This window comes from Nonomuraea zeae (assembly GCF_005889725.1).
In the GTDB taxonomy this organism is placed as follows: domain Bacteria; phylum Actinomycetota; class Actinomycetes; order Streptosporangiales; family Streptosporangiaceae; genus Nonomuraea; species Nonomuraea zeae.
On the sequence record NZ_VCKX01000070.1, the window covers coordinates 1 to 46,780 of the forward strand.

40 protein-coding genes and 1 pseudogene are annotated in these 46,780 nt (G+C 72.1%); 19 read left to right on the forward strand and 22 right to left on the reverse strand.

The window, feature by feature from the left end:
• On the reverse strand, positions 1 to 795 hold a 795-nt coding region (locus ETD85_RS22860), incomplete at its 3' end, for a pyridoxal-phosphate dependent enzyme (RefSeq protein WP_138691809.1).
• A 446-nt stretch (positions 796 to 1,241) separates the two neighbouring features.
• Between ETD85_RS22860 and ETD85_RS22865 the strand changes: the two genes are divergently transcribed.
• Positions 1,242 to 1,694, forward strand: coding sequence for a TauD/TfdA dioxygenase family protein (locus ETD85_RS22865; RefSeq protein WP_276617255.1), 453 nt, complete (start codon positions 1,242 to 1,244; stop codon positions 1,692 to 1,694).
• 152 nt (positions 1,695 to 1,846) lie between these two features.
• On the opposite strand, the gene ETD85_RS22870 is transcribed toward ETD85_RS22865, so the two are convergent.
• The 7 genes from ETD85_RS22870 to ETD85_RS22900 all read right to left on the reverse strand — a co-directional run bounded on the left by ETD85_RS22870 (position 1,847) and on the right by ETD85_RS22900 (position 8,749).
• Positions 1,847 to 2,533, reverse strand: coding sequence for a flavin reductase family protein (locus tag ETD85_RS22870; RefSeq protein WP_379507168.1), 687 nt, complete (start codon positions 2,531 to 2,533; stop codon positions 1,847 to 1,849).
• Entirely contained in the window at positions 2,530 to 3,054 is a 525-nt protein-coding gene (locus ETD85_RS22875) for an NADPH-dependent FMN reductase (protein WP_138691810.1), read from the reverse strand. Before ETD85_RS22875 ends, ETD85_RS22870 begins: the two co-directional genes overlap by 4 nt.
• The gene (locus ETD85_RS22880) at positions 3,051 to 4,382 is read right to left on the reverse strand and encodes an LLM class flavin-dependent oxidoreductase (RefSeq protein WP_206058465.1); all 1,332 of its coding nucleotides are present in this window, start codon (positions 4,380 to 4,382) and stop codon (positions 3,051 to 3,053) included. The genes ETD85_RS22875 and ETD85_RS22880 overlap by 4 nt, the downstream gene beginning before the upstream one ends.
• Positions 4,379 to 5,362, reverse strand: a complete 984-nt coding sequence (locus ETD85_RS22885) for an ABC transporter permease (protein ID WP_240779311.1) — start codon at positions 5,360 to 5,362, stop codon at positions 4,379 to 4,381. The genes ETD85_RS22880 and ETD85_RS22885 overlap by 4 nt, the downstream gene beginning before the upstream one ends.
• The gene (locus tag ETD85_RS22890) at positions 5,355 to 6,161 is read right to left on the reverse strand and encodes an ABC transporter ATP-binding protein (protein WP_138691811.1); all 807 of its coding nucleotides are present in this window, start codon (positions 6,159 to 6,161) and stop codon (positions 5,355 to 5,357) included. Before ETD85_RS22890 ends, ETD85_RS22885 begins: the two co-directional genes overlap by 8 nt.
• A complete protein-coding gene (locus tag ETD85_RS22895) occupies positions 6,158 to 7,177 on the reverse strand; it encodes an ABC transporter substrate-binding protein (RefSeq protein ID WP_170246797.1) in 1,020 nt (339 codons plus the stop codon). Before ETD85_RS22895 ends, ETD85_RS22890 begins: the two co-directional genes overlap by 4 nt.
• A gap of 240 nt (positions 7,178 to 7,417) precedes the next feature.
• On the reverse strand, positions 7,418 to 8,749 hold the full coding sequence (locus ETD85_RS22900; protein ID WP_240779312.1) for a lanthionine synthetase LanC family protein: 1,332 nt from the start codon (positions 8,747 to 8,749) through the stop codon (positions 7,418 to 7,420).
• A gap of 105 nt (positions 8,750 to 8,854) precedes the next feature.
• On the opposite strand from ETD85_RS22900, the gene ETD85_RS22905 reads away from it, so the two are divergent.
• Complete coding sequence (locus ETD85_RS22905) at positions 8,855 to 9,187, forward strand: putative quinol monooxygenase (protein ID WP_138691813.1); 333 nt, start codon at positions 8,855 to 8,857, stop codon at positions 9,185 to 9,187.
• A gap of 20 nt (positions 9,188 to 9,207) precedes the next feature.
• Here the strand turns inward: ETD85_RS22905 and ETD85_RS22910 are convergent, their stop codons facing one another.
• Positions 9,208 to 12,066 (reverse strand): beta-galactosidase, encoded by a 2,859-nt coding sequence (locus ETD85_RS22910; RefSeq protein WP_138691814.1) that lies wholly within the window; start codon positions 12,064 to 12,066, stop codon positions 9,208 to 9,210.
• A gap of 310 nt (positions 12,067 to 12,376) precedes the next feature.
• Here ETD85_RS22910 and ETD85_RS22915 point away from each other — a divergent pair, with 310 nt between their 5' ends.
• Genes ETD85_RS22915 through ETD85_RS22935 form a run of 5 tightly spaced genes read left to right on the forward strand, consistent with a single transcriptional unit; the run spans position 12,377 to position 17,726 of the window.
• Positions 12,377 to 13,684 (forward strand): ROK family transcriptional regulator, encoded by a 1,308-nt coding sequence (locus tag ETD85_RS22915; RefSeq protein WP_138691815.1) that lies wholly within the window; start codon positions 12,377 to 12,379, stop codon positions 13,682 to 13,684.
• On the forward strand, positions 13,681 to 14,490 hold the full coding sequence (locus ETD85_RS22920) for an ABC transporter permease (protein ID WP_138691816.1): 810 nt from the start codon (positions 13,681 to 13,683) through the stop codon (positions 14,488 to 14,490). The genes ETD85_RS22915 and ETD85_RS22920 overlap by 4 nt, the downstream gene beginning before the upstream one ends.
• Positions 14,487 to 15,266: an ABC transporter ATP-binding protein gene (locus ETD85_RS22925; protein WP_138691817.1), complete on the forward strand. Its 780-nt coding sequence runs from the start codon at positions 14,487 to 14,489 to the stop codon at positions 15,264 to 15,266. Before ETD85_RS22920 ends, ETD85_RS22925 begins: the two co-directional genes overlap by 4 nt.
• Before the next feature lie 28 nt (positions 15,267 to 15,294).
• Complete coding sequence (locus tag ETD85_RS22930) at positions 15,295 to 16,263, forward strand: aliphatic sulfonate ABC transporter substrate-binding protein (RefSeq protein ID WP_138691818.1); 969 nt, start codon at positions 15,295 to 15,297, stop codon at positions 16,261 to 16,263.
• Positions 16,260 to 17,726, forward strand: coding sequence for a sulfatase family protein (locus ETD85_RS22935; protein WP_138691819.1), 1,467 nt, complete (start codon positions 16,260 to 16,262; stop codon positions 17,724 to 17,726). The genes ETD85_RS22930 and ETD85_RS22935 overlap by 4 nt, the downstream gene beginning before the upstream one ends.
• Positions 17,727 to 17,728: 2 nt before the next feature.
• Here the strand turns inward: ETD85_RS22935 and ETD85_RS22940 are convergent, their stop codons facing one another.
• From ETD85_RS22940 to ETD85_RS22955, 4 genes are all read right to left on the reverse strand, one after another.
• A complete protein-coding gene (locus tag ETD85_RS22940; protein ID WP_138691820.1) occupies positions 17,729 to 18,535 on the reverse strand; it encodes an ABC transporter permease in 807 nt (268 codons plus the stop codon).
• A complete protein-coding gene (locus ETD85_RS22945; protein WP_240779314.1) occupies positions 18,532 to 19,365 on the reverse strand; it encodes an ABC transporter permease in 834 nt (277 codons plus the stop codon). The genes ETD85_RS22940 and ETD85_RS22945 overlap by 4 nt, the downstream gene beginning before the upstream one ends.
• Complete coding sequence (locus ETD85_RS22950; protein ID WP_138691821.1) at positions 19,362 to 20,564, reverse strand: ABC transporter substrate-binding protein; 1,203 nt, start codon at positions 20,562 to 20,564, stop codon at positions 19,362 to 19,364. The genes ETD85_RS22945 and ETD85_RS22950 overlap by 4 nt, the downstream gene beginning before the upstream one ends.
• Positions 20,565 to 20,628: 64 nt before the next feature.
• Positions 20,629 to 21,663, reverse strand: coding sequence for an ABC transporter ATP-binding protein (locus ETD85_RS22955; RefSeq protein WP_138691822.1), 1,035 nt, complete (start codon positions 21,661 to 21,663; stop codon positions 20,629 to 20,631).
• A gap of 83 nt (positions 21,664 to 21,746) precedes the next feature.
• Between ETD85_RS22955 and ETD85_RS22960 the strand changes: the two genes are divergently transcribed.
• The 3 genes from ETD85_RS22960 (at position 21,747) to ETD85_RS22970 (ending at position 25,441) form a co-directional block, all read left to right on the forward strand.
• Positions 21,747 to 22,526: a FadR/GntR family transcriptional regulator gene (locus tag ETD85_RS22960; RefSeq protein WP_138691823.1), complete on the forward strand. Its 780-nt coding sequence runs from the start codon at positions 21,747 to 21,749 to the stop codon at positions 22,524 to 22,526.
• A 50-nt stretch (positions 22,527 to 22,576) separates the two neighbouring features.
• On the forward strand, positions 22,577 to 23,278 hold the full coding sequence (locus ETD85_RS22965) for a cache domain-containing protein (protein ID WP_138691824.1): 702 nt from the start codon (positions 22,577 to 22,579) through the stop codon (positions 23,276 to 23,278).
• A gap of 147 nt (positions 23,279 to 23,425) precedes the next feature.
• Complete coding sequence (locus tag ETD85_RS22970; RefSeq protein ID WP_138691825.1) at positions 23,426 to 25,441, forward strand: glycosyl hydrolase family 28-related protein; 2,016 nt, start codon at positions 23,426 to 23,428, stop codon at positions 25,439 to 25,441.
• A 109-nt stretch (positions 25,442 to 25,550) separates the two neighbouring features.
• Here the strand turns inward: ETD85_RS22970 and ETD85_RS22975 are convergent, their stop codons facing one another.
• The gene (locus tag ETD85_RS22975) at positions 25,551 to 26,417 is read right to left on the reverse strand and encodes a fumarylacetoacetate hydrolase family protein (RefSeq protein WP_138691826.1); all 867 of its coding nucleotides are present in this window, start codon (positions 26,415 to 26,417) and stop codon (positions 25,551 to 25,553) included.
• 240 nt (positions 26,418 to 26,657) lie between these two features.
• Between ETD85_RS22975 and ETD85_RS22980 the strand changes: the two genes are divergently transcribed.
• Positions 26,658 to 27,584, forward strand: coding sequence for a hypothetical protein (locus tag ETD85_RS22980; RefSeq protein WP_138691827.1), 927 nt, complete (start codon positions 26,658 to 26,660; stop codon positions 27,582 to 27,584).
• Here ETD85_RS22980 and ETD85_RS22985 read toward each other — a convergent pair.
• Positions 27,581 to 29,092 (reverse strand): multicopper oxidase family protein, encoded by a 1,512-nt coding sequence (locus tag ETD85_RS22985; RefSeq protein ID WP_138691828.1) that lies wholly within the window; start codon positions 29,090 to 29,092, stop codon positions 27,581 to 27,583. The genes ETD85_RS22980 and ETD85_RS22985 overlap by 4 nt on opposite strands.
• The gene (locus ETD85_RS22990; protein WP_138691829.1) at positions 29,089 to 29,487 is read right to left on the reverse strand and encodes a hypothetical protein; all 399 of its coding nucleotides are present in this window, start codon (positions 29,485 to 29,487) and stop codon (positions 29,089 to 29,091) included. Before ETD85_RS22990 ends, ETD85_RS22985 begins: the two co-directional genes overlap by 4 nt.
• Positions 29,488 to 29,641: 154 nt before the next feature.
• On the opposite strand from ETD85_RS22990, the gene ETD85_RS22995 reads away from it, so the two are divergent.
• The 3 genes from ETD85_RS22995 to ETD85_RS23005 all read left to right on the forward strand — a co-directional run bounded on the left by ETD85_RS22995 (position 29,642) and on the right by ETD85_RS23005 (position 32,472).
• Positions 29,642 to 30,763 (forward strand): sensor histidine kinase, encoded by a 1,122-nt coding sequence (locus tag ETD85_RS22995; RefSeq protein WP_138691830.1) that lies wholly within the window; start codon positions 29,642 to 29,644, stop codon positions 30,761 to 30,763.
• A gap of 62 nt (positions 30,764 to 30,825) precedes the next feature.
• Positions 30,826 to 31,491 (forward strand): response regulator, encoded by a 666-nt coding sequence (locus ETD85_RS23000; protein ID WP_138691846.1) that lies wholly within the window; start codon positions 30,826 to 30,828, stop codon positions 31,489 to 31,491.
• A gap of 408 nt (positions 31,492 to 31,899) precedes the next feature.
• On the forward strand, positions 31,900 to 32,472 hold the full coding sequence (locus tag ETD85_RS23005) for an RICIN domain-containing protein (protein WP_138691831.1): 573 nt from the start codon (positions 31,900 to 31,902) through the stop codon (positions 32,470 to 32,472).
• A 34-nt stretch (positions 32,473 to 32,506) separates the two neighbouring features.
• Here the strand turns inward: ETD85_RS23005 and ETD85_RS23010 are convergent, their stop codons facing one another.
• Positions 32,507 to 33,691, reverse strand: a complete 1,185-nt coding sequence (locus ETD85_RS23010) for a L,D-transpeptidase (protein ID WP_138691832.1) — start codon at positions 33,689 to 33,691, stop codon at positions 32,507 to 32,509.
• A 172-nt stretch (positions 33,692 to 33,863) separates the two neighbouring features.
• On the opposite strand from ETD85_RS23010, the gene ETD85_RS23015 reads away from it, so the two are divergent.
• A complete protein-coding gene (locus ETD85_RS23015) occupies positions 33,864 to 37,127 on the forward strand; it encodes a glucodextranase DOMON-like domain-containing protein (RefSeq protein WP_138691833.1) in 3,264 nt (1,087 codons plus the stop codon).
• Between the two features lie 6 nt (positions 37,128 to 37,133).
• On the opposite strand, the gene qcrB is transcribed toward ETD85_RS23015, so the two are convergent.
• The 5 genes from qcrB to ETD85_RS23040 all read right to left on the reverse strand — a co-directional run bounded on the left by qcrB (position 37,134) and on the right by ETD85_RS23040 (position 43,211).
• A complete protein-coding gene (gene qcrB / locus ETD85_RS23020; RefSeq protein ID WP_138691834.1) occupies positions 37,134 to 38,654 on the reverse strand; it encodes a cytochrome bc1 complex cytochrome b subunit in 1,521 nt (506 codons plus the stop codon).
• A gap of 129 nt (positions 38,655 to 38,783) precedes the next feature.
• Entirely contained in the window at positions 38,784 to 39,434 is a 651-nt protein-coding gene (locus ETD85_RS23025) for a hypothetical protein (protein WP_138691835.1), read from the reverse strand.
• Between the two features lie 148 nt (positions 39,435 to 39,582).
• Positions 39,583 to 40,893, reverse strand: a complete 1,311-nt coding sequence (locus ETD85_RS23030) for an MFS transporter (RefSeq protein WP_138691836.1) — start codon at positions 40,891 to 40,893, stop codon at positions 39,583 to 39,585.
• An 18-nt stretch (positions 40,894 to 40,911) separates the two neighbouring features.
• A complete protein-coding gene (locus ETD85_RS23035) occupies positions 40,912 to 42,453 on the reverse strand; it encodes an acetate--CoA ligase (protein ID WP_240779320.1) in 1,542 nt (513 codons plus the stop codon).
• On the reverse strand, positions 42,450 to 43,211 hold the full coding sequence (locus ETD85_RS23040; RefSeq protein ID WP_240779321.1) for an enoyl-CoA hydratase/isomerase family protein: 762 nt from the start codon (positions 43,209 to 43,211) through the stop codon (positions 42,450 to 42,452). Before ETD85_RS23040 ends, ETD85_RS23035 begins: the two co-directional genes overlap by 4 nt.
• Before the next feature lie 111 nt (positions 43,212 to 43,322).
• Here ETD85_RS23040 and ETD85_RS23045 point away from each other — a divergent pair, with 111 nt between their 5' ends.
• The 4 genes and pseudogenes from ETD85_RS23045 (at position 43,323) to ETD85_RS23060 (ending at position 46,269) form a co-directional block, all read left to right on the forward strand.
• Positions 43,323 to 44,216, forward strand: coding sequence for a LysR substrate-binding domain-containing protein (locus tag ETD85_RS23045; RefSeq protein ID WP_138691838.1), 894 nt, complete (start codon positions 43,323 to 43,325; stop codon positions 44,214 to 44,216).
• 30 nt (positions 44,217 to 44,246) lie between these two features.
• Positions 44,247 to 44,516 (forward strand): DUF3303 domain-containing protein, encoded by a 270-nt coding sequence (locus ETD85_RS23050; RefSeq protein ID WP_240779322.1) that lies wholly within the window; start codon positions 44,247 to 44,249, stop codon positions 44,514 to 44,516.
• A 374-nt stretch (positions 44,517 to 44,890) separates the two neighbouring features.
• Positions 44,891 to 45,575, forward strand: a pseudogene (locus tag ETD85_RS23055) (polysaccharide deacetylase family protein).
• A gap of 91 nt (positions 45,576 to 45,666) precedes the next feature.
• Positions 45,667 to 46,269, forward strand: a complete 603-nt coding sequence (locus tag ETD85_RS23060; protein WP_138691840.1) for a hypothetical protein — start codon at positions 45,667 to 45,669, stop codon at positions 46,267 to 46,269.
• The last annotated feature ends 511 nt before the right edge of the window (positions 46,270 to 46,780 follow it).

Here is a 46,780-nt window from a genome sequence, read left to right on the forward strand (position 1 = left end):
CTCCAGGCCCACGAGCTCCACGGCCTGGTCGTCGAGGAAGGCGTGGAAGATGCCGATGGCGTTCGATCCGCCGCCGACGCAGGCGCACACGACGTCGGGCAGGCGGCCCGTCAGATCGAGGACCTGCTGACGCGCTTCGACGCCGATGACCTGCTGGAACATGCGGACCATGGTCGGGAACGGATGCGGCCCCGCCGCGGAGCCGATCAGGTAGTGGGTGTGCTCGACGTTGGTCACCCAGTCGCGCATGGCCTCGTTCATGGCGTCCTTGAGGGTGCGCGAGCCGGAGGTCACGGGGACGACCTCGGCGCCGAGCAGGCGCATGCGGGCGACGTTCAGTGCCTGGCGCCGCATGTCCACCTCGCCCATGTAGACGACGGCCTCCAGCCCGAGCAGCGCGGCGGCCGTGGCGGCGGCCACGCCGTGCTGGCCGGCGCCGGTCTCGGCGATGATCCTGCGCTTGCCCATGCGCACGGTGAGCAGCGCCTGGCCGAGCACGTTGTTGATCTTGTGCGACCCGGTGTGGTTCAGGTCCTCGCGCTTGAGCAGGACGCGCGCGTTCCCGGCGTGCGCGGCGAAGGACGGCGCCTCGGTGATCAGGCTCGGCCGCCCCGAGTACGTGCGGTGCAGCCCGTCGAGCCGCGCGGTGAACTCCGGGTCGGACAGCGCCGCCCGATAGGTGAGATCCAGCTCGTCCAGTGCGGCCACCAGGGCCTCAGGGGCGAACCTGCCCCCGAACCCACCGAAGTACGGCCCCGCCCGGTCGGCGAGCACCTGCCCTCGAACCGTCGTCATCCCGACCTCCAGAGTTCTAGTGTTCTAGAACAGTTGTAGCCGCCGGACCGCCGATGCGTCAACCATCCCCTTCTCATAAAAACCCTAATTCCCTACCAATTGAGTTGACTATAGGGAGCGGTCGATCTACGTTGGGAAGCGTGACGACCACGGCTCTGACGATCCGGGGCCACGTGGACTTCTGCCGCGTGGCCAGCGCGCTCTGTCCCTCCTTCCGTCCGCAGAAGCTCTCTCTCACGGAAGGAAACAACCCATGTCATCCCTGTCCATCGTCCCCGTCGCGGGCCGCATAGGCGCCGAGATCTCCGGCGTGCGGCTCGGCGGCGACCTGCCCCCCGCCGTGGTGGCGGAGATCCGCCTGGCCCTGCTCGGCCACAAGGTGGTCTTCTTCCGCGTACGAGCACCTGCCCGCCGAGCTGCGCGATCTGCTCGACCGCCTGCGCGCCGTGCACACCAACCAGTACGACTACGCCCGCGTCGCCGCCGCGGACGACCCGGACCGGGCCCGCGAGCACGCCAAGGTGTTCTCCTCGACGGTGTTCGAGACCGAGCACCCGGTCGTGCGCGTGCACCCCGAGAGCGGCGAGCGGTCGATCCTGCTGGGCGACTTCGCCAAGCGCCTGGTGGGGCTGCCCGCGCACGCATCCGCCTCCCTGATCCGGCTGATCCAGGAGCACGTCACGGAGGTGGAGAACACCGTGCGCTGGCGCTGGTCGCCCGGTGACGTGGCCATCTGGGACAACCGGGCGACGCAGCACCGGGTGGTCCACGACTTCGGTGACCGGCCGCGGCGCCTGCACCGGGTCACGATCGCGGGAGAGATCCCGGTCGGGGTGGACGGCCGCCCCAGCACCGTGCTGACCGGCGACGCGGCCGACTACTCGCCGATCGCCGCCTGAGCTCCCCCCGTACGGCCCCGGCCCCAATGACGTGGCCGGGGCCACAGGCATGTCCGGAGCCGGTCCGGAGGCGGCAGCCCGCGGTGCCCCGCGAAACAGGGACGGCCGCCCGGTGCGTGACCGGGCGGCCGTCCCTGCGAGTCTGGGCAGCCTCAGGGATGAGGGAGGAAACGGCCGAAGCGGCCCTGGTGGTAGAGGAGGGGGCGGCCGGTGCCGTGCACCCTGGCCTCGGCGACCAGCCCGACGACGAGGATGTGGTCACCGACGTCCACGGTCTCGTGCGGCAGGCAGATCAGGTGCGCCGAGACGTCCTGGAGCAGCGGCGCGCCCAGCGGGCCCGGCCGCCACCTGGTGGGCTCGGCGAAGCGATCAATGTCCTTGCGCGCGAACCTCGTAGCCAGCTCCGCCTGGTCCCCGGCCAGCACGTTCACCGCGAAGTGATCCGCCGCCCGCAGCGAGGGCCAGGTGGTCGAAGAGCGGTCCACGTAAAACGACACCAGCGGCGGGTCCAGGCTGACCGAGGAGAACGACGTCGCCGTCAGCCCGACCGGGATGCCGTCGCTCTGGGCGGTGATGACGACGACGCCGGCCGCGTGCACGGCCAGGGCCCGCCGGTATCCGTCGGCGTCCACCCCGCGGCCGGGCGGCCGCCGGTCCGCCGCGGACGGCGCGCGGCGGGCGTCCCGCGGCAGGCCGGGCTCGCCCCGCCAGGCGCCGGCCTCCCGCGACGAGCCGGCCGCCGAGCGGCCCCGCGCGGGGCGGCCATCCCGCGACGGCGGCAGCGGCTGCCGGGTGTCCCTGGTCAACCGGAGCTCCCGCTCCGGCCTGGTCTCCGTCATCGGTACGCCCCTTCCTTGACCACTGCGGCCACCTGGCCGGCGACCCGGTCCGCCCACGCCGCCAGCACCTCCTCGATCTGCGGGATCTGCGACTCCAGCACCGCCAGTCCGGGCGTCGGCACGACGGCGCCCAGCTCCACCAGCAGCGGCCGCAGATGCACCTCCACCGCCAGCGAGTGCTTCGGGTCTCCCATGACCAGCAGCGGCAGTGCCGCCTTCCCGGCCAGCGCGTCCGGCGGCAGCCGGTCCGCGAACGCCTTGAGCAGCCCGGTATAGGTGCCCTTGTAGGTCGGGCTGGCCACCACCAGCACGCTCGCCTCGCGCACCAGGCTCAGCGCCGCCTCGACCCCGGCCGATTTGCCGGGCGCGAGCAGGTCCGGCCCGAGCGTGGACAGATCCACCACCTCGTACGGCCCGGCGGCCCCGATCCGGCTGCCGACCGCCTGGGCGGCCTCGGCGGCCACGGTCAAAGTCCTGGAGCCCGGACGGGGGTTGCCGACCAGGGTGACGATGCCGCTCATCGCGCCACCGCCACTTCGCGCGGCGTGGCGTAGCGGGAGCCGGGTCTGTCCAGCCCGTAGTTCTCGCGCAGCGTGCGGCCCTCGTACTCGTACCGGAACAGGCCCCTGACCTGCAGCTCCGGCACGACGTAGTCGACGAAGTCGGACAGGCCGCCGGGCAGGATCGGCGGCATGATGTTGAACCCGTCGGCCGCCTCGCTGAAGAACCATTCCTGGAGCTGGTCGGCGATCTGCTCGGGCGTCCCGGCCACGACCCGGTGGCCGCGGCCGCCCGCCAGGCGGCCGAGCAGCTGCCTGACCGTGAGGTCCTCGCGCCTGGCCAGGTCCACCACGAGCTTGCGGCGGCTCTGCGCGCCCTCGGTCTCGACGGGCACGTCGGGCAGCGGCCGGTCCAGCGCGTCCTCGGTCAGCTCTATGCCGGTCATGGTGGACAGCTGCGCCAGGCCGTACGCGGGGATGATGAGGTCCTCCAGCTCCTTCTCCAGCAGCAGCGCCTCGCGCTCGGTCGAGCCGATGATCGGCGAGATGCCCGGCAGGACGAGCAGCTCGTCCGGCTGCCTCCCGTGCGCCACCAGCCGGCGCTTGAGGTCGGCGTAGAACTCCTGGCCTTCGGCGAGCGTCTGCTGCGCGGTGAAGACGGCCTCGGCGTGGCGGGCGGCGAAGTCCTTTCCGGCCTCCGACGAGCCGGCCTGCACGAGGAGCGGATGGCCCTGGGGCGGGCGAGAGGTGTTCAGCGGGCCGCGCACCGCGAAGTGCTCGCCCGCGTGCTCGATCGCGTGGATCTTGCCGGTGTCGGCGTAGAGGCCGCCGACCCGGTCGCCCACGATCGCGTCGTCCTCCCAGCTGTCCCACAGCTTGCGGGTGACCTCCAGGAACTCGGCGGCCCTGGCGTAGCGGTCGGCGTGCGCCGGACGTTCGATGCCGAAGTTGCGGGCCTCGGCCTCGCCGGCGGAGGTGACGATGTTCCAGCCGGCCCGGCCGCCGCTGATGTGGTCGAGCGAGGCGAACTTGCGCGCCACGTGGAAGGGCTCGTTGTACGTCGTCGACACGGTGGCGATGAGGCCGATGTGGTCGGTGACGGCGGCCAGGGCGGACAGGAGCGTGAGCGGTTCGAGACCGCCCAGGGCGTTGTGCCGGACGTTGCCGTGCAGGGCCACGCCGTCGGCGAGGAAGACGGAGTCCAGCTTGCCGCGCTCGGCGATCCTGGCCAGCTCCTGGTAGTGGCGGACGTCGGCGAGACGGGCCGGCTCGGTGCGCGGGTGCCGCCAGGCCGCCTCGTGGTGGCCGACGCCCATGAGGAAGGCGTTCAGGTGGAGCTTTCTCGTCACGTGGTCCTCCAGGTGGAGAATCGGCGCTCGACGCCGACCAGGAGCAGGTTGAACAGCAGGCCGAGCACGGAGATGGTGATGATCCCCGCGTACATGTCGGGGATGCGGAAGCTGGACTGGGTGTCGAGGATCAGGTAGCCGAGCCCGGCCTTGGCGCCGACCATCTCGGCGAACAGCAGGACGAGGATCGAGTACGCCCCCGCCAGCCGGACGCCGGTGAAGATGGTCGGCACGGCGGCGGGCAGGATGACCTTCTGGAACAGGCGCAGCGGGCCCAGGCCCATGGACCTGGCCGACTTGATGAGCAGCGGTTCCACGGTCTTCACCCCGCTGATGGTGTTGAGCAGGATCGGCCAGGCGCACGCGTACAGGACGAACGTGACCTTCGTCGTCTCCCCGATGCCGAGGATCAGCGTGAACACCGGCAGCAGCGCCACCGCCGAGGTGTTGCGGAACAGCTCCAGCAGCGGGGTCAGGAAGTCGGCGACCGGCCGGTACCAGCCGATCAGCAGGCCGAGCGGGATGGCCAGCAGGATGGCCAGGCCGAAGCCGGCCAGCGAGCGGGCCAGCGACGCCTGGAGGTGCTCGGACAGCTGCCCGCCGATCAGCAGGTCGTACCAGGCGACCAGGTTCTCCGAGAGCGGGGGCACGAAGACCGGGTCCACCACGCCGAGCCTGGGCAGGACCTCCCACGCGGCGAGGAGGAGCAGGATGGCGGTGGAGTTCGTGGCCGCCCGCCCGGCCTTCCTGCCGAAGGCCCGCTTCCTGCGCGGCGCCGGAGCGAGCGCGACCGCGGGCCCGCCGGGCTCGATGGGCTCGCCGGGATCGTCCGGCGGGGCCGGTTCGTCGGGCTCGGCCTCGTCGTCCGGCAGGTCGTACCAGTGGACGTCACCGGGGAGCCGCTCGCTCACCGCGGATCGCCTCCCGGCGGCAGGAGCGACGGCGGTCTCGACGATCTTGGCGAGGGGAGTCTCAGCCATGGGAGGTCGCCACCTTTCGCTCCTGTGCCTGGGCCGCCGCGACCTCGTCGCGCAGCAGGCTCCACACGTGATGGCGGTACTCGCCGAAGACCGGGTCCGCGCGCAGGTCGCCCTCGCGGGAGTCGAAGCGCACCTCGATGATCTCCTTGATCCGGCCGGGCCTCGACGTCATCACGGCGACCCGCTGGCCCAGGTAGACGGCCTCGTCGATGCCGTGCGTGATGAAGATGACGGTCTTGCCGGTCTGCTCCCAGACGTGGACCAGCTCCTCCTGCAGCGACTCCCGCGTCTGGGCGTCCAGCGCGGCGAACGGCTCGTCCATCAGCAGCACGTCGGGATCGAAGGCGAGGCTGCGGGCGATGGCCACCCGCTGCCGCATGCCGCCGGACAGCTCGTGCGGGTAGCGGTCCTCGAACCCGCTCAGGCCCACGAGCGCCAGGTGCTCCCTGGCCCGGCGTGCCCGCTCCTTCCTGGGGACGGACTTGGCCTCCAGCCCGAACTCGACGTTGGCCTGCGCGGTGCGCCACGGGAAGAGCGCGTACTGCTGGAAGACGATGCCGCGGTCGAGCCCGGGACCCGCGATCGGCGTGCCGTCGATGAGGATCTCGCCGCCGGTCGGCTCGGCGAGCCCGGCGACCAGGTCGAGCAGGGTGGACTTGCCGCAGCCGCTGGGTCCCACCAGCGTGAGGAACTCGCCCTCGCGCACGTCGAGGTCGATGCCGGACAGCGCGGTGAACGGCTCGGCGGCGTCGCGGACCTGGAAGGTCTTGGTGGCGTTCCTGATGCTGATCTTGGTCATGAGGTGCTCCCGCCGCCGTAGGGGTTGAACGCGTTGGTGTAGAGGTCGGCGGCCTTGACCTGGCCCGGCTTGATCTCGCCTTCGCGCTCCAGCCAGCCGATCCACGTCTCGAACTCCTTGGGGGCGATGACCCCGCCCTTGCCGGCGATGCCGGTGCTCTTCCAGAACCGCACGATGTCCGTGGTCTCGTTGCGGCCGCGCTTGGTGATGATCTGCTCGAACTTGGCGATCACCTCCTCGCGCGAGTGGGTCTGCGCCCATTCGATGGCCTTGGCGAAGCCGGTCACGAACGTCTTCGTGGTGGCCGGGTTCTCGGCGATGAAGTCCTCGCGCAGGACGACGGATCCGGCGGTGAACGGGCCGAACAGCTCGACGTCGGTGAACAGGGGGCGCAGACCGCGGCGTTCGAGCGCCTTGTCCTTGAGCACGCCGCCGAGGGTGCCGACGTCGAGCTGGCCCTGGCGCAGGGCCTGCTCGGTGTTGACCGGCGGGATGACGACCAGCTGCACCTGCTTGATCTCCTGCGGGGTCAGCCCCTGGCGCTTGAGGTACTCCTTGATGACGGCCTCGTGGTGGGCGCCGAGGGTGTTGACGCCGATCTTCTTGCCGATGAGGTCGCGGGCGGTCTTGATCGGGCTGCCGTCCGGCACGTAGTAGCCGTTGAAGGTCTCCTTGTCGGAGCCGTAGTAGCCGGCCACCGCCTTGATCGGGGCCCTGGCCGCCTTGAGCTTGACGATCGCGCCGTTGAACGCGCCGCCGAAGTCGGTCTGGCCGGTGGCCGCGGACTGGATGTCCTGCGGGCCCGAGGTGGTGTTGCCCACCCACTTGAGCTGGAGGTCTCCGAGATAGCCGAGCTCCTCGGCCAGCTCGGCATAGGTGACGGTGCCGGCGTTGCCCTGGTAGCGCAGCACCTTCACCTCGGTTTGTCCGGGTCTCGCCGCTCCCTCGGCCGCGCCGCAGCCGGCCAGCAGGGCAGGCAGCAGCGCGGGCAGGAGGGCATGTCTGATCTTGATCACGATGGTTCCTCTGCGGGAACGCGCCGGCACACCGGCGCAGGGGGGAACGAGGTCGGCTCGAACTTCGTGATCAGCGACACTGCGCGCTGGCGACGTGGCCGAAGTCCACGTGCGGGCGCCGGGTCAGATAAAGGCCCTGGCTCATGCCTATGAAACTACGAGGCACGATCGATAAAGTCAACATTTCCTACTTGGGATACATGAATTTGGCCGGCGAAGGCCGTTCCCCCCGGGCCCAGCTCAGCCGCGCAGGGCCGAAGCCGGGACAGGAATGGCCGGGAACGGGTTGTCGGGCAGCAGGATCACCCGGCGGGCCCGGTCGGCCTGCCCGGCCGCGTCCAGGTGGAGCAGCGCCGCGCCGATCCCGGCCGCGCCCACCATGTAGCCGGTGTCGGCCGTCACCTCGCCGGGCCGCAGCCGCCGGTAGGCCTGGTACCAGCGGTAACCGCGCCCGTCGTGGTCGGTGGCCCGGCCGATCAGGTCGGCGGCGAGCGTGCGAGCGTACTCCAGATGGGACTCCTGGCCGGTGGCCGCCCACAGGCCGACGAAGAGCTCGATCAGCCCGGCCGAGCCGCAACACTGGCAGGCCACGTTCCAGTAGCCCTCGGTACGGCGCTGCGGGACCCCGCTCTTGACGATGCCGTGCGCCAGCCGTTCCACCCAGTCCAGGTCGCCCGCGTCCCCCGCCACCCTGTACAGCTCGTAGAACATCCTGGCCACGCCCGCGGAGCCGGAGCAGAAGCCCAGGTAGTGCAGCCCGCGCGCCTGCGGCACGTGGTGCGGGACGACCGCGCAGGCGCCGGTCACGAGGCTGATCTCGCGGACGAAGTCGGCGCCGCTGCGGGCCGCGAACATGAAGCGCTCGTCGCCCGTGACCCCGTACAGGCGGGCGAGCAGGAACGCCGTGCCCGCCGTGCCGGCCAGGAAGCCGGGCGTGACGGCGTCGACCGGCAGATCGGCACAGTCGCCGAAGCGGTGCCCCGGCACGGGCAGCCTGGCGATGCGCAGGCCCGCCTCGACCGCCGCCTCCTCGTACGCGGGCACGCCCAGATGGGCGGCGGCGCGCAGCAACCCGAGGACGATGCCGCCCTCGCCGCGCTGCGCGGGATCGCGGGACCAGCTGACGCCCTCGGCCGAGGCGCGGCCCCGTTGCACGATCAGATCGGCGATGGCCCGGGCCTCGGCCTCGAAGCGGTCCTCGCCGAGCACCCAGCCCGCCTCCATGAGCGCGATCATCGTGCCGGTCAGCCCGTGATAGAGCGAGAGGTCGTCCTGCTCCCGCCAGGTGCCGGCGAGCCTGCGGGCCCCCGCGCGCGCGTCCTCCAGGTAGGCCTCATGGCCGGTGGCGGCGGCCAGCTCCAGGAAGAACAGCACGATGCCCGCCGCCCCCGAGTAGAGGGACCAGGGCTCAGGGGTGACCGCCGACCCGCCGCGCGGATCGGGATTGGCCACCCAGCGCCTGCCGTGCTCGTCGTCGGCCGCGGCGGATCTGACCCACCGGCCCGCCAGGATGGCGGCGGTCAGCGGAGAATCGGCACGGGCACTCGACGGACGGATCCTGTCCAGACTCACCCTCCTAGTCTCCCACACATTTGGTAGGAATTTGGGATAACTCGAGCATGACCGGCCGCCCGATAGTCTCGTGCCGTAGCACAGCCGATACATGGAGCCATCTCGATGATCTTCATTACCGCCAAGTTCCGTATTCTGCCCGAACACGCCGACCGCTGGCCGGAGATCTCCGCCGAATTCACCGAGGCGACCCGCGCCGAGCCGGGCTGCCTGTGGTTCGACTGGTCGCGCAGCATCGACGACCCTGCCGAATACGTCCTGGTCGAGGCGTTCCGCGACGACGCGGCCGGGGCGGCGCACGTCCAGTCCGCCCACTTCAAGCAGGCGCAGCAGACGCTGCCCCCCTACCTGCTGGAGACGCCGCGGATCGTGAACACGACCGTGGCGCAGGACGACTGGTCCCAGCTCGGTGAGATGGCCGTGCCCGAGCGGAGCTGAGCCCGCTCGGGCCGCCTCCGCTACTCGCCGCGGACGTTGCCGTAGGCGAACAGGCTGAGCGGGCCAGCGCCCGCCACGGGCTGTTCCGCGGTGACGGCCAGCGCGAGGGTGTTGGTCCCGTGCTCGTCCAGCAGCCCCGCCGGGAGCGAGAACTCCCGCTGCGGGCCGATGTCGCCGCCGTACTGCCCGATGTTCCAGCCGTTGAGGAAGATCAGCACGCGGTACGCGGGCGACGGCTCGCCGCCGAAGCGGAGCCCGACCGGAACGTCGTGGCCCTTCGGGAGGCCGAGGCGGAACGAGGTCCGGTACCAGGTGACGCCGGGGGCGAGCTGGGTCGCCGGGGCGGCGGCTTGCCAGGATTTATCGGGATATGAGGGCAGGTGCCAGCCGGTGCGCTCGCCGTACAGGCCGCCGTTGTTGAGCGGGCCGCGCACCTTGTCGGCGCCGGCCGCGCCGCCCTGGATCCGCCACATGACCGGGGCCGCGGCACCGGTCACCGTGGTTGCCACGGTGGCGGCCACCAGCCCGCGCGGCTGCTTGAAGCGCAGGTCGTCGGCGATCCAGTCGTCGTTGTGGCCCATGTTCGCGACGAGGACGGCGATCACGTTGTCCGCGCCGGGCTTGAGCGTGCCGGCCGGGATGTCGAAGTGGCCCGGGCCCGGGTCGGGGTTGGGCGGGGTCCACTGGTCGCCGGAGTCGGCCTCCACGCCGCCCGCCGCCGCGCCGAGATAGCGGCCGTTCAGCCAGACCAGGTAGTTGCCCCGCAGGCCCGTGACGGCGTTGAGGTCGATCCTGGTCTCCGCGCCGGTGGCGGTGAAGTGGCCCCGGTACCAGACGTTGCCGTAGTGGTAGCCGTAGTCGTCGGCGTACAGGACGGGCAGGGTCCTGGGCGCGTGGGGGCTGTTGGTCGTGGTGTGGTCGGCGGCGGTCCAGCGGGAGTCGTCGAAGCCGGGCGCGGCCTCGGGGGCCTCCGCTCGGGCGCGCCAGCCCGTCAGCGCGGGCAACGACGGCTGCTCGGGGGCGCGCGTGGCGCCGAGCAGCGAACCGCTCGGGGTGCGCGTCACGCGTACGTCGTCCGCGCCGATCCGCAGCCGCCTGGCCGCGGGCGCCGCGAACACCTCCACGGGCCCGGCCACCGCCGAGTCGGCGGACAGCCGGACGGTGTCACCCTGGACGGCGGCCGAGCGCACCAGCTCGGTGCCGCGGACCAGCACCGGCCCGGAGCCCGTCTCGGCCCGCCAGAACGTCGCCGCCGCCTCGTCCGTCCCGAGCAGGAGCAGCAGCGGGCGCCGCCCGCCGCCCGTGACCAGCACCCGGGCCAGCCCGTCGTGGTCGTAGTCGAGGCGCAGGTCGTTCCCGCTGTACGCGGCCCGCACGGCCCCGTCCAGCACCTTGACCTCCGGCCGCGAGTCGTAGCGCAGGACGGTCGTGCCCGGCGAGCCCGCGGTGCCGTAGAGGACGGCCACGTCACGGCCGCCGATGAGGGCGTGCGTCATGATCTCGGAGCTGGACAGGACGAGGCGCTGGCCGCCCAGGTCGTAACCCGCGACGAGGACGTGCGCGTCGCGGCCCGCCACCCGCACGGGCACCTGGTGGCGGCCGTCGGGGGCGGCCCAGTCGAGGGTGGCGTCGTCCGTGCTCGTCGCGGCCCTGTCGGTGTGCTTGACCAGGACGAACTGGGTGCCGGTGTCCGGGTTCGCGCGGGCGGTGGTGGTCAGGGCCGGGTTGCTCGACGCGGCCGGCGAGGTGGTCACCGCGTCGGTCTTGGCCAGGGGCGCGACCGCCTGGAGGAAGTAGCCCTGGCGCTTGAACTCGTCGTACTTGGGGGTGAGCCGGCGCGCCTCGGTGATCGCGGCGCCGTAGTCGTAGGAGGTGTAGACGTCGTTGGGCTGGGCGAGCCAGCCCCAGTTGGTGCCGCCGTAGCCCATGTAGTACGAGAACATCGTCGCCCCGGTCGTGACCAGGTTGTTCTTGTAGAAGTACTTCATGAACGCCGGGCCGGTGAGCTGGCGGCACTTGTCATACCCGGCGTTGCCCAGGTCGATCGCCCCGGCCTGGTACTCGGCGGCGAACACGGGGATGTCGCCGCGCAGCTTCTCGGTCAGCCCTTCGCCCCAGGGGCCCCAGACGTCGGGGGTGGCGCACTCGAACGACTGCGGGTAGTCGTCCACGCCCGGGATCTGCACCGCGCCCGGACCCGTGGCCCAGGTCGAGCTCCAGCTTCCGGCGTCGCAGCAGTCGTTGGTGGTGATCGGCACGTCGATGCCGTCGGCCCTGGCCTGGTCCTGGATGTCCTGCATGTAGGCGGCGTCGGTGTTGACCTGGTACTCGTTCTCGGCGTTGTAGAGGACGACCGGCCCGCCCCGGGTGACCTGGTGCCTGGCGAGGATCGGGTTGATCCGGTGCAGCCACTCGCGGTAGGCGGCCTGGTAGCCGGCCTCGCTGCTGCGGGCCCGGCCCGGGACGTTCTTCAGCCAGGCGGGGAAGCCGCCGCCGGTGCTCTCGGCGTTGATGTACGGCCCCGGCCGGGCGATCACGTACAGGCCGGCCTCGCGGGCGGTGCGCAGGAGGCGGTCCACGTCGCGCACGCCGGTGAAGTCGTACTCGCCGGGTGCGGGCGAGTGGTAGGCCCAGGAGAAGTAGAGGGAGACGGCGTTGAACCCGGCCGACCTGAACTTCTGGAAGACGTCACGCCACAGGGGCGGGCTGGGCAGGCGGAAGTAGTGGAACTCGGCCGACTGCAGGACGACGCGGCGGCCGTCGATCATCAGCGAGTACTTGTCGTAGGCGACCTCGTGCGCCGTCGCGGTGTGCGCGGGCACGACCGTCAAAGCGGAGCTGAGCAGCATGACCAGGAACACCGAGAGCAAGCGCCTCATGGTCGCCTTCCAGGGGCAGCGAGGGATGATCCGCAGCCTTTAATTTGGCGTCCATCCAAACAAAAGTCAACGCCCAATCCGTCGTCACAGCCCGTTGCGCAGGCGGGCCGGGCACTCGGGCGGGTACGCGCCGTGGCGCATGCGCCCCCGCTACGCACGGCAGCCACCGGCGTGGCGTTACACGAACGTTACGATGGCCGCAAACCTCGCCATAGCCACGTTTATGCAGCTCACAGCCCTGATATTGCGGCAAAGATGTTTTTTTCCGGGTTATTGACGAAAAAGTCGGGTGCTCGGCAGACTCTGCGACATGTCGCACCCCCGTGGCCCTCTGTCACAACTCCGGCGCGGGCACGAGGAGCTCGTGCTGGAGCTGCTGCGCAAGCACGGCCCGCTGAGCCGGGGCGAGCTGGGCAAGCACTGCGGGCTGTCCCGCACGACCCTGTACGACATCCTCGCCGAGCTCGTCTCCACCGGCGCGGTCGTCGCCGCCTCCCAGCAGGACGGGCCGCGCGGCCGCGGCCGGCCGGCCGAGACGCTGACCCTCAACCCGGACGCCGGGCAGGCCATCGGCATCGACTTCGCCCGGCGCGGGCTGCACGTCGCGGCCGTCAACCTGGCGCACGAGATCGTCGGCACGGCCAGCGAGCCACACGCGGCCGACCTGCCGTGGGAGCAGCGGGCGGAGCTGGCCTGGCGGCTGGTCCGCACGCTCACCGGGGGCGGGCTGGAGCTCGGCGCGCTGAGCGCGATCGGCGTCGGCGTGGTCGGCCCGGTCGGCACGGTGGACCCTGAGGACGAGAGCGATGCCGGGGACGAGAGCGATCCCGGGGACGACGGCGACTTCGAGGCGCCACATCCCGTGCAGCTGCTGCTCCGCGAGCGGTTCGGCGTGCCGGTGCTGCTGGACAACAACACCAGGCTCGCCGCGCTGGGCGAGTCGATCTGGGGTGCCGCCGCCGGCGGCCAGGACGTGCTGTACCTGCGCCTGTCCCACGGCGTCGGCGGCGGGCTGGTGGTCGGCGGGTCGCTGCACCGGGGCGCGTACGGCCTGTCGGGCGAGTTCGGCCACATCACCGTCGACGAGGACGGCGCGCCCTGCGGCTGCGGCGGCACCGGCTGCCTGGAGACCGTGGCCTCGATCAGGGCGGTCCTGGAGTCCTGCCGCGCCGCCGGCCTGGCCGCCGACGACGTGCCCGAGCTGGTTAAGGCCGCCGGGGCGGGCGACGCGACGGCACTCGCCGTGCTGGCCGGGGTCGGTGCGGCGGTCGGCCGCGTGCTCGCCGCGGTCTGCAACGCGATCGGCCCCAGCGTGATCGTGATCGGCGGCGAGCTGGCGGAGACCGGCGCCGCGCTGATCGAGCCCGTGGAGCGGGCGCTCGGGGCACAGGTCATGCCGGTCTCCAGGCACCGGGTGAGCCTGCGCCGCGCCACGCTCGGCGAGGTCGCCGGCGCACTCGGCGGCATCGCCCTGGTGCTGCACGAATCCCCGCTGCTCTCGCGTTATCCGGCCGGGCCCGATCTCGCGCCCGGCCTACTCAGGCAAGAGGACCCCATGAACCAATCGAGGCACGTGGCCGGACGCAGTGGCGCGCGCCCGGCGAAGGAGCTCCCATGACCGAGCTCACCGCGCTGGGCAAGTCGAGCGCGGCCCCGGCCGGGCGGCGCGGCCCCCGGCGCTCGCGGCGCGCGATCGCGCTCAACCTGGTCGCGGTGGTCATCGGCCTCGCCGTGTGGACGCTGCTGGCCACGATCGGCGTGCAGGGCCTGCCGAACCCGCTGCAGGTGGCCGCCAAGGCGGGCGAGCTGATCGCCGACGGCACGCTGCTCGGCGACGCGCTGGCCAGCCTGCGCAGGGTGCTGTTCGGCTTCCTGCTCGGCACGTTGCTGGCGATCCCGATCGGCTTCCTGATGGGCTGGTACGCCACCGCCCGCGGCCTGCTGGAGCCGTACGTCCAGTTCTTCAGGACCATTCCCCCGCTGGCCATCATCCCGCTGGCGATCGTGCTCATGGGCATCGGCGAGGTGCCGAAGGTCTTCGTCATCTTCCTGGCCTCGTTCCTGTCCAGCGTCGTGGCGACGTTCCAGGGCGTGGTGGACGTGGACAAGACGCTGATCAACGCCGCCCGCGTGCTCGGGGCGTCCGACCGGACCATCTTCATCAAGGTCGTGGTGCCGGCGTCCACCCCGTTCATCCTGGTCGGGATGCGGGTGGGGCTCGGCTCGGCCTGGGGCACGCTGGTCGCCGCCGAGCTGATCGCCGCGCAGGAGGGCCTGGGCTTCCGGATGCAGCAGGCCCAGCTCTACTACGACCTGTCCACGATCTTCGTGGGCCTGATCGCCATCGGCGTGCTCGGCCTGCTGATGGACCGGCTGCTGCTGCTCGCCGAGCGACGTCTCACCGACTGGCAGGAGCGCCGATGAACGCCAAGATCTCGTTCAGGGACGTGGTGAAGACCTACCCGATGAAGGACGGCGTCTTCACCGCGCTGGACCACGTGTCGCTGGACATCGCCGACCGCGAGTTCGTCACCGTCGTGGGCCCGTCGGGCTGCGGCAAGAGCACGCTGCTGAGCATGGCCGCCGGGCTGGTCACGCAGACCTCCGGCGAGGTGCTGGTGGACGGCGTGCCGGTCACCGGCCCGGGGCCGGACCGCGGGGTGATCTTCCAGCAGTACGCGCTGTTCCCCTGGCTGACCGTGCGCAAGAACGTCGAGTTCGGGCTGAAGCTGACCGGCCTCCCGGCGGACGAGCGCAGGCGGCGGGCCGAGCGGGCGATCGAGCTGGTCGGACTGTCCGACTTCGCCGACGCGCTGCCCAAGACGCTGTCCGGCGGGATGAAGCAGCGCTGCGCGATCGCCCGCGCGTACGCGGTGAACCCGCAGGTCCTGCTCATGGACGAGCCCTTCGGCGCGCTGGACGCGCTCACCAGGGTGCAGTTGCAGGACCAGTTGCTCGACACCTGGAGCCAGGAGCAGCGCACGGTCATGTTCATCACCCACGACGTGGACGAGGCCGTCTACCTCGCCAGGCGCGTGGTCGTGATGGCCGCCAGGCCCGGCCGCCTCCAGCAGGTCATCGACGTGGACCTGCCCTATCCGAGGACCGAGGAGATGCGGCTGTCGCCCGAGTTCGGGCGGATCCGCAACGAGGTCTGGCACTCCGTCTACCACCAGGCTCCGGCCGTACCCGCGGCCTAGACACACTTCTCAGAAAGGACTGTCCGCCATGCGCTCTCTTCGCCGCACCCTGATGGCCGCCTCGGCGGTGAGCCTGATCGCACTCTCCGTGACCGCCTGCTCAGACGACGGTTCCACGGTCAGGTTCGGCTACATCAGCGACTACAACGGCGCGAGCCTGCTCGCCATCGCGAACAAGCAGGGCCTGTGGGACAAGCAGGGCCTCACCCCGGAGATCAAGGTCTTCACCAACGGCCCGCTGCAGATCCAGGCGCTCGGCGCGGGCGACCTCGACTTCGGCTACATCGGGCCGGGCGCCATGTGGCTGCCCGCCACCGGCAAGGCCAAGGTCGTCGCGATCAACACGCTCGCGTACGCCGACCGCGTCATCGGCCGGCCGGGCGTCAACACGATGCAGGACCTCAAGGGCAAGAAGGTCGGCGTCCCCGAGGGCACGTCCGGCGACATGGTGCTCAACCTGGCCCTGCAGAAGGCCGGCATGACGGTCAAGGACATCCAGAAGGTGCCCATGGACCCGGCCACCGTCGTGTCGGCGTTCGCGGCCGGGCAGATCGACGGCGCCGGCATCTGGTATCCGCTGATCGACACGATCAAGCAGAAGGTGCCCGGCACGGTCGAGGTGGCCAGCACGAAGGAGTTCCCCGGCAGCTCGTTCCCGACCGCGTTCGTGTCGGGAACGCAGACGGACCAGGCGCTCACCGAGAAGGTGATCAAGGTGCTGCAGGAGGCGAACGACTGGCGGGCCGCGCACCCCGAGGAGGCGATCACGGAGGCGGCCGCGCTGCTCAAGCTGGACCCGGCCAAGGTCAAGGCCGACGCGGCGAACGTCCAGACGATGACCACCGCCGACCTGGTCGCCAAGACGAAGGACGGCACGGTCGCCAAGTGGCTCAACAGCCTCGGCGACTTCTTCGTCGGCACCGGCCAGCTCAAGTCGCGGCCCGACCCCGCCTCGTACTACACCGGCGATCTCTACACGAAGGCCGCGGCCAAGTGAACCTGCTCTTCCTCATGACCGATCAGCACCGCGTCGACACCCTGGGCTGCTACGGCAACCCGCACGTGGCCACGCCCAACCTGGACCGGCTGGCCGCCACGGGCACGCGGTTCGACCGGTTCTACACGCCGACGGCCATCTGCACGCCCGCCCGGGCCAGCCTGCTCACCGGGCAGGCCCCGTTCAGGCACCGGCTGCTGGCGAACTACGAGCGCAACGTCGGCTATCTGGAGGACCTGCGCGAGGACGCGTTCACCTTCCCGTCCGCGCTGCGGGAGCGCGGCTACCAGCTCGGGCTGATCGGCAAGTGGCACGGCGGCACCAGCCGCAACGCCGCGTCCTACGGCTTCGACGGCCCCGACCTGCCCGGCTGGCACAACCCGGTCGACCACCCCGACTACCTGGACTACCTGGCCGAACGCGGGCTGCCGCCGTACCGGATCTCGGACCTGGTGCGGGGCACCACGCCGAACGGCAACCCCGGCAACCTGCTCGCCGCGCGGCTGCACCAGCCGGTCGAGGCCACGTTCGAGCACTATCTGGCGACCAGGGCGATCGAGCACCTGGAGCGGTACGCGGCCGGCGGCCGGCCGTTCTTCCTGGCCACGCACTTCTTCGGGCCGCACCTGCCGTACCTGCTGCCCGACGAGTACTTCGACATGTACGACCCGGACCTGGTCGAGCTGCCGCCGTCGATCGCGGAGACGTTCGAGGGCAAGCCGCCGGTGCAGCGCAACTACAGCGACCACTGGACGTTCGACACGATCCCGATCGAGGTCACCCGCAAGCTGATCGCGGTCTACTGGGGTTACGTCACGCTGATCGACCAGCAGATCGGGCGGATCCTCGACCGGCTCGACGAGCTGGGCCTGGCCGGTGAGACCTCGGTGTTCTTCACCGCCGACCACGGCGAGTTCACCGGCGCGCACCGGCTGCACGACAAGGGCCCGGCGATGTACGAGGACATCTACCGCATCCCCGGCATCGTCCGCGTGCCCGGCGCGCAGCCGCAGGTCAGGAACGAGTTCGTGACGCTCACCGACTGCACGGCGACGATCCTGGAGCTGGCCGGCTGCGACGCCCGGCCCGCCGTGGACAGCCGCAGCCTGGTGCCCCTCGTCCGCGGCGAGCACCCGGAGTGGCCCGGCGAGCTGCTCGCCGAGTTCCACGGCCACCACTTCCCCTACCCGCAGCGGATGATCCGCGACGACCGCTACAAGCTGGTCGTCAACCCGGAGTCCGTCAACGAGCTGTACGACCTGCACGCCGACCCGCACGAGCTGAGCAACCGCTACCCCCATCCGGAGCTGGCCCCCGTGCGCCGCCGGCTGATGCGCAGGCTGTACGACCTGCTGCGCGAGCGCGGCGACAACTTCTACCACTGGATGACCCCGATGTACGACATAGGCGCCTCCGACTACGACCCCACCCTGAGCGCCTTCGAGAAGGAGGGGCCGAACTGAGCTCAGTGGGCGCCGACGTCTGACGACAGGCGCTGGGCCAGGTAGATGGGCACCACCGAGGCCACGATCAGGGCGGCGGCCACCACGTTGACCACCGGCGCCTGGTTGGGCCTGAAGAGGTTCTCGAAGATCCAGATCGGCAGGGTCCGCACCCCGGCCCCCGCCGTGAAGGTCGTCACGATGATCTCGTCGAACGACAGCGCGAACGCCAGCAGCCCGCCCGCCAGCAGCGCCGAGCGCATCATCGGGAACGTCACCAGCCGGAACGTCGTGAACGGGTCCGCCCCGAGATCCGCCGACGCCTCCTCCAGCGCGCCGCCCATGCGCCGCAGCCGGGCCAGCACGTTGTTGTAGACGGTCACCACGCAGAACGTGGCGTGCCCCACCACGACCGTGAACAGCCCGAGCCCCACCCCGAACGGCTCCAGCACCGTGCGGAAGGCGTTGTTCAGCGCGATCCCGGTCACGATGCCGGGCAGCGCGATCGGCAGGATGATCAGCAGGGACACCGTGTCCCGGCCGAAGAAGCGGTAGCGCTGCACGGCGAAGGCCGCCATCGTGCCCAGCACCAGCGCGATCGCCGTCGCGCCCAGCCCGGCGCGGACGGAGGTCCACAGCGCGTCGCGCACTCCCGTCGACTCCCAGGCCGCCCCCCACCAGCGCAGGGTCAGGCCGGTCGGCGGCCAGGCGAAGGTGCGGTCGGCGTTGAAGGAGTTGAGCAGCACGACGAGCAGCGGCACGTAGATCACGCCCAGCCCGGCCACGAGGGCGAGCCGGAAGAGCAGGCGGGCGGTGCGCGAGAGGTTCACAGGTTCTCCAAAGCCCCGGTACGGCGCACCGCCGCCAGGTACACCAGCATGATCAGGACCGGCACGGTGGCCACCGCCGCGGCGAAGGGCAGGTTGTTGGCCGCCCCGATGTTGTCGTAGACGACGTTCCCGATGAGCTGGCTGCGCCCGCCGACGATCTTGACGGCGATGTAGTCGCCCAGCGACAGCGAGAAGGTGAAGATCGAGCCCGCCACCACCGCGGGGAACGCCAGCGGCCACACGATCGTGCGGAACACCCGCGAGGCCCGCGCCCCGAGGTCGCCCGCCGCCTCCAGCAGCGAGTCCGGCAGCCGTTCCAGCCCGGCGTAGATCGGCAGGATCATGTAGGGCAGCCACAGGTACGCCAGCGTCAGGATCGTCGCCGTCACCCCGAACCCCCAACCGAGCAGCCCGCCCGACGACAGCATGACCCGCCACGCGTACGCCTTGACCAGGTACGACGCCCACAGCGGCGTCAGCACCGCGATCACCAGCCAGCGCCGGGAGCGCGGCGAGGCCAGCTTGGCCATCGCGAACGCCATCGGGAAGGCCACCACCAGGTCGATCGCCGTCACCGCGAGCGCCACGCCGAGCGAGCGCAGCGCGATCGTCCGGTAGACCTCGGTGGTGACGAGATCCTGGAAGTTGGCCCAGGTGAACGTCCTGATCAGCTCGCCGGTGAAGGTGTCGGTGCCGTAGAACGCGGTCAGGAACAGCGCCGCCAGCGCCCCCAGGTACGCCAGCCCCAGCCACGCCAGCGGCGCCGACAGCAGCAGCGACAGGCGTACCCCGGCCCTGCGGTGCAGGAAGGCGGCCAGCGCCCGTCTCACCCCTTGATCTCCGTCCAGGCCCGCGTCCACTCGGCGTAGTCCTTGCACGTCACGCCGGTGCGGCCGTCGAGACACTGGGCGATGGGCGTGGTCCAGTAGTGGACCTTGGAGAAGTACGCCTCGTCGGTGGCGTGGAAGGTCTCGCAGTGCTTGGCGTCGGCGGTCTCCTGGCACGCCTTGGCGTTCGAGGGCGCCTCGCCGAAGTACTCCGCCACCTGGGCGTTGGCCTTCGGGGAGATGATGTGGTCGAGCCACTTGTAGGCGCAGTTCGGGTGCGCGGCCTTGGCGGCCACCATCCAGGTGTCCGACCAGCCGGTCGCGCCTTCCTTCGGCAGCACGGCCTCCACCGGGGCCTTCTCGCCCTTGGCCACGTTGACGATGACCTGCCAGGTGGTGCCGACGACGGAGTCGCCGCTCTTGAACGCCTGGATCTCCTTGGTGTAGTCGGACCAGTACTCGCCGATGATCTGCTTCTGCTGCTTGAGCAGGTCCACCGCGGCCTGGAACTGCTTGTCGTCCAGCGCGTACGGGTTCTTGATGCCGAGGTCGGGCTTGGTCGCCATCAGGTAGACGGCGGCGTCGGCGATGTAGATCGGCGAGTCGTAAGCCGTCACCTTGCCCTTGTACGGCGAGGCCGGGTCGAACACCACGCTCCACGAGTCCGGGGCCGGTTTGACGGTGTCGGTGCGCCACATCAGCAGGTTGGCGCCGCGGCCGTGGGGGACGCCGTAGGCGACGCCGTTCACGGAGTTCCACGGCTTGCTCTTCAGGCCGTCGAACACGTCGGTGTAGCTGGGGATCAGGGAGGTGTTGACCGGGGCGACCGTGCCCGCCGCGATCAGGCGCAGCGAGGCGTCGCCCGAGGCGGAGACCGCGTCGTACTCGCCGGTCCGCATGAGGTTGACCATCTCGTCCGAGGTGCCGGCGATCTTGGTGTTCACCTGGCAGCCGGTGGCCTGCTCGAACGGGGTGACCCAGTCGACCTTCGGGTCGGTGCTGCCGTCCTCCACGTATCCGGCCCACGCCACGAGATTGACCTGGCCCTCCCCCGTGCCGACGCTCTGGAGCGCGTCGATCTTGGGCGGGGCGAAGCCGCTCCGGCCCGGCGCGGGGGCGGAGCCGGCGGGGGTGGAGCCACCCCCGCACGCGGTGACGAGTAAGAGTGCCGCCAGTGTGACCGCTGATCCGGTCGGTCGCATGTCCTTCCTCCTCCTGATCGCGAGCTCGTGCCGCACGAGCCGGCTGGGTGAACGCGAGAACCGGCTAGGTGATCGCGAACTCGTGCCGCCGCTGCCACACGAGCCGGACCCTGGCGCCGCGCAGGGCCATCACGTCCATGGACGAGACCTGGAGGTTCTGCTGGAGCGCGATCAGCCGCCCGCCGGCGTCGAGATCGACGACGAACCTGGTCGCGGCGCCCGCGTACACGACCTCCGCGACCGTGCCCGCGGCGGCGTGCTCGTCCGGCCCGGCCGCGGCGGACTCGCCGAGCACGACGCGCAGCTTCTCCGGCCGGACGCTGTACGTGCCCGGACGGCCCAGCACCTTCTCCGCGGCGGCGCCCGAGATGAGGTTCGAGGTGCCCACGAAGCCGGCCACGAACGCGGTCGCGGGCCGCTCGTAGACCTCGGCGGGCGTGCCGACCTGCTCGATCCTGCCCCGGTCGAACACCGCCACGCGGTCGCTCATCGTCAGCGCCTCCTCCTGGTCGTGCGTGACGAACAGGAACGTGATGCCGACCTCGCGCTGCAGCTCCTTCAGCTCGACCTGCATCTCCTCGCGCAGCTTGAGGTCGAGCGCGCCGAGCGGCTCGTCGAGCAGCAGCACCCGCGGCCGGTTGACCAGGGCGCGGGCGAGCGCGACGCGCTGCCGCTGGCCGCCGGAGAGCTCGCCGGGCCGCCTGCCCTCGAAGCCCTCCAGCCGCACCGAGCGCAGCGCGGCCAGGGCCCGCTCCCGCCGCTCGGCTCTGGCCACCCGCTTCACGCGCAGGCCGTATTCGACGTTGGCGAGCACGTTCATGTGCGGGAACAGCGCGTAGTCCTGGAAGACGGTGTTGACGTCGCGCTCGAAGGGGGCCAGCCGGGTCACGTCCCTGCCGCCCAGCTCGACCGTGCCCGCCGTGGGGGTCTCGAACCCGGCGATCATGCGCAGCACCGTGGTCTTGCCCGAGCCGGAGGGGCCCAGCATGGCGAAGAACTCGCCGTCGCGGACCTCCAGGTCGATGCCGTCCACGGCCGTCACCGGCCCGAAGTCCTTGCGCAGCCCGCGTAACCCGACGGCCGCCTCCTGGTCTGGCATAACCGAAAACATATGATTTCAAATGTTTCGCGACAAGAGTGATTCCGGTATCAATGGCGTTAACGGCGGGAGAGGTGGGGGCGATGGTGACGCGTGGATCCCGCCTGGCCGTGTTCGCGCCCGTCGGGGGCGCGGGACGGGTGGAGGCCGTCATACGCCGGCTCGCCGACGCCATCGCCCTGGGGCTGCTGGCCGACGGCGAGCAGCTGCCCAGCGAGGCCGAGCTGGCCGCGCTGCTGGGCGTCTCCACGGTCACGCTGCGGGAGGCGCTCATGGCGCTGCGCCAGCAGGGGCTGGTCGAGACGCGGCGCGGGCGCGGCGGCGGCAGCTTCGTCCGCACGCCGCACGAGCCGCCCGAGATCGGCGCGCGGCTGCGCGAGTTCGCCGTGGACGAGCTGCGCGATCTCGGCGACCACTACGCGGCCATCGCGGGCGCCGCCGCGCGGCTGGCGGCGCAGCGTGCGCTGCCTGGGGACCTCGCGCCGCTGTGGCGCTCGCTGGACGACATGGCGCGCGCCGGGTCCGGCGCCGGCTCCGGTGGCGGCTCCGGGGACGCCACCGCTGCCGGCTCCGCTGCCGCGCTGCGCAGGCTGGACGGGCGCTTCCACGTCGAGGTGGCCGCCGCGTCGCAGTCGGCGCGACTCACTCAGGAGGAGATCCGGTTACAGGCCGACATCGGGCCGTTGCTGTGGCTTCCTTACGACGAGCCGTGCAGGCACCATGAGGCCACGGCTCAGCATCGCGCCATCGCCGAGGCCATCCGCCGCGGTGACCCCGATCAGGCACGTGACCTGGCCGAACGGCATGTGCTCGACGCGATAGAACGACTGATCGAGCTGCGGCTGGGGCCGGCGGACGCCTGACCGGGCGCGCCGGTCGTGGCGAGCGCGACCACAGGCACGGAGGTGGACGAATGCCCCAGCCCACGACCCACGACACCCCCGCCGCCACGACACCCGTCGTCCGGGCGGTCGCGCGCATCCGCGAGAGCCTGGAGGGCGTGTTCGCCGTCCTCGAAGACGTCCGCGACCGCACGGCCGCACTCGCCGGGACGCCCCTGGCGAAGGAGGACCTGGCGGCGCTGCGGCCGGCGCTGTTCCGCCATCTCGGCGGGCTGATCGCGGGCATCGGGTTCATCGCCGCGCCGGGGCTGCTGGCCGACGCGCCCTGGTACCTGGAGTGGTGGCAGGACGACCGGGCGGGCGCGCCGGTGCAGCTCCTGCGCGATCTCGACCCGGCCAGCAGCGCGTTCTACGACTACACGCACTGGGACTGGTACGCCGGGCCGTGGCAGGGCGCCGAGCGGACGATCTGCGGGCCGTACGTGGACTACCTGTGCACCGACGAGTACAGCCTCACGCTGTCGGTCCCGGTCACGGCGGGGGGCGCGTTCATCGGGGTGGCGGCGGCCGACGTCTTCGTGCGGCGCTTCGAGCAGGCGGCCGGGCCGGTGCTGCGCGACATCCCCGTGCCCGCGTTCGTGATCAGCGCGGCCGGGCGCGTCATCGCCTCGAACACCGCCAAGTGGATCGGCGGCTCGGTGTTCAGGGGCGAGGCGGGCTTCACCGTGCACCCCTGCGGAGACCTGCCGCTGTCGCTGGTCGCCGCGCAATGAGCAGTCGTCGCTTGCGCAAATGACCGCAAAAATTTGAGTGATATCCGCAGCTCGCCAGCAAGACCACGAAAGTCCTTCACAGGACCTTGTGGAACGGTGTGCGGGCGACCTAGTGTCGCCTCACCCCCCGAGAGAAACGAGCACCGGATGCCACCCACCCCTGCGCGAGCCCTGGCGGCTCTGACAGCGGCCGCATTAGCTCTCAGCGTCGCGCTCACCGGCACGGCCGCGGCGGCCCGCGCCGGCGCGGGGCCCGTCGTGACGCGGGCGGCACTGGATCCCGCGCTCGTCGCGGGCCGCGGAGCCGCCGTGGACTTCGCCGAGCAGGAGGCGGAGAACGCCGCCACGAACGGCACGCTCATCGGCCCCGACCGCGCCGCGTACACGCTGCCCGCCGAGGCGTCGGGCCGCCGGGCGGTCCGGCTGACGCCGGGACAGCACGTGGAGTTCACGCTGCCGGGCGCGGCCAACGCGATCACCGTGCGCTACAGCATCCCCGACGCGCCGGGCGGCGGCGGGATCACCGCGCCGCTCGACGTCACGGTCAACGGCGGGAGCCGGAGCACCATGACCCTGACGTCGCAGTACTCCTGGCTGTACAACCAGTACCCCTTCTCCAACGACCCGGGCGCGGACCTGCTGCACCCCGACTGGTGGATCACCGAGTGCTCGTGCGTGCCCAGCGCCACGACGCCCGCGCCGGTGATCGCCAAGCCGTTCCGGCCGAGCCACTTCTACGACGAGCAGCGCCTGCTGCTCGGCCGGAAGTACCGCGCGGGCGACAAGGTGCGGCTGACGGTCCCGGCCCGCGGCGGCGCCGCGTGGACCGTCATCGACCTGCTCGACTCGCAGCTCGTCGGCCCGCCGCGGGTCGAGGTCGTGGCGGCCAACGTGCTGGCGTTCGGCGCGGACCCGTTCGGGCGGCGCGACTCGGCCGGGGCGTTCGACAAGGCGATCGCCTTCGCCCAGCGCAAGCGGCTCAAGGTGTACGTGCCGCCGGGGACGTACCAGGTCAACCGGCACATCATCGTGGACGACGTGACGATCACCGGCGCGGGGAGCTGGTACACGATCATCAAGGGCCACGAGGTCGCGCTCGGCACCCCGGCGCCCGACGGCTCCGTGCACACCGGCGTCGGCTTCTACGGCAAGGACGCGGCGGACGGCGGCAGCAGGAACGTGCACCTGTCCGGGTTCGCGATCGAGGGCGACGTACGCGAGCGGATCGACACCGACCAGGTGAACGGCGTCGGCGGCGCGATGAGCGACTCGACCATCGACGGCCTGCACGTCCGCCACACCAAGGTGGGCATGTGGTTCGACGGCCCGATGACGAACCTGAAGATCACGAACAATGTCATCGTCGACCAGATCGCCGACGCGATCAACTTCCACACCGGCGTCACCGGCTCGGTCGCCGCGAACAACTTCATCCGCAACACCGGTGACGACGCCCTCGCCATGTGGTCGGAGAAGACGGCCAACGCCGGCAACACCTTCGACCACAACACCGTGCAGTCGCCCGTGCTGGCCAACGGCATCGCCGTCTACGGCGGCACCGACAACACGATCTCGAACAACCTCGTCGCCGACCCCGTCAGGGAGGGCAGCGCCATCCAGGTCGGCTCCCGCTTCGGCGCGGAGGCGTTCGCCGGGCGGCTGCGGATCGAGGGCAACACCACGGCGAGGTCCGGCACGTACGAGCTGAACTGGAACATCGGGCTCGGCGCGATCTGGTTCTACGCGCTGGAGAAGAGCATCGACGCCGACATCCGGGTGACCGGCAACCACTTCCTGGACAACACCTACAACGCGATCATGCTGGTGAGCGAGTGGTCGGTGAAGGACCTCTACTCGATCACGAACGTGCACTTCAAGGACATCAGGGTGGACGGCACCGGCACCTCGGTGGTCAGCGCCCGGGTGAAGGGGTCGGCGACGTTCGAGAACGTGGACGCGCGCAACGTCGGCGCGGTCGGCGTGAACAACTGCGGGTCGTTCGGGTTCCCGGCCACCGGGTCGGAGTTCGCGCTGACGGACCTCGGCGGCAACGACGGGGGCGGCACCACCGGGCCCTGGCTCGCGCCGTGGGAGCTGCCCAACACCATCACCTGCGACGACCGCCCGCCGGTCGTCGCGCCCCCGGCGCCCTCCCCCTGGTGAGCGCGTGACCCGGCCGGCCGCCCGAGGGTCCCGGGCGGCCGGCCCCGCTCCCGCCGGCCGGGCGCGGGGAAGTCGCGCGCCACCGGGTTCCGGTCGCCGGTGCGCCAGGTCAGCGCATGGCGTCCAGGCCCTTGACGACATCGGTCGTCAGCGTGCCGATCTCCCCGATGCCGATCGTGACCGTGTCGCCGTCCCGCAAGGTGAACGGCAGGTCGGGCACCAGGCAGGTGCCGGTGGCCAGCACCGCGCCGTCGGGGAAGGAGTCGGCGCGGTAGAGGTAGCCGGCCAGGTCGTCCAGCCGCCGGTTGAGCTGCGAGGTGGACGCCTTGCCGTCCCACACCGTCTCCCCGGCCCTGGCGATGGTCAGGGTGATGTCCAGGGCGTAGGGGTCGGCGACCTCCCACGCGGGCCTGATCGCCGGGCCCACCGCGCACGCGCCCAGGTAGATCTTGGCCTGCGGCAGGTACAGCGGGTTGACCCCCTCGATGGTGCGCGAGCTCACGTCGTCCACGACCGTGTAGCCGACGATCTCCCCCGCGGAGTTCAGCACCAGGCCGAGCTCCGGCTCCGGCACGTCGATCTCCGAATCCGCGCGCACGGAGATGCGCCCGCCGTCACCCGAGACCTTCCAGGCCACCGACTTGAAGAACAGCTCGGGCCGTTCGGCGTCGTAGACCAGCTCGTACACGTCGGCGGCCCGCTCGCTCTCCAGCACCCGCGCCTCGCGCGAGCGCCGGTAGGTCACGCCGGCCGCCCACACCTCCATCCGCCCGTCCACCGGCGCGAGCCGCCGCACCGCGGAGGACGGGTGCCCAGGCCCGTCCGCCGCCGCGCACCGCTCGCGCAACTCGCCGGACGACAGCCGCAGCAGCTCGCCCACCGTCGTGATCCCGGACAGCTCCACCACCTGCTCGCCGTCGTCGATCCCGACCGCGTCGGCACCGGTCAGGGGGCTCGTGAACCGTACGATCTGCATGCCTGCTCCTAGCTCCATCAGACGAGGGGCGTATGTCATCCGATGAAAGTCTCTCCTATTAGGCGGGTCGAGGGGTCCGCCGGGGGGATCTCCCGGACTTCGAGATTGTCGCGGCGGCACACCTCCGATGATCTGACGGCGATCTCGGGAGAGGCGCGTTAATCCGGTGGCAGAGCGAGCGGGTGGCTTGGTGTAATCGGATCCGTACGCTGAGCGACGACGACATCGCGGCGGTGACCAGTGACACAGGACGGCGCGCTCCTCTTCCCTCCCCGGCCGGACGGCGCCACGACGTGGGACGACTACGTCACGAGCATGCGCACGCTCCGGGTCTGGGCGGGAGCGCGGGACGACGCCGAGCTGGCGGCGGCGGTGCCCGCCCTCACCGCCCAGGCGATCCGCGGCGTGCTGGGCGAGCACCGCCGGGCCGTGCCCGACCGCCGCACCGCCGAGCTGATCGTGCGGGCCTGCCTGCTGCTGCGCGAGTGCTCCGAGCCGGAGATCGCGAAGGAGCAGGCCCTGTGGCGGGCGGCGTGGGACCGGGTGCTCGGCGCGCAGACGCGGCCCCCGAGGCCGCAGGGCCGGGCGGCGGCGATCGCGGCCGGCGTGCTCCTGCCCGCGGTGACCGGCGTGGTCATCAACCTCGCCTCCAGCAACACGCGCAACCCGCTCGCCTGGGGCGCGCTCGGGCTGCTGCTCGTCATCCACTCGTCCGTGCTGATGGTGGGCACGTCGCGGTGGAGCCGGCTGGCGCTGCCCGCGGGCGTCGCGTCCGTGGTGGCCGTGGCCGTGACCGCCGGCCTGCTGTTCCTGCCCCCTCCCCGGGAGGAGCCCCAGTTCGCCTGCCGGAAGGCCGACCCCGCCCTGTACATCAGGTCGCCGGTCAGGGACCCGGGGCTCGGCACGACGTGGACCGAGGGCTACGCGTGCCAGAACACCCGCGCGCCCGTCTACGCCGAGCCGGGCGCGGGCGGCCTCCAGACCGGGGTGCTGCGCCAGGCGCTCAACATCTTCCTCTGCGTCGTGGAGCGCGACGGGCAGCACTGGTACCGCACGGCCGCCGACGAGAAGCGGGCCGACAGCGGCTGGGGCTACGTCTCGGAGCAGTACATCCTGGCCGCGCACCCCGTGGACGGCCTGGTGACCTGCCCCGGCCGGAGCGGCTAGATCACGTCGAAGTCGGCCATCATCGCCATGTCCTCGTGCTCGAGGTTGTGGCAGTGCATCATGTACCGCCCCCGGTAGCCGTCGAAGCGCGCCAGCACGTCCACGACCTCGTACGGCCGCACGTCCACGGTGTCCTTCCAGCCCGCGTCGGTGGCGGCCGGGGGTCGGCCGTTGCGCGCGAGCACCTGGAAGTGGGCCAGGTGGAGGTGCACGGGGTGATGGAAGTCGCTGGTCAGCCGCCAGACCTCGGAGGTGCCCAGCCGCGGGCGGGCCAGCGGCACCCCGGGCCGGTAGGGCTGCCCGTTGATCGTCCAGGCGCTCTCCGACCTGCGGAAGTCGAACGTGCGGGTGGCCACCGCCGGCGCGCGCCCCGGCGGCCTGGACAGGGCACGCGGGACCGCGCTGTCCTCCCTGGCCCTGCGGGCGACCACGAACCGCATGACGTTCGAGGCCGAGCCGCCGGCCAGCGTGTTGACCATGGTGACGGTGCTCCCGACCGGGTAGGCGGAGAAGTCCACCACCACGTCGAACCGCTCCCCCGGCGCCATCGTGATCGTGTCGTGCGTGACGGGCGCGGCCAGCAGCCCGCCGTCGCTGCCGATCTGGACGAACCGGCCGCCGGGGTCGAGCCGGAGCCGGAATCTGCGGGCGTTGGAGGCGTTCAGCAGCCGCAGCCGGTGGCGGGTGGCGCTGACCTCGGCCACCGGCCAGGGCGCGCCGTTGACCAGGATCACGTCACCCTCGACGCCCTCCATGAAGTCGGGGTCGTGGCGGCCCGGGTAGCGGAAGGAGCCGTCCTCCTCGAACGCCCGGTCGCAGATCATCAGCGGCAGCTCCCGCTCGCCGCCCGGCAGCGGCAGCGCGTCCTCCTCCTCGTCCCGTACGAGTGCGAACCCGGCCAGCCCGCGCCACACCTGCGGCGCGGTGAAGTCCATCCGGTGGTCGTGGTACCAGAGCGTGGCGGCCCGCTGCTCCAGCGGATAGCGGTAGTCCTTGGCGCCCTGGTGGATGACGGCCGCGTGACCGCCGTGACCGTGATCGTGCCCGTGCGGGTGGCCCGCCGGGACTACGAGGTCGGTCGGGTAGCCGTCGGAGTCCGGCGGGTTGACGCCGCCGTGCAGGTGGGTGGAGGTGGGCACGGTCAGCTCGTTGCGGACGCGGATCGTGGCGTCGCCGCCGCGCCGCAGGTCGAACGTGGGCCCGGGGAAGGTGCCCGCGTACCCCCACACCTCGGTGGTCAGGCCGGGGAGGATCTCGATCCTCGCCGCCCGCTGCGTCACCTCGTAGTGCCCGGCGGCCGTGGGGCGGGCGACCGCGGGAACCGGCAGCGGCACGGTGAACGGCCGGGGCAGCGGCGCCCTGCTGGTCAGGAGCTGGCCGGAGGTCTCGGCGAGCGCCGCGCACCCGGCCGTCGCCAGCGCCGCCCCGCCCAGCACGCCGAGGAACCCCCGCCGGGAGAGCGCGGGACGCGCCCGCCGGGACGCCCTTGAGCGGGTACGGGCGCTCATGCCGCCGCCGTCCGCGGCGAGCGCCAGGTCCAGACGGTGAAGACGGCCGAGAGGCCGAAGATCGCCATGCCGAGCGGGAAGTGCAGCGCGATGATCCTGGACTGTCCCAGCCCCACCTGCGCCGTCTCCGCCAGCACGAGCCCGAGGCCGGCCAGCGCGGGCCAGAGCGGCCCCCTGGCCGGCCGCCACAGCAGGATCGCGGCCACGAGCTGCAGGTAGAGCAGGCTGTGCGTGAACCCGGCGTTGTTCCTGTGCCAGGCCAGCAGGTCCACGTCGCCGGTGACGAAGAGCCCGGCCAGGGCGGCCTGCGCGAGCACCCCGGCCAGGTGCCCGGTCGCCGACACCCGCAGGAACCAGACGATCCAGCCGGGCGGCGTGGCGGTCGATGAGGTCATGCGAACGATGTTTCAGCACGTCACCCCGGTCCGGCGTCCCACCGTGGAGGGCTCCGCGGCCTACCACCGGAGTTGTACGCCGGCCCGCCAGGGGCGGCGAACGTACGCCAGGGGGATGACGCCCGGCCGGAGCGGGTCCCCTACCTTGTGAGACATGCACAGCCGCAGAACGGACGCACTGATCGCGGTGATCGCCCTGGTGGCGATCACCGCGGGCACCTACGCGAACCTGTCGTGGACCGGGCCCCAGGAGCGTCCGCTCGACCCGGCGGGGCTGACGCTGATCACGATCTCGTCCCTGTCGCTCGCCTTCCGCCGCACCGCGCCGCTGAGCGCGGGCATCGTCGCGGCGGCCTGCGGGATCGCCTATTACGCGGGCGACTACCCGGGTGTGTTCGCCACCGCGCCCGCACTCGCCGCGATCTACACGCTGGCCGTGCTCGGCCGCCGCAAGGCCGCGATCTGGCTGTCGGTCACGCTGGCCGTGTCGGTGTACGGAATCATGGCGCTGTCGGCCGGCGATCCGGTCGCCGGGAGCTGGATGGCGCTGCTGAGCGGCTGGCTGGTGGCCATGGTGGTGTTCGGCGAGGTGACCAGGAGAGGCCGGGCGTACCTGAGGGCCGTGGAGCAGCGGGCCGAGGAGGCCGAGCGCACCCGCGAGGAGGCGGCGCTGCGCCGGGCGGGCGAGGAGCGGCTGTGGATCGCGCAGGAGCTGCACGACTCGCTCACCCACAGCATCTCGGTGGTCAACGTCCAGGTCGCGGTGGCCATGGAGCTGTTCGACCGCGATCCCGAGCGGGCCAGGGAGGCGCTGGCCGCGATCAAGGAGTCGGGGCACGAGGCGATGAACGAGCTGCGGGCCACGCTCGGCGTGCTGCGCCAGAACGAGCAGGAGGGAGCCGGGCTCTCCAGGCTGCCGAGCCTCGTGTCCAGGGCCGAGGGGGCGGGGCTGCGGGTGGCGCACGAGGTCTCCGGCACGCCGTACGCGCTGCCGCCGGAGGTGGACCGGGCCGCGTACCGCATCGCGCAGGAGGCGCTCACCAACGTGCTGCGGCACGCGGGCGCCGCGGCGGTCACGGTGGCGGTCGAATACGATCCCGTGAAGGTCGTCCTGCGGGTGGAGAACGACGGCGAGGCCGGGACGGCCGGGCCGGGGATGGGGTTGATCGGCATGCGCGAGCGCGCGGTCGCCATCGGCGGCTCGCTCACCGCGGGCCCGCACGAGAGCGGCGGCTTCGCGGTCCGCGCCGAGCTGCCCGTCCGGGTGCCGGCATGACCCCGGACGCCCCAGGCCAGGGTCCCGGGGTGACCCCGGATGCCGCCGGCCGGGAGGGCCGCGTGATCAGGGTCGTGCTGGCCGACGACCAGCCGCTGATCCGGGCCGGCTTCAAGGCGCTGCTGGAGCTCACCGACGACATCACCGTGGTCGGCGAGGCGGGCAACGGCGTGGAGGCCGTGGAGCTGGCCAGGCGGCTGCTGCCGGACGTGGCGCTGCTCGACGTGCGGATGCCACTGCTCGACGGCATCCAGGCCACCCGCAGGATCGGCGCGGCCCGCGAGCTGGACGGCGTCCGCGTGGTGATCCTCACCAACTACGCGCTCGACGAGTACGTCTTCGCCGCCCTCAGGGCCGGGGCCAGCGGGTTCCTGCTCAAGGACATCGAGCCGGGCGACCTGCTGCAGTCGGTGCGGGTGGCCGCCCGCGGCGACGCGCTGCTGTCACCGTCGGTGACGCGCCGCCTGATCGAGGAGTACGTCAGCACCCCGCCCCGCCCCGTCGCCGCGCCCGGCCTCGAACGGCTGACCGACCGCGAGCGGGAGATCGTGACCCTCGTCGCCAGGGGCATGTCCAACGAGGAGATCGCCGCCCACCTGGTGATCAGCGGCGCCACCGCCAAGACCCACGTGAGCAGGTCGATGACCAAGCTCGGCGTCCGCGACCGCGCGCAGCTCGTCGTCCTCGCCTACGAGTCCGGCCTGGTCGTCCCGGGGGCCGGCGGCTAGAAGGTCAGCAGGAAGTCGTAGACGTTCAGCAGCCACACCAGTGACCACAACGCGACCGCGGGAAGCCGGCTCAACCACCGGCCGGATCCGTCAGTAGGCACCCGTTACCACAACGCCTTCCTCGGACGGCGATGACGTCCTCCCAGTCTGCGTCGCCATCCCCCGCCCTGCGCACAATCTGGGCGCACAATCCGGGCGCACAATCCGTGCGCGCAACCGGGCGCACGAGCCCGCGCAATGACCGGGGTTGCCGGTGGAGCGCGCAGTTGTCCGCAGACCGCTCCCGCGCCCGGATGGTGCCATGGCGGAGCAGCCCGGGACCACTCCTTGCCGCCGCTGATCCCGGGCACGCGCCCATGCCGCGACCCGCGGCGCGGGGATCTCGTTCACAGAAGGAAGACCATGAGCATGAGTTCCAAGAGCACGCGCCGGCCGATGGCCATGGCGATCGCCGTGGGCGCGCTGGCCGCGGTGGCCAGCCTCGCGGCGGCGCCGGCCGAGGCCGCCGCCCCGGTCACGGGCCCGCCCGTGCAGATGATCCCGCAGAACGTGCCCCAGCTCCCGCCCGGCCAGGGCCAGCTCGTCCTGGCCGCCGTCGGCACCTCGCCGGGCGACAAGGTGCGGCTGGAGAAGGATCTGGGTCTGCGCTCGCAGCGGTGGCGCTTCCGCTTCAACGGCGGCAGCGTCGCGCAGATCGTCAACGACGACAGCGGCCTGTGCATGCGCGGCGGGCTCGACGGCAACGTCATCCGGCTGGCCGTCTGCCCTGACTTCAACGACCTCGACCCCAGCGTGCCGGAGCTGCGCACGTTCTGGAACGACCGCCAGCGCGTGCTGAACGGCGTGGTCGTGCACCGGCTGGAGAACGTGCAGAACACCCTGGAGCTGACCGTCAGGGACGGCGGCGCGGCCGTGGGCACCCTGCTGGAGAGCAAGCCACTGAACGGCCTGACCAACCAGCTCTTCCGCCTCAAGTCCTGACGCGGAGCGCGGCAGCCCCCGGCCCCGGGGCTGCTCAGCCGTTGACCGGCTTGCCCAGCGCGCTGCCCGCCAGCCACGACTCCCACGACTTGGCCCACGGCGTCGGCCCGTTGCCGAACTGCAGCTTCCTGGAGGTGCCGGAGACCTCGATGATGTCTCCGCGCTGGGTGAACTCGTAGAACCAGCGGGCGTTCTCCGGGCTGGCGTTCACGCAGCCGTGGCTGACGTTGCGGCTGCCCTGCGCGCCGGTCGACCAGGGGGCGGCGTGGAAGAAGGTGCCGCTGTAGGTCATCCGGACGTTCCACTTGGTGCGGATGCGATATTCGCCGGGCTCGCCGATGGTGGCGGAGTCCATCACCATGTCGGCCGCCTTCTCCTGGGCGATCATGACGCCGGCGTAGCTGTCGTCGCCCGGCCGGCCCAGGCTGACCGGGATGGTCTTGACGACCTCGCCGTTCTTCCGCACGACCGCCCGGTGCGTCTCGTTGCTCACCTTGGTGATGTGCTCCTCACCGACGGTGAAGCTCAGGCTGCGGTCCTTGGTGCCCCACAGCCCCTGCCCGGCCCGTACGCCCGCCAGACGGGCGTCGACCGTGACCTGCTCCCCGACCGGCCAGTACTCGCGCGGCCGGAACTGCACCTCGCGGTCGCTCACCCAGCTCCACGCGCCCTCGACCGGCTGCGACATCCGCACCACCAGCGACCGCTCGACCGCGGCCCGGTCCGCCTTGGCGGAGACCGGCTGCGACAGCAGGAGCTGGACCGGCATCCCGACGCCGACCTTCTCACCGTCCAGCGGCGACATGCCGCTCTCCAGCACGCGTTTCGGCTTCAGCGTGGTGAACGTGGCCTGGCCCGTGACCTGCTTGCCGTCCGTGCCGGTGGCCTGCGCGCTGACCGTGTACGCGGTCGAGAGCCGTAACGGCCGCTGGGGCCGCCACGTGCCGTCGGCGGCCAGGCTGCCGCGCACCTCGCGGCCCTTGGCGTCCGCGACCTTCAGCTCGGTGACCTTGCCGTCGGTGACCTTGACGCTCACGCCCGTGTCCGGGGTCACCTTCTTCGTGCCGTCCGCCGGGGTGATCGCCAGCTTGGCGACCGGCCCCTGTTCCTGCTGCCGCGCCGGTTCACCCGGGCCTGACGTGCCTCCCGAGCTGCATCCCGCGCCCAGGATGAGCGCCGCCGTGAGGGCGCCGGTGAATATGGTCCGGCCGTTCCGCATCCCTGATGCCTCCCGTGCCTGACAGATAGGCAAATTTCACAGTAGTCCGCGTGCCGTTGATCCGGTGGGACTTCTGCCCAGAACCGGCGCGGGCATGCACCGGCGCGGCGGGCTTGACAGCGGGCTGGGGCTGGTCTTCTCTCAAGCCAACGGGGTCGGAGGGGAGCATGGCATGCGTACGATTTCACGGTCCGCCCTTGCCTTGATCGTCTCCGCCGCGCTGGTCGCCGTGCCCATCGAGCCGGTGCTGGCCAGGTCCCCCGCGCCTGGCGAGCCCGGCGTGCCGTCCCACTTCGGGCTGGCGCGCAAAGACTGCGTGGGCACGGCTACCGGCAGGACCTCCAAGGTCTGGTACACCGTCGCCGGCGGCCTGCTGTCCGACGTCTACGAGCCCACGATCGACAACACGAACGTCGAGACCATGCAGTTCGTGGTGACCGACGGCAGCACGTTCACCGAGGTGCAGGCCCGCGACACCACGTACCAGGTGAGCACCGACCGCTCCGGGCTGACCTGCACCGTCACCTCGGCCAGCAGGAGCGGCCGCTACCGGCTGACCACCACCTACGTCACCGATCCCGACCGTGACGCCGTGGTGGTGCGTACCCGGCTCCAGCCCGCCGGGCTGCGGCTGTACGTGCGGCTGGACGCGAGCGTGAACGGCAACGGCGGCGGCGGGCAGCCGAACGGCGGGCCCGACGACGGCGTGGTCGACGCCGCCACCGGCGCGCCGGTGATCTCCGACGACAACACCGAGACCTCCGCCCCGGCCCGCGACTACGCCGTGCCCACCCACCTGGCGCTGCGCGCGGAGCGGCGGCTGCCGCAGGCGAGCGTCGGCTACGCGGGCACGCCCAGCGACGGCGCGGCGCAGCTGGACGCGGATCGCGCGCTGACCCCCTTCACCGAGGCCCCGGCCGGCAACGTGGTCGCCACCGCCCGGCTGCCGATCGACGCGCGGGGCGAGGTGACGTTCGCGCTCGGGTTCGGGCGGAGCAGGAGCGCCGCGCTGCGGACCGCGGGCGAGGCCGCCGGCCGGTCGTTCGAGGGCACCCGGGCCAGGTACGAAGCCGGCTGGGTGGCCTACGACGCCGGGCTGCGCAGGCCGCCGGGCCCGCTGGCCGACTTCTACCGGCTGTCGGCGAACGTGCTCAAGGCCAGCGAGGACAAGACCTTCCCGGGCGCGGTCGTCGCGTCGCTGGCCAGCCCGTGGGGCCAGGCGGTCGGCGCGGGCGAGCTGGTCGGCGGCAAGGCGCTCTACTTCGGCTCCTACCGCGAGGTGTTCGCCCGCGACCTGTACGAGGCGTTCACCGGGTTCCTCAGCGCGGGCGACGTGGCGACGGCCCGGGCCACGGCCCGCTTCCTGCTCGAACGCCAGCAGCTCCCCGACGGGCGGCTGCCGCGCAACTCCCTGCTGAACGGCAAGCTCGCTCCCGACTCGGGCGGCGACCAGCTCGACGAGACCGCGTATCCGCTGCTGATGGCCTACCAGTCCGGGCTGACCGGGGTGTGGGAGCGGGTGCGGTCGGCGGCCGACTTCCTGGTGGCGCACGGGCCGGCGTTCGGCGTCGAGCGGTGGGAGGAGCAGTCGGGCTACTCGCCGTCCACGATCGCGGCCGAGATCGCCGGGCTCGTCGCGGCCGGTGAGATCGCCGCCGGGCAGGGCGACCAGGGCCGGGCCCGGCTGTACCGGGCCACGGCCGACCATTTCGCCCGCTCGATCAAGTCGTGGACGGTCACGACCACGGGCCCGTACGCCTCCCGCTACTTCCTGCGCCTGTCCAAGAACGGCGATCCGAACGCCGCGGACGCGTACAACCTGGGCAACGGCGGCCCGACCGAGGACCAGCGGCGGGTGGTGGACGCCGGGTTCCTGGAGCTGACCCGGCTGGGCATCCTGCCTGCCGACGACCCCGACGTGCTGGCCAGCCTGCCCGTCGTGGACCGGGTGATCAGGCGAGAGACGGCCAGAGGACCCGGCTGGTACCGCTACGGGTCCGACACCGCGGGCACCGAGGACGGCTACGGCGACTGCTACGAGCCCGACCCGACCTCCTGCCGGCCGTCGGGCAAGCCGTGGCCCACCGGCAACACCGGCTCGGGACACATCTGGCCGGTGCTGGCGGGCGAGCGGGCCGAGCAGGCGTTGCAGACCGGCGCTCCCGGCACGGCGGCCTCGTTGCTCGCGGCCATGCGCGCCCAGTCGTCCGGCACCGGGCTGATCCCCGAGCAGGCATGGGAGAACCCCGACCTGGCCGCCTCGCCCTACGGGAGCGACCCGGCCACCGCCTCGATCGGCCTGCGCGACGGCGGGCCCGCCGGCTCGGCGTCCCCGCTGACCTGGGCCCAGGCCCAGGTGGTGCGGCTGGCGCTGTCACTCGGCTCGGCCCGGCCCGTCGAGCAGCCAGAGGTCGTCCGCCGGCGCTACGCCGATCGCGGCCTGCCGCAGGCGGCGGCGCTCACGGTGACCGCCCCCGCGGACGGGACCGCGGTCAGCGGCACGTCGGTCACCGTGGAGGGCACCGCCTCGCCGGGCGCGCGGGTGGACGTCTCGGCCGCGCCCATCGACACCGGCGCGCCCGCGCAGGCCGTCTCGGTGCGCGCGGGAGCGGACGGGCGTTTCACGGCCCAGGCCCCGGTGTCGTTCGGCGAGGTCGTGCTCACCGTGGCTGCCACCGATCCGGGCGGCCGCACCGCGTACGCCCGGCGCACGGTCGTCGGGGACATCGTCGGCGCGACGACCGTGCTCGACGTCGCCGACCCCGAGGGCGACGACGACGGGCCCGGCACCTACGCCTACCCGACGGCCGCCGACTTCCACGCCGGCGCGTTCGACCTGCGCAGGTTCCAGGTGATCACCGACGCGACCACCGTCTACCTGCGGGCCGAGATCCGCGATCTCACCCCCACGTTCGGCAACCAGATCGGCGCCCAGCTGCTCGACGTCTACGTGCAGGATCCGGCCGTGGCGACGCGTTCCGCCGAGGCGGCCTTCCCGCAGCGCAACTACCGCATTGCCGCGCAGGACGCCTGGTCGCAGCGGGTGGAGGTGCAGGGGTTCGCCGCCCCGGTGTGGGTGACGGCCGCCGGCGCGGCCCAGGCGGGGGCCGCCGTGCGCGCCTCCGGGACCACGCGCACGATCACGATCGCGCTGCCGAAGGCCGCGTTCGGGACGCCGGGGCCCGGGTGGCGGTTCGCGGTGGTGCTCGCCGGCCAGGACGGCTTCAGCGCCGACCAGGCCAGGGGCTTCGCGGCGACGCCGCAGCCGTACCAGTTCGGCGTGTGCGGCCCCGGCGGCGCCGAGCCCCTGTGCGCGGTCGATCCGGGCACCGTGCCGAAGGCGCTGGACGTGCTCGTGCCGGCCGGGCACAGCCAGGCCGAGGTGCTGAACCCGCTGCTCGGCCCGGTCACCGTACCGGCCGTGCCGGTCCCGTGAGAGCGCTCATCGGCTCCATGAGCGCTGCACGGCGTCGCGGACCCGGTGTCCGGCCGGCGGCGGGACGTCCCCGTTGGCGGTGGTCGGAAGCTCCCGGGCGGGCGCGGGAGCGAGCGGCACGAGCACCGCGGACTCCTCGTCCGTGACCGGCCGCTCCACCTCGGTGAAGCCGCCGCCGAGGCCGCGCACGATCACTCCGGTCTCCACGCCGTGCGCCACGGTGTGCCGGTCGCGCGCCAGCAGGCCCAGGGCGATCCGCCGGGCGACCACATAGCCCAGCACCGGTCCGACGATGATCGCCACCCGGAAGATCCAGGTCGTCGCGTTCAGCGAGATGTGGAAGGTCGAGGCGATCAGGTCGTTGCCGCCGGCCAGCCAGAGGACGCCGTAGTACACGATTCCCGCGAACCCGAGCCCGGCGCGGGCCGGCACGTCCCTCGGCCGGTCCAGGAGGTGGTGCACGGCGTTGTCACGGGTGATCCAGCGCTCCAGGAACGGGTAGACCGCCAGCGCGGTGAACAGCAGTCCCGGCGCGCCCAGCGCGGGGATCAGCACGCTCATGGTCACCGTGGACCCGAAGACGGTGAACTCCCACGGCGGCATGATCCGCAGCGCGCCTTCGAGGAAGCCCATGTACCAGTCGGGCTGGGAGCCGGCGCTGACCGTGCTGGGCAGGTACGGCCCGTACAGCCAGATCGGGTTGACCTGGAAGAGCGTGGCGAGCAGCGTGACCACCGCGGTCACCCACAGGAAGAACACCGTCGTCTTGGCCAGGAACGACGGGAAGAACGGCGCTCCGCGCACCACCCGGTCGCTCAGCCCCTTGGCCCTGAACTGGGTGTGGGTCTGCCGCCAGGTCAGCACCACCGCGTGCAGCGGGATGAGCAGGAGCAGCAGGCCGGGGATCAGCAGCACGTGGATGCTGTAGAGCCGGGAGATGATGTCCTCGCCGGGGAACTCGCCGCCGAACAGGAACGCCGCCACGTACGTGCCCACCAGCGGCACCGACAGCAGCACCCCGTGCAGGATGCGCAGCCCGGCGCCCGACAGCAGGTCGTCGGGCAGCGAGTAGCCGAACAGCCCGTTGAGCAGCACCAGCCCGAACAGGGCCACGCCGATCAGCCAGTTCAGGTCGCGCGGCCGGCGGAAGGCGCCGGTGAAGAAGTTGCGCAGCAGGTGGGCCACGATGGCCGACAGGAAGATCAGCGTCGCCCAGTGGTGCATCTGCCGCATCAGCAGGCCGCCGCGCACCTCGAAGCTGATGTCCAGCGCGGAGGAGTACGCCTGGCTCATCTCGACGCCGCGCAGGGGCGCGTAGGTGCCCTCGTAGATCACCGCCTCCATCGACGGCTTGAAGAAGAACGTGAGGAAGACCCCCGTGAGCAGGACCACCACGAACGCGTAGAGGGCGATCTCGCCCAGCAGGAAGGTCCAGTGATCGGGGAAGACCTTCCGCATCGCCTTCTTCATGAACGCGGCCCCGCCGACGCGATCGTCGAGCGCCCTGGCCAGTGAGCTGCCCTTCATCGCCACCCCGCTTCTTGCTCGGTTGTCTCCTTACAACCAAGACGTGGCAGGCGGGTCGAGTGTGACACTCATCGGGCAATGAATTTCAGCGAGCCGTCCGGAAGGCCCGGCGGCCCGCCGTCCGGGGCGTCAGGCGAAGCGCTCGATCGTGACGGGGATCAGGCCCTGCTCGCGGATCGCCTGCCGGTGGTGGTGCAGCAGCGCCCCGAGCGCGATGGCCGGTCCCGTGCCCAGGCGCACGGTCACGTCCACGCACCAGGCGATGCCCGCGCCGATGCGGCGCAGCTCCCACGTGAAGCCGTGGCCGCCGGCGCTCGCCTGCGCCGTGCCGACCACCCTCGGGTCACCGGTCGGCTCCAGCCGCAGGGCCGTGCTCGCCTTGGCCAGCCCTTCCGACCCGAGCTCGCCGGCGAACAGGATGCGGTAGCGGCGCGAGCTCCGCGTGGTGCCCAGGTCGAGCGGGGCGGCGGTGGGCAGGGCCTGGCGATGCCGGAACATCGTGTGCAGCTCGGCCTCCTCCGGCAGCGCGCCCCCGCCGAGCCGCGCGAGCTCCCGCGCCGCGGCCTCCCGGCTCACGGCGGTGGCCAGGGCCCGCAGCGCGGGATCGGAGCGCAGGGCGCGGCTGCGGCCGGGTGATCCCGACCAGCCGCCGGTCCGCGGACTCCACTCGACGCTGTCGATGCCCGCGGCCGTGTAGTCCTCGTAGAGGACGAACTCCTCGACCAGAATCCCCGCCGGTGTACGGTCTCCCGCCGCGGCGGAGATCAGGTAGTAGTCCATGCGGGCCATGATCCTGGGCGGCGGACGGCCGGTGCAAGCTCCGCCGCCGGTGCGGCGGCCATCCGCCCAGGTCAAGGTCGGGTCATGCGCGGCCTCGGGGCGGCCCCCGGGTCTGGGGGCGTCAGGCGCGCCCGGAGACCCGGAGACGTCAGGCGCGCTCGGGGACCGCTTCCACGCCGCGGTCGAGTGCCATGCCGCGCGTCTCCTTGAACGAGCGCAGCACCACGATCACCGACACCACCGCGATCGCCACCATGTAGAAGGCGGGCGCGATCGCGCTGCCCGAGGCCGACACCAGCCCCGTCGCCACGAACGGCGCCGTGCCGCCGAACAGCACGTACGCGGCCGTGTAGCCGATGGCCGAGCCGCTCGCCCGCACCTTGGCCGGGAACATCTCCACCAGCGCGGGCACGTTCGAGGTGCCGATCACGGCGACCAGCATGGCCAGCAGCGACGTGCCCACCATCGCCCCCGCCAGGCTCGACCCCATCAGCCAGAACGCCGGCAGCGGACAGATCACGAAGCCCGCGCAGGCGATGATCAGCATCGGCCGCCGCCCGTACCGGTCGCTGGCCGAGGCGGCGAACAGGCAGGCGACGCTGTAGGCGAGCATCGACACGACGTTCGTGAGCTGGGCCTGGCTCTTGGAGTAGCCGAGCTCCTCCGACATGTACGCGATCATGTAGCTGCTCATCAGGTAGTACCCGACGGCGTTGGTGATGCTGTAGCCGAACAGCGTGGCGATCTGGCGCCCGCAGCGGCGCACGGCCTCGCGCAGCGGCGCCTGCGCCACCGAGTCGTGCTGCTCCAGCTGCCGGAACACGGGCGTGTCCTCGACCTTGGAGCGGAGGTAGAGCCCGATCAGGCCGAGCGGGGCGGCCAGCAGGAACGGGATGCGCCAGCCCCAGCTCTGCAGCGCCTCCGTCGTGAGCGTCGAGGTGATCAGGAAGCCGACGCCCGAGCCGGCCACGCTGGCCAGGCCCACGGTCACGGGCACGGCGGCGGCGAAGCGGGCCCGGCGGCCATCCGGCGCGTACTCCACGATGAACGCCGACGCGCCCGTGTACTCGCCGCCGGTCGAGAAGCCCTGGGCGCAGCGCAGCAGGAACAGCAGGATCGGCGCGAGCATGCCCCACGAGGCGTAGGTGGGCAGGATGCCGATGAGGAACGTGGCCCCGCTCATGGTGAGGATCGTCAGCGCCAGCATCCGGTTGCGGCCGAGGCGGTCGCCGTACCTGCCGAAGAAGGCGGCGCCGAGCGGGCGGGCGATGAACCCGCCGGCGAAGATCGCCCAGGTGGCGAGCAGCGCGGCCGACTTGTCGTACTCGGGGAAGAACAGGCCGGCGATCGTCGCGGACATCACCGCGTACGCGGCCGAGTCGAACCATTCGACGAAGTTGCCGATGGCCGAGGCCAGGGTCACTTTGCGGCGGACGGCCGCCTGGTCGTGGGGGGTCATGCTCGCTCCCTCTGCTTGCTACTTGGCATCGCGCAGGCGGAGCTGCGCGCGCTGGATCTTCCCGGTCGCCGATCGCGGCAGTTCGTCCACGAACTCGATCTCGCGCGGGTACGCGAAGCGCGAATGCGTGGTCTTCGCGAACTCGCGGATCTCCCGCGCCAGCTCCTCTTCCGGCCGGTGGCCGGGCGCGAGGCGTACCCACGCCTTGACCGCCTGGCCGCGCACGGGGTCGGGCACCCCGGCCACGCCCACGTCGGCGACGGCGGGGTGGGCGCGCAGCGCCTCCTCGATCTCGTCGGGGCCGACGCGGTAGCCGGAGGTCTTGATCACGTCGTCGACGCGGCCGAGGAACCAGTAGTAACCGTCCTCGTCCACCCGCGCGTGGTCCTTGGTGTGGAACCACTCGCCGCCGAACACCTCGGCGGAGGCTTCCGGCCGACGCCAGTAGCCGAGCGGGAACTGCGGGTTGCTGCGCGCCCGCAGGCAGATCTCGCCGACCTCGCCCGCCGGCACGGGCTGCTCGGACTCGTCCAGGAGGGCCACGTCCCAGCCGGGCAGCGGGCGTCCCATGGAGCCCTCCTTGACCGGTACGCCGGGGAAGTTCCCGATCAGCGGGTACGACTCCGTCGAGCCGTAGTAGTCGAGCAGCGTGACCCCGAACTGGTCGCGGAACCAGCGGATCAGGTCGGCGGTGAGCGGCTCGTTGGCGCAGCACACCGTGCGCAGGCGCTGCGGGTAGCGCCGCCCCGCGTCCGGCACCTGCTCGCGCATCTTGCGCAGGAACGTGGGGTTCACCAGCCCGGTCGTCACCCCGTTGCGGGCCATGCTGGCCAGCAGCCCCGCCGGGTCGAACCCGGCGGCGGGCCGGTACACCAGGTGCGTGGCCCCCGCCCGCAGCGGCCCCATGAGCTTGGCCATCGACCAGGCCCACTCGCCCGCGCCGTAGAAGACGTCGCCGGGGCGCAGGCCGTGGCAGTGCTCGAACTCGTTGTGGCCGAGCAGCGTGCGGTGCGCGTGCACGATGCCCTTGGCGGGGCCGGTCGTGCCGGAGGTGTAGAAGATCAGCGCCGGGTCGTCGGCGGCCGTGTCGGCGTCCTCGAACTCCGGCGTCAGCAGGCCGATCGCCGGGTCGTCCACGTCGACCACGACGCCGGCGTACCCGCCGGCCCTGCGCACCGCGCCCGCCTCGGTGACCAGCACGGACGCGCCGGAGTCGGAGAGCCGGTAGGCGATCTGGTCGTCGGCCCAGAGCAGGGACATGGTCACGAGCACGGCCCCGGTACGCAGGACGCCGAGGTAGGTCGCGGGCGTGTCGGTCCGCTGCGGCAGCATGACCGCGACGCGGTCGCCTGGGCGTACGCCGAGGCCGTGCAGGCAGGCGGCCACCTGGCGGGACCTGTCCTGGATCGCGCCCCAGCGGATCTCCTCGCGCGCTCCCGTGTGGTCCTCGAAGATCAGCGCCAGGTTCTCGCGCGGGTGGCGGTCAGCCACGTCCACGGCCATGTTGTAGCGCTCGGGGACGTTCCAGTCCGCCGCGTCGTACCGGCTGCGCCCCGTCACTTGGCGCGCTCCTTCAGGAAGCGGGCCATCTCGCGCTGCGGCTCGCCGCTGGCGTACGCGGCGGCGTGCACCGTCTTCGCCGCGGCCACGGCGTCGGTCAGCGCCTCCCGCTCCAGCTCCCTGAGCCGGCCCTTCGTCAGCGCCACCGCGCCCGCGGGCAGCGCGGCCAGCTCCTTGGCCTGCGCGACCGCGGCGGCCAGCACCTCTTCCTGGGGCACGAGCCTGGTCAGCAGCCCCAGCCGCGCCGCCTCGTCCCCGTCCACCAGCCGGCCGGTGAGCGCGAACTCGGTGGTCCTGGCCCGGCCGAGAATGTGCCACATGGCCCAGATGCCGGTGATGCTCGGGATGCCCGACAGCACCTCGGGCTGGCCCATCCTGGCCCCCGCGTGCCCGATGCGCAGGTCGGCCAGCAGCGCGAACTGGAACCCCGACCCGGCCGCCACCCCGTTCACCGCGGCCACGGTGGGCTTGTCGAGGTCGAGCACCGCCCGGTAGAGCCGGTCGAACCCGTCGATCCAGGCGTCGGAGGCCGCGTGGTCGTCGGGGTCGATCGTGGCCGTCTCGCCGAGGTCCTGGCCCGCGCAGAACGCGCGCCCGGCCCCCGTGAGCACGACCGCGCCCACCTCGGGATCGGACCCGGCCTCGCGCAGCAGCTCCATGAGCCTTTCGCGCATCTCCGCGGTCCAGGCGTTGAGCTTCTCCGGCCGGTTCAGAGTGATCACCGCGACGGGTCCTTCGCGGTCCAGCAGCACAGTCACAAGCGTCCCTTCGCAGGTCAACGGGCTTGCCGGGATACAACCAGCTCTCCGGGGCCGCTGGCCAACATCAATGCGGACTCTTGGCGATATCAGAGCGATATGGTCGAACCGATGGAGCTACGTCACCTGCGCTATTTCGTCATGGTCGCCGAGGAGCTGCACTTCGGCCGGGCCGCCGAGCGGCTGCACATGGCGCAGCCGCCGCTGTCCCAGCGCATCCGCGATCTGGAGCGCGAGCTGGGCGTCCGGCTGTTCGACCGCAACCCGCACCGCGTCTCGCTCACCGAGGCCGGCGCCCTGCTGCTGGAGCACGCCCGCGGCGTGCTGGAGCGGGCGGACGCGGCCCGCGAGGCGATGCGCCGCATCCGTCCGGGCGAGTCGGGCGTGCTGCGGGCGGGCGTGCCGCCGGACACCACGCCGATGGCGCTCAGGACGCTGGTCGCGGGCTTCACCGCGCGCATCCCCGACGTGCTCCTGGAGCTGCACGAGCTGACCACCGCCAGCCAGCTCGCCAAGCTGCGCGCGGAGGAGCTGGACGCCGGGCTGGTCAGGCACCCGTGCGACACGGTCGGGCTGGAGTCCAGCGAGGTCGTGCACCGCAGGCTGGGCGTGGTGCTGCCCGCGGGTCACCGGGCGGCCCAGCAGGGGGAGGTACGCCTGCGCACGCTCGACGGCTCGGCTCTGGTGATCTTCCCCAGGGAGATGGCGCCCCAGCTCTACGACCACATGCTGGAGGCGTGCCGGGACAACGGGTTCCTGCCGAGCGCGATCAGGCACGCCCGCAATCCGCACTTCGTCCACGGCCTGGTCATGTCCGGCCTGGGCGCGCACCTGAACGAGGAGCCGTACGACGAGCTGCCCGCCGGGCTGGTCTGGCGGCCGATCGACGAGCCCCGCCTGACCTGGTCCACCTCGGCGGTGTGGCTGCCGGTGCAGGGCGGCGAGGTCGTCGCCGCGTTCGCCGCCGCCGCCCTGGCGGGGCTGCGCGAGGTCGGCCACACCTAGGTCTGCGAGGAGGTCCAGCGCGTGCTGTTCATGGTGATCGAACGATTCCGCGACGACGACATGATCCCCGTCTACGAGCGCCTGCGGGACAGCGGCCGCATGCTCCCCGAAGGGCTGACGTACCTGGGCAGCTGGGTCGAGCCCAACTTCAGCCGCTGTTTCCAGCTCATGGAGTGCGACGACCTGCGCCTGCTGCAGCAGTGGACGCTGGGGTGGCGTGGCTGCGGCGTGACCTTCGAGATCGTGCCGGTGGTCGGCGGCCAGGAGACCCGCGACGTGGTGGCGCCGTTCCTCGAGTGATCCGTTCATCCGGAAAGCGGTCTCCCGCGAACCAGGTGCGTACGCCGGTTGTCGAACTGGTTGGAACGGTCCTGGCGGCTGCCCGGGCCGGCACTCAGGGGAGACGCACCGGGGGCGGTGCGTGAGGGGGATCGATGAACATCGGTGCGCGATCGCGCCGGCCCGTTCGGGCTGCCGCGAGCCGGGGGACGGTGCGGATGGCGGCCACGGCCGTACTGGCCGCGGCGGTGTGCGGCCTGGGCCAGGCGGCCGCCGGCCCGGAGACGGCCCAGGCCGCGCCCCTGGCCGGCGGCACGGCGGCGGCCCAGGCCGTGGCCCTGGCCGACGGCACGGCGGCGGGCTTATCCGGCTCGGCACCCGCCCGGCCCTTATCCATGACCGGCTCCAGCACGTCAGCTTTCGCCGGCTCCGGCTCCGGCTCCGGCTCCGGCTCCGAGGCCGGCCGGAAGGTCGACTGCCGCCGGGTCAAGTGCGTGGCGCTCACGTTCGACGACGGGCCGGGCCGCTACACGCACGCGCTGCTGCGCCATCTCAGGGCCCATCGCGCCCATGCCACGTTCTTCGTCGTGGGGCAGAACGTCGCCGCCTACCCCGGCCTCGCGCGAGATCGTCGGGGCCGGGCACGAGATCGCCTCCCACACCTACTCGCACCCCGACCTGACGAAGCTGTCGCGGGCCGGGGTGCGGCGCCAATTCGCCCTTACTGACCGGGCGATCAAGGCCGCCACGGGGGTCGTGCCCAAGCTCGTCCGCCCGCCGTACGGAGCGCTCAGCCCCGCCGTGCGGGCGCAGACCACGCGGCCGATGGTGCTGTGGAGCGTGGACACCGAGGACTGGCGCTACCGCAACAGCGCGAAGGTGGCCCGCAAGGCCGTCAAGTCCGCGCATGCGGGGAGCATCATCCTCTTCCACGACATCCATCCCACGACGGTGCAGGCGATCCCGAAGGTGCTGAAGAGCCTGTCGGCGCGCGGTTACCGGTTCGTCACCGTCAGCCAGATGTTCGGCGGCCACCCGCCGCGGCTCGTCTTCAGCGGCAGCCGGCCCGCCGCGCGCTGAGGCCGTTCCAGCCCAGACCGCCACAAAACCTGCTTTGTCTGAACTCTTCGCGAGATGCACGCGTATCTGTCCGTGTGAGCGGTGATCGCGCGTGAACTACCGGCAGAAGGGATGCGGCGCCACCGGCAGCAGGGACACCGCGCAGGTCGGCCGGACTGACCTGCGCGGGCTGCGGGCGGCGGTGTTCGCCGTGGTCTGCGTGTACGCCGCTCTCGGGATGCACACGCTGGCCGGGGGCTCGGGCGCCCGCCTGGCGACCGTCGCCGCCGCGACCGTGCTGACCTGGGCGGGGGCGTTCGTCCTCGCCCGCAGGCGCCGGTCCATGGGGACGCTGCTGACCGCCTCCTTCGCCGCCCAGTACGGGATGCACCAGCTCTTCGGCTGGGAGGCCACCGCCTTCGCCGGCCACCACGAGAGCCGGCTCTCCACCGGGGTCGGCATGCTGCTGGCCCACGTGGTCGTCGCGACGCTGTCGGCCTGGTGGCTGGAGCGTGGCGAGAGCTCTCTGGTCACCATCCTGGTGCTGCTGGCCGCCTCGGTACGCGACCTGTGGGCCCGGCTGACCGGCCGCCCGTCACCGCCGCCCTGGACTCCCGAACGCCTCCGCCTCGTCACCGCGGTCCCGCCCGGAGTCCCCGCCGCACAGGTCCTGACCTGGGCCCTGTGCCGCCGAGGGCCGCCCGCTCGGGCCTGAGCGCACGAGCCCGCGACCGCGCTCGCGCGCCCACTGACGCCACCACGCCCACACACCGGCCCCCCGTGCCCACGCACGGGCCCCGCGCCCGCACCTCGGCCCCAAGGTGAGGCCGCGCCGAACCCCGCGTGACCGCGCGAACGGTGCGCACGTCTCACCCGACCGCCTGCTGCCTGTGCCTGTACCCAGCACAGGCACGGGCACCGGCACCGGCACCGGCACCGGCACGGCACGGCACTGGCAACGGCAACGGCAACGGCAACCGGCAACCGGCAACGGCGTATGCCGGGCACTGCGGCGCCACGCCCCGCACGGTCGCGGGCGCGGTCGCCGCGGGTGCCGTCCGCAGACGGGTGATCGCCCCTCCCCGGAGGACCGCGCTCTTGCGCGGGCTCAGGCGGAATCGGCGCGCGTACCGGCGAGCCGGCGTGTGGAAGCGGAGGCAACCCGGCGGGCACCCGCAGCTTGGCGCCCGCACGCCTGTCTCTTAAACACACCTTACGCCGCCCAC

What these genes read in the sequence shown, in the direction of transcription:
- ETD85_RS22870 (WP_379507168.1), bottom strand. Translation starts at nt 2,533, where the DNA reads ATGACGGAGACCAGGCCGGAGCGGGAGCTCCGGTTGACCAGGGACACC.
- ETD85_RS22875 (WP_138691810.1), bottom strand. Translation starts at nt 3,054, where the DNA reads ATGAGCGGCATCGTCACCCTGGTCGGCAACCCCCGTCCGGGCTCCAGG.
- ETD85_RS22885 (WP_240779311.1), bottom strand. Translation starts at nt 5,362, where the DNA reads ATGGCTGAGACTCCCCTCGCCAAGATCGTCGAGACCGCCGTCGCTCCT.
- ETD85_RS22890 (WP_138691811.1), bottom strand. Translation starts at nt 6,161, where the DNA reads ATGACCAAGATCAGCATCAGGAACGCCACCAAGACCTTCCAGGTCCGC.
- ETD85_RS22905 (WP_138691813.1), top strand. Translation starts at nt 8,855, where the DNA reads ATGATCTTCATTACCGCCAAGTTCCGTATTCTGCCCGAACACGCCGAC.
- ETD85_RS22910 (WP_138691814.1), bottom strand. Translation starts at nt 12,066, where the DNA reads ATGAGGCGCTTGCTCTCGGTGTTCCTGGTCATGCTGCTCAGCTCCGCT.
- ETD85_RS22915 (WP_138691815.1), top strand. Translation starts at nt 12,377, where the DNA reads ATGTCGCACCCCCGTGGCCCTCTGTCACAACTCCGGCGCGGGCACGAG.
- ETD85_RS22920 (WP_138691816.1), top strand. Translation starts at nt 13,681, where the DNA reads ATGACCGAGCTCACCGCGCTGGGCAAGTCGAGCGCGGCCCCGGCCGGG.
- ETD85_RS22925 (WP_138691817.1), top strand. Translation starts at nt 14,487, where the DNA reads ATGAACGCCAAGATCTCGTTCAGGGACGTGGTGAAGACCTACCCGATG.
- ETD85_RS22930 (WP_138691818.1), top strand. Translation starts at nt 15,295, where the DNA reads ATGCGCTCTCTTCGCCGCACCCTGATGGCCGCCTCGGCGGTGAGCCTG.
- ETD85_RS22950 (WP_138691821.1), bottom strand. Translation starts at nt 20,564, where the DNA reads ATGCGACCGACCGGATCAGCGGTCACACTGGCGGCACTCTTACTCGTC.
- ETD85_RS22955 (WP_138691822.1), bottom strand. Translation starts at nt 21,663, where the DNA reads ATGCCAGACCAGGAGGCGGCCGTCGGGTTACGCGGGCTGCGCAAGGAC.
- ETD85_RS22960 (WP_138691823.1), top strand. Translation starts at nt 21,747, where the DNA reads ATGGTGACGCGTGGATCCCGCCTGGCCGTGTTCGCGCCCGTCGGGGGC.
- ETD85_RS22965 (WP_138691824.1), top strand. Translation starts at nt 22,577, where the DNA reads ATGCCCCAGCCCACGACCCACGACACCCCCGCCGCCACGACACCCGTC.
- ETD85_RS22970 (WP_138691825.1), top strand. Translation starts at nt 23,426, where the DNA reads ATGCCACCCACCCCTGCGCGAGCCCTGGCGGCTCTGACAGCGGCCGCA.
- ETD85_RS22975 (WP_138691826.1), bottom strand. Translation starts at nt 26,417, where the DNA reads ATGCAGATCGTACGGTTCACGAGCCCCCTGACCGGTGCCGACGCGGTC.
- ETD85_RS22985 (WP_138691828.1), bottom strand. Translation starts at nt 29,092, where the DNA reads ATGAGCGCCCGTACCCGCTCAAGGGCGTCCCGGCGGGCGCGTCCCGCG.
- ETD85_RS22990 (WP_138691829.1), bottom strand. Translation starts at nt 29,487, where the DNA reads ATGACCTCATCGACCGCCACGCCGCCCGGCTGGATCGTCTGGTTCCTG.
- ETD85_RS22995 (WP_138691830.1), top strand. Translation starts at nt 29,642, where the DNA reads ATGCACAGCCGCAGAACGGACGCACTGATCGCGGTGATCGCCCTGGTG.
- ETD85_RS23005 (WP_138691831.1), top strand. Translation starts at nt 31,900, where the DNA reads ATGAGTTCCAAGAGCACGCGCCGGCCGATGGCCATGGCGATCGCCGTG.
- ETD85_RS23010 (WP_138691832.1), bottom strand. Translation starts at nt 33,691, where the DNA reads ATGCGGAACGGCCGGACCATATTCACCGGCGCCCTCACGGCGGCGCTC.
- ETD85_RS23015 (WP_138691833.1), top strand. Translation starts at nt 33,864, where the DNA reads ATGCGTACGATTTCACGGTCCGCCCTTGCCTTGATCGTCTCCGCCGCG.
- qcrB (WP_138691834.1), bottom strand. Translation starts at nt 38,654, where the DNA reads ATGAAGGGCAGCTCACTGGCCAGGGCGCTCGACGATCGCGTCGGCGGG.
- ETD85_RS23025 (WP_138691835.1), bottom strand. Translation starts at nt 39,434, where the DNA reads ATGGACTACTACCTGATCTCCGCCGCGGCGGGAGACCGTACACCGGCG.
- ETD85_RS23030 (WP_138691836.1), bottom strand. Translation starts at nt 40,893, where the DNA reads ATGACCCCCCACGACCAGGCGGCCGTCCGCCGCAAAGTGACCCTGGCC.
- ETD85_RS23045 (WP_138691838.1), top strand. Translation starts at nt 43,323, where the DNA reads ATGGAGCTACGTCACCTGCGCTATTTCGTCATGGTCGCCGAGGAGCTG.
- ETD85_RS23050 (WP_240779322.1), top strand. Translation starts at nt 44,247, where the DNA reads ATGGTGATCGAACGATTCCGCGACGACGACATGATCCCCGTCTACGAG.